The organism is Pseudomonas sp. LB3P25, from assembly GCF_054897985.1.
In genome coordinates, this window is sequence record NZ_CM142711.1 from 3,660,089 (window position 1) to 3,715,354 (window position 55,266).

The window sequence follows — 55,266 nt, forward strand, 5'->3', positions numbered from 1 at the left end:
TGGCCCAAGGCATCCCTTGTTCATCGACCGCGCCCACCACCACGTAAGGCAACTGGTTGTAAAACAATCGATGCTGATCAGGCATGTAGTCACGTACGACCTTGCGTCCGAAGATCTCCATTTGATCCGCGACGCCGACGCTTTCCTGCAATTCACGCTCACCCGCATGCCAAGGGGATGCTCCTGGCGCGTCCGACTGATTCATGATCACCTCTACGCATTCATAAACAGGTGCCCTTCACCCGCCGCCCGGCGAGGAATGGTTGAATCCCCGGCAGCGGGGTCTAATACGCAGTTGCCGGTGATCATCAACTCTGCGCTTTGCAACCTCATGAAGCTCGAGACAGACCCTGCACGCACTCAAGCAACCTGGAATCGCCTAAGTGGGTAGCGACCCCGTTATGGAAGCCCATAAAGCTTTTTTCTGTCTTGATCAGTTTGACCAGATGGACGAATTTGCTCCCCTTTAGCGTAGGCCCGAACCACTGCTGGTCGCATACTGATTTTTTCTAGCCAAGCGGCGACGTTAGGATAACCATCGAGCGTCATTCCTTGCTTGTCATGTTGCAGCACCCAAGGATAGATCGCCATATCGGCAATGGAGTACTCGCCGGCGACGTAAGGTCGTTCGCTCAATTGCTGCTCCAGAACGCAATACAAACGTTCGGTCTCTTTACTAAACCGTGCCACGGCGAGCGGCACATGTTCAGAGGCGTAATTAAGGAAGAACACTGCCTGTCCCAATATCGGCCCCAGGTTCGCCGCTTGCCAGAACAGCCACTGCATAACTTCAGCCGCCCCTTTCGCATCGGCGGGGATGAATTGCCCGCGGCGCTGAGCCAGGTACAACAAAATCGCCCCTGACTCAAAGACCGATACACCAGTCTCTCTGTCGACTATCGCTGGAATGCGCTGATTGGGCGAAATTCGGGTGAACTCAGTGGAAAATTGCTCGCCATTGCTGATATTGACGGGATGCGCGACGTAGGGATGTTCCGATTCCTCAAGAAAAATGGCGACCTTCTGCCCGTTGGGGGTTGGCCAGTAACAGTAATCGACAGCATTGGAAAGATTGAACATTGGGTTACCTTTTTCGGCAGCAGAATGAAAACCTAGGCCACATACTCGTCAGTGCTCAGCACTTCGGCGTACCCGAACTTCAAGGCGGCCATGAACGCCGCATGCACCAGAGGCGCAGGAACTTTGACGTGGTTGAACTCCAGGTCGTGGGTCGTACAGGCATCGTGAATCACCGTCGTCTCAAACCCGAAGTCGTCAGACGCGCGGGTGACAGCATCAATGCACATGTGGCTCATGTTCCCGACCACAGTGACCCGTTCAATCTCGTTGTGTTCAAGCACATCAAACAGTTCGGTTTCGCGATACGGGTTCATGAAGTGTTTGACGATGACAAACTCGTCCGCGAGATTGCGCACCTTCTCGTGCAATTGCGCACCGTCGGAGCCAGGGACAAAAAACGGTGCATTGGGGGCTAAAGTCTCGTGGCGGATATGGATGACTAAGTCACCCCGTTCACGTGCCGCTCCAATCACACGAGCAGCATTGTCAGCGGCCGAGTCAGTAGCGTTGAGTTCCCATTTGCCGCCGGAAAAATAGTCGTTCTGAATATCAACGACGATGAGTGCTGTGTTGGTCATATGGTTACCTTGGTAAAAAGTCGATCGGAGTTGGTGGATCATTTCAGGGCACTTGCGGCGTTTCGTACCAATCACGGTCGGGGGTGGCGAAGCGCATCTTCTTGCGGATAAAAGCGGCATTTTCGACGCTGGTTATTTTTTCGAGCAGTACGAATGCAACTTCGGTGGCAGTGCCCGGCCCGCTTGAAGTGATGATCTGGTCATCGACAACCACGGGGCGATCGACAAAGCGTGCACCGGTCTCCAACAGTTGGTTTTTCCGCTTGCCACCCTCCTGGTGGTAGGTCGTGGCGTTCCTGTCACGCAGCACGCCGGCCACGCCCAGGCACACGGAAGACACGCAAACGCTGGCAACGGGTTTACCGGCTTCGACGAAATGCCGGATGGTCGCCAGAAAGGGTTCGCTCAAGGCTTCCTCGTAAAAACCAGACGGTTCAAAACCACCCGGCAGTGCCAAGGCATCGAAGCTGCTCACGTCCAGATCGCTCAATAAAAAACTCGGATTGAGCATGAGACCGAAGGTGGTCACGATCTTTCTGCGAAGGCCGGCGTTGACCAGTTCCACAGGGTGATCACCCAGCAGGTTGGCCCAGCCAAGCACATCGGTAAAAGCGGCCATTTCCAGGGGCTCTACGCCGTTGGCCAGTAACATAAGCACGCGTTTCATCGGTCATGAGCCTCTGCTGTACAGCATGGAAGAGTGTGTGTGCTTATGCTCCGCCTTAACCGCGATGTAGAGAACGACCACAAAATACAATCCACTATTTCGCTCACTGAAATGCCCGAACGGCGTTTGTATCCGTTTGTAGCTCAGGCGATTTCAGACATATTTCCATGCGCCGGTCGGGCAAGTCAGACACATACGGGACACAACATCCGGTTCAAATGGCCCTGTCGCTTCACTACTCCCACCCCGTACAGGAACACCCGATGAACAAGTTATTCGCAGGTCTGGCCCTTGCCGCAGCTATGGTCAGCGCCACCGCTGCGCTTGCTGCTCCAGTTAAACCTACCGTCGTGCTGGTGCACGGCGCCTTCGCCGACTCCAGCAGCTGGAACGGCGTGGTCAAGATTCTGGAAAAAGACGGCTACCCGGTGATCGCGGCTTCCAACCCGCTGCGCAGCCTCAAAGGCGATGCGCAATCGGTGGCTGATGTACTGAAAAGCATCAAAACCCCAGTGGTACTGGTTGGTCACTCCTACGGTGGCCCGGTGATCAGCGAAGCCGCCTACGGCAATGCCAACGTCAAGGCGCTGGTTTACGTCGCGGCTATCGCGCCTGAAGCCGGTGAATCCACCGCCGACCTGGCGGGTCGTTTCCCGGGTAATACCTTGGGGCAAACCCTGGCTCCACCGGTTGAATTGGCCGATGGTGGAAAGGATCTGTTCATCCAGCAGGACAAGTTCCACGATCAGTTCGCCGCCGATGTATCGAATGCTGACGCAAAATTGATGGCAGCGACCCAACGTCCCGTGACCGTAGCGGCGCTCAATGAAGCCTCGAGCGAACCCGCCTGGAAAACCGTTCCGTCGTATTTCGTCTATGGCGACAAGGACAAGAACATCCCTGCGCAAGCCCAGGTGTTCATGGCTGAGCGGGCACACGCCAAGAAGACTGTCGTAGTCAAAGGCGCGTCCCATGTGGTGATGGTGTCCAATCCGAAAGTCGTTGCCAGCCTGATTGAAACAGCTGCCACTGCTAAGTAATGACTAGCAGCGACCTCCGCTGTTGCGTGCACTGCAAGCGTTCAAAGAACATCCGGCTGCATGGCCGGATGCTCGCGCAGGCCGTCGACGATGTGGTCAACAAAACTGCGCACCCGCATCGAGGCCTTGCGCCCTTCGCGGTACACCACGTGCACCGGCAGCGCCGGTAACTCATAGGGCTGCAACACACGCCGCAATCGCCCAGTGTTCAAATACTCGTACAACGGATAGCTCAGACAACGGGTAATGCCGGCGCCATGAGCGGCTGCATCGATGGCCGCCTGTACCGTCGCGCAACTGATCCGTGTCCGGGCTTTTAAGTGATTCACCTCACCGTCGTGTTGGAAGTCCCACTGGACCCTGTCTCGATAAGCATGGGTGGCGACCAGTCGATGATTTTGCAGATCCTCAGGTACGCCGGGCTCACCGTGAGTAGCCAGATAAGCAGGGCTGCTGCATACCATCGAGCGTACATAGCCCACCTGTCGTGCGATCAATGACGAACTTGGTAGATTGCCGACCAGCACCGCCACATCGATGCCCTCTTCATTCATGTTCGGAAAACGATCATGGTATTGCGCAAAGACTTTTACCTCAGGATACAGACTCATGTAGTCCGTCAGAATCGAGGTCATGACATAACGGCTGAACAGCAAAGGCATCAGCACCGTGAGATTGCCTTGGGCCTGAACGTGCAAGCCCTTGGCCGAAGCCTCTGCGTCTTCGATGGCCTTGAGAATGCGTGAACAATCGGCCATGAAGCCGGCGCCGGCCTCGGTCAGCGACACCCCGCGGGTGCTTCGAAGTAACAGAGGCACGCCAAGACGTTCCTCCAGCCGTGCAATGGCGCGAACGACCGTAGGTCCGGACACATCCAGACGACGGGCCGCAGCAGCCAGACTGGGACGCTCCGATAACGCTTCGAACATCAGCATTTCATGGTAGCGATCCATCAGTTGGAAACCTTCACCACAGCCTTGAGCGCCGAATCCTTGCCGAGTCGATCCGCGAGAAAATCCACGAAGGTACGAACCTTTGCCGGTATTCGGGTGCTCTTGAGGTAGACCACTTGAATGGGCAGCGCAGGCGGTTCGAAGTCCTCCAGCACCAATTCCAGTTCGCCAGCCGCCACCTGGCTGGCCACCTGATAGGACAATACTCGCGTCACGCCCCAGCCCAGGCTGGCGATATTGATCGCGGCCTGATTGGCGGTGACCACCAATCGCGGTTCGAATCGAAAGCTCAGTGCGTTGCCGTCGTTGACGAATTGCCAGTCGCTCAGCAAATGGCTGGCCGAAGACATGACGATGTTGGCGGTACTGAGTTCACCGGGATGACGCGGCCTGCCGTAGCGTTCGAAATAATCGGGGGTACCGCAGATCACCTGGCGTACTTCGCCGACTTTGATGGCGTGCTGATTAGCCTCATGCAAATGGCCGATGCGTATGGCCACATCGATACCCTCGTCAGCCATGTTCACTACACGATCCACCAGCAAGGCATTGAGGTGCACCGAAGGAAACTGGTCCACGTAGTCGGCCAGCAGCGGCGCGATGTACAACTCGCCAAACAGCACCGACGCGGTCACGGTCAAATGCCCGCAGGGTATCGAGTAACTACCAGCAGCCGCCTCCTCCGCCTCGTCGATATCACTGAGGATACGCCGACAATCCTCGAGATAGCGTTGACCCGCTTCGGTGAGATGCAGGCTGCGTGTGGTTCGAGAAAGGAGCTGTGTGCCGATTCGCTCTTCCATCGCGGCGATGGCTCGGGTCACGCTGGGGGGAGAGATATTCAACAGGCGGGCGGCGGCGGCAAAGCCTTCTTCCTCGGCTACTGCCATGAATATCTGCATTTCTTGAAAACGATCCATAGGCGCCCCTGTCTTGATGAGAGGATAGCGAGGTATCTGGCCGCTTGCGCGGGAAGACCTGATTGCCAGTATCGTCGGCTACAGTGACTTTCGCACGCGCCGTCGGGCTGGCTGCATGTACGTAAAGCGTCCTGGGAGAACTGCGAAACAGATGAAAAGGAGCTGGCCGGAATTATTCTCCCGGCAAGCTCCTTCAGAATCGAGTCAAGCCTCTTGCAAACCTACAGCAGTACGTTGCATGCCAACGAAGTTCGGCAACCCTTCGATGCTGCTCAACCAGGCACGGACATTCGGGTAGTCAGTAAGCGCCACGTTACCTTCCGGTGCGTGGGACACGTAAGTGTAGGCAGCAACATCGGCGACGGTCGGCTTGTCGCCGGCCAGGAATTTGCTCTGACCCAGCTCTTCCTCCATGACCTTGAGCAGGGCATGAGAACGTTTGATCGTTTCTTCGGCGTCATAACCGGCACCAAACACGGTGATCAATCGCGCGGTGGCAGGGCCCGAATTGATTTGACCGGCGGCCACCGACAACCAGCGTTGAACCTTGGCTTGCTCTACCGGGTCGGTCGGCAGCCATTGGCCCTTGCCATATTTGGCGGCGAGATAAACCACGATGGCGTTGGAGTCTGCCAGGACAGTGCCGTTGTCATCGATCACCGGCACTTGGCCAAAGCGGTTGAGAGCCAGGAAGTCAGGCGCTTTGTGCGCGCCCTTCATCAGATCCACGAATACCAGTTCGGTTGGCAGTCCCAGCAGGGACAGCATCAGTTCGACCCGATGAGAGTGGCCAGACAAAGGGTGACGATAAAGTTTGATCGTTTGCTGAGACATGACGTGCTCCGATTGTTGTCTGAGTTCGACCCGGTGATCGCGTCGATGGAGTTATCTTCCCCTCCTCTCGTAAACAGCGGAATGACCAGCAATTACAATCCAGCATTTCATTGCGTGTAATGATCATTTTTTTGCCGAACCTACTGACCCACCGACACTCCCAACATCAGGTCCATAAAGGCGACTGACGCCGCGCTGTGATAGTTGTTTTTACGCCGTAACAGGGCTTCTCCGCGCCGTGGCCCCTTGTCCAGCAGCGCGATCCTGCGCAGGGCTCGGTCCTGGGTAGCGATGGGTTCCGGAAGAATAGTGGCGACTGCCGTGTGCCGCATGACTTCCAGCAAAGTGTTGACCGAATTGACCTCGATCACCACCTTGGGTGTGATCTGCGTCTTGGCGAAGTACTCGTCAATACAGATGCGGATGGCGAAGTCGGGAGTCAGCAACGCAAAGTCCAGTTGAGCGACCTGCTCGGCAGTCAACGGTTTCTTACAGTCGTATAACGGATGATCCCGCCCCACCACCAGCCCCAGGGTTTCAATAAAAGCTGGGATCGTTTCGATGTCCGGGTTTCTCACCTCATCAAACGCAATGGCGATATCCAGTGAGTCATCCGCCAGGCCGGTTTCGATATCGGCCATGGAGAGTTCAAAGATCTCCAGATGGATATTTGGATAGAGAGCCATGTAGTCGCGCATCAACGGTCCTACCGGGTACGCCATGAACGTCGGTGTCATGGCCAGGCGCAGGGTGCCGCGGGACAGATCCTTCACATCCTGCAATCGTGACGCTGTGCAACAGCAAAGCCTATGCGCATCTGCCACCGAGCCAGATCGTGCCGCAATTGGCCGACGAGGGACGATACGTGGCCTCGGAGGCGACCTTTTATCGCGTGCTGCATGCGGCAGGTCAGCAGCATCATCGCTCCCGAGCTAAGCGACCGCATCGCCATGAGGCACCGACCACTTACGCAGCGACATCGGCCAATCAGGTGTGGTCATGGGATATCACCTATCTGCCATCGCCGGTTCGCGGAAAGTTTTACTACCTCTATTTGATCGAGGATATCTACAGCCGCAAGGCCGTGGGCTGGGAAGTCCATGAAGCCGAGAGCGGCGAAAAAGCAGCAGCGTTACTACAGAGAAGCGTAACGCTTGAAAAATGCTGGCGTCAGCCTTTGGTGTTGCACTCGGACAATGGTGCGCCGATGAAATCGGTGACGCTGCTGACCAAAATGTATGACTTGGGCATCACTCCATCGCGCGGCCGACCACGGGTGAGCAACGACAACCCGTACTCGGAATCACTGTTCAGAACGCTCAAGTACTGCCCGCAATGGCCGCACGATGGGTTCACCAGTGTGGATGATGCGCGAATCTGGGTGAGGAATTTTATGACCTGGTACAACACCGTGCATCGTCACAGCCGAATCCGCTTCGTAACCCCGGCTCAACGCCACGACGGGAAAGACAAAGGGATCCTGGCGCGCCGGGGCGTGATCTACGGGCTTGCCCGAGAAAGAAGGCCGGAACGGTGGTCGGGTGAAACGCGTAACTGGAACCCGATCGGGACGGTGTATCTGAACCCCGAAAGGGAGCTAACCGTAGTGGTAAAAGTCGCGTAGCGAGACGGTGGACGCGACAACTACCTTGAAAAACGCCGACACGGTGGTAATGGCTGCGCCTAGGCCGATTAGCACTAGGCTACGGCGCGTCGCCTCATCATGGGAAAGCGGAGATTGGTCTGTCATTTTTCAACTCCGTGGGCTGGCAACGAGATCAGTGACACCTGATCAGGTTATGAGCGGGAGAAGGGAAAACTATGAGTGTCCGAAGACGTGGCAACGAGTAAAGAGATGTTAAACGGTGTTATGAAATGCAAAGCACCAAACTGGGTCCACGCACCAAAATGGGTATGGTTGGACTTAGTAGACTGCCGAAGGTTATTCCGGCGGATTGATGTGCGACGCGAAAAACAAACTGGACTCCAGTCGCATAAAAACGTTTTTACACTACCTCAATCGAGGATGTGTAAAAACGTCAAAGAGGGATTTTGAATGTCAGATCCAAGCTTATCGAAGGGTGACGTTACGTCGTTACGCAGGGCAAAATTTCTTAGATCACCCTACAAACTATTGCGGTGGTGTGGCCTTGAAGCTGGGGAGTTCCTGAATTCGTGTCCACCAGTCAGCGAAGCCTGTTGTGGCAAATACTTCCTCTGCGTCCGGCGTCATCGATAAGTAAGCACATGCCGGTGCCAGGTACAGGTCGCCGATGCTTAAGGCTGGCCCACCCAGAAACGGGTCGTTACCTTTGATCTTCATCAACTCGCTGAGCACCAGTTTCGATTTCTCGATGCCTTGGAGGCGAGAGGCGTCGTTCTGCCCGCCAATGAAGTCGGGGAACAGGTAATAACCGAAGACGGAGGCCATCGAACCATAACCATAGGAATCATAGATCGCCTGGGCCATGTGGCTCCTGGCGCGGTCCCGAGCAGTTTTGGGCGTCAGTGAAATGCCAGGCAGGACTTCATCCAGGTAGCTCATGATCGCACTGGTTTCAATCACCCTGAAATCGTCGTGATCGATGACCGGCACTTTCCCGAACGCATTCCGTGCGAGGTGTTCCGGCTGATGCGGTTCACCTTTCATCACGTTTACCTGTAACTGATTGAATTCCGCTCCTTTTTCCTTCAGCAGCATTTTCACCGTACGAACGTATGGACTGCCGTCAAAACCGTAGAGAGTAAGGCTCATGACGCGTGCTCCAACATAGATGGACGTTATCGAGCCCCTGGCTTGTAAGCAGTGTTGCGATGCCAGAGGAACCGAGTCTGCAACACATCAAAACGAGCTTGTCGGTATACGGGAGCAACGGCGGCAGGCAGGCCGCGAGGGAGGTCAACGTCAATTTGACGGTGCTGTAACCGATGTTGGTGGTGACGTACACCTAGGCAAGCCCATTCAATGTAGACCAATCCAATGACGAGTGAACGGAATGTTCACGACCATATTTATCGACATACGCTCTCCCCTGCTCCGCTCAAACCAAATCGAATTTCAAGTAAAAGCGCGAGGCTGATTCCGTTTGTTCTTCTGTGCGAGCTTACCCACAACCCGAATGGCAATTGCCGAAAACATGATGCCAAACGGCAATACATACCAAGCGCTCAGGGGGATGCGTTTGAAGTTGGAGTAAGCAAAAACTGCTGCTAGCACCCACATACCGGTGAGGTGCAAGGTCTTCCAGGTCTTGCGACCAATCAGACGTGTGGTGGTCTTGAAGGACGTAATTGTCATCAACAGGATAAACAAATAGCCAAGCGTGCCAGGGATGTTGGTGATAGTGCTTCGACCGGGCCAGAACTCGGTGTTCAGCTGACCGTACTTGTAGATCAATACCGCATGCAGCAGGTGAGAGAACGCGAATGCCAGACCAATGAAACGAAGCTCGCGCACAAGCGCTTTGGAAAGCGGGGACGGTACCAAAACAGCGAATGCAGAGGCGGTAAAAGCCACAAGAAACAGAGCAAACGAGGTGCGCGCGGTGGCGCGGATTGCGCTACGTAGACCTTCAACTAAATCTGGATTCAGCGCCAGTATCAACGCCGTCATCACCAATATCAGCAAACACAGCAGACCGAACAGCGACCAGCCTTCGTAATGAGGTAATTGGACTTTCATAACAACGCTCTTGAAAAAAGTATTTGGATTGGCCGTCTGCTGTCATCTGCCAGAGACAGGTGTACGCAGGGTCACAAATTCTTCTGCCGAGGTCGGGTGCACACCGATGGTTTCATCGAATAGGCGCTTGGTCGCACCCGCTTTCAACGCGATGGCCAGCCCTTGGATGATGTCTCCGGCGTCGGGACCCACCATGTGCGCGCCCAAGACCCGATCGGTAACAGCATCCACCACCAGCTTCATCAACGTCTGCTCAGACGAATCCGTGAGGGTCAGTTTCATCGGCTTGAATCGGCTTTCGAAAACGGTCACATTGTGGCCATTCTCCAGCGCCTGTTCCTCCGTCAGTCCAACGGTTCCGATGTTGGGCTGGCTGAACACAGCAGTGGGAATATGGCGGTAATCTACTGGACGATATTCTTCAGGTTTGAACAATCGACGAGCGACCGCCATGCCTTCCGCCGTGGCGACTGGGGTCAGTTGCACTCGGCCGATCACATCACCCAACGCCAGAATCGATGGCTCGCGGGTTTCGAAGTTGTCGTTGACGTCGATGTAACCCTTGTCATTGAGTTCGACTCGGGTATTTTCCAGGCCCAGATTGTCGAGCATTGGCCGCCGCCCCGTAGCGTAGAAAATGCTGTCGGTCTCTAGTTGACGACCGTCGTTGAGCGTCGCCAGTAGACTACCGTCAGACTGTTTATCGATCTGAACGATATCGGTGTTGAATTCCAATTGCAGTCCGCGCTTGGTCAGCTCCTGCACCAGGTGCGTGCGAACCGATTTATCAAACCCACGCAGGAATAGATCACCGCGATACAGAAGGCTGGTGTCGGCACCAAGGCCATTGAAGATGCCGGCGAATTCGACGGCGATGTAACCGCCGCCCACCACCAGTACTCGCTTGGGCAGTTGCTCCAGAAAGAATGCTTCATTCGATGTGATGGCATGCTCGCGACCTGGAATATCCGGAATTTGTGGCCAGCCGCCTGTTGCAATCAAAATGCGTTCGGCGCTGAAACGCTGTCCATTGATTTCCACATGATGCGCGTCGGTCAGTCGTGCATGACCTTCGAGTAATGTTACGCCGCTGTTGATCAGCAGTTTGCGATAAATACCATTGAGTCGTTCGATCTCACGGTTCTTGTTGGAGATCAATTTTCCCCAGTCGAATTGTGCCTTGCCCGCAGTCCAACCAAAGCCCTCGGCCTGTTCAAAGTCGTCAGCAAAATGGGACCCATAGACCAGCAGTTTCTTCGGTACGCAACCGACGTTGACGCATGTACCACCGAGGTAGCGACTCTCGGCAACCGCCACTTTCGCGCCAAACCCTGCGGCAAAACGCGCTGCACGGACACCGCCGGAACCTGCACCAATCACAAATAAATCAAAGTCGTAGGTCATCTCAATTCTCTGCAAGGTCGCACAACACATGGGCGCCGAATGTCGTTATAGGGGAGAAAAACGAAGCTTCAATGCACGCAAAATCGGGGCGCATAGTTTCAGGACCGACGCCTTGTTCTGATGCGTGCTGGATCTGTGCGTGACATGAGCCGCTCTAGATTCGCTAGCCAGCGCTCCCATCAATTGGGGCAGCAAAAAGCCGCCTTCGTATTCGGTATGGGCCATGACTGGAGTATCCAACCAAGGGTTACCGTCGTAGGAATGAGCGACATCAATCATGTGGGGACTCCCTGGATGGACACTGCATTAACCCGAAATGGGTCAATTGCTTCTGCGTTCAGTCTCACCATGTATGGGCAATTAGAGAACCAGCAGGGATGTCATGACTTAATTGTGCTGAGTGAAATAATCCAGCGAGGCGTTGTTCTGAACATACTGATCAGGCTTGGCGTCAGCGTCTTATGCGAGGTCATTGATAGTCTCAAAATTCCAAGTCTCCGAAACACCTCCTGGTTCGAGTGCACCGTTGGTTAAGCGGAGGCATCGCAATGTACTGAAATGCATCTGGTGTCCTTTGAGATGCATGAAGTTAAAATGGAGAATCTTCTGGACACATAGCCAACAGTGTCCTTGGAAAAAATCAGCTCTCTGCCGAGCTACGGATAAACCCGATCGGTCCCCTTCCTGGCCGTCCACACCATGGTGAAACCGCTTCATGTCTCTTGCGCTCGAACGTCTAGTCGCTGGCACGCCAATCCCTTTCGCGGGTAATCGTGTCTCTGTGGTCAGCCCCAAACTGGCGGCTCGCTTCCAGCCCGGAGACCACCTGCTGGTGGAACAGGTCAGCGGCGAGTTGTTGTTGATCCCGGTGGCGGATCAGCAAGCGGCTGCCGTGGCGATCGAGCGCGCCGAAGCGGCGTTCAGCGCCATGTCGGCGGTCTCGGATCAGGCGATCAGCGGGTTCTTCGATCTGTTTGCCCAACGTCTGGAAACCCCCGATTCCTGGGCCTTGATCGAGGCGGCGAACCTGGCCGACATCGAGCGGGCCAAGGCCCGCGGACGCTCCACCACGCGCCTTCTGGCTGATGAACGCATGCGCCGCGACATGATCGCCGGCCTCAGGGCCTGGCGCGATGCGTCGGCCACGCGCGGCAAAGTGGTCAGTTGCATCGAGCATGACGGCTGGAAAGTCGAGCAAGTGGTCTCGCCTTTGGGCATCGTCGCGTTCGTCTTCGAAGGCCGGCCGAACGTCTTCGCCGACGCCGCCGGCGTGTTGCGCACGGGTAACACGGCGGTGTTGCGCATTGGCAGCGATGCGTTGGGCACGGCGCAAGCCATCGTCACCCACGCGCTGAATCCGGCACTGAGCGACGCCGGGTTGCCGACTGGCGCGGTGTCGCTGGTGGAAAACGTCAATCACGCGGCCGGTTGGGCGATGTTCGCCGACCGGCGCCTGTCGCTGGCGGTGGCCCGTGGTTCGGGTCGCGCCGTCAGTCAATTGGGCAGCATCGCCCAACAGGCCGGCACCGCCGTCAGCCTGCACGGCACCGGTGGTGCCTGGCTGATCGCCGATACCGGGGCCGATGCCACGCGCTTCGCCAGTGTGGTGAGCAACTCCCTCGACCGTAAAGTCTGCAACACCCTCAATGTCTGCCTGATCCACCGCGACCGCGCTGCTGAACTGGTGCCGCTGTTTCTCGACGCGCTGCAACAGGCCGGCAAGGCACGGGGTCAGGGATGCAAGTTGCACGTCGTCGAGGGCAGCGAACAGTACCTTCCCGCGGATTGGCAAAGTGCAACCGTCGAGGTCTATCGCGCCGAAGGCTACCGCACCGAAGCACTGGCCGAATCCTTACCTGTAGATCAGTTGGGCCGGGAATGGGAGTGGGAAGAAACCCCGGAAGTGAGCCTGAAAATCGTCGACGACCTGGACTGCGCCATCGCCTTGTTCAACCGCTACAGCCCTCAGTTCACTGTGTCATTGATCAGCGAAGACGCAGCGGCCCATGAGCGTTTCTACAATGCGGTCAACGCGCCTTTTGTCGGCAACGGCATTACCCGTTGGGTCGATGGCCAGTACGCCCTCAACAAGCCGGAACTGGGCCTATCGAACTGGGAGAGCGGGCGCCTCTTTGCGCGTAGCGCGATTCTCTCGGGCGATGGTGTGTTCACCATTCGCAGCCGCATGACTCAGACCGATTTGTCGGTCAAACGTTAAGGCATAGACAGCATTTAGCGCACGCCTTGGTATCACCAGGGCGTGCGTTTTTCGTTACTGCTTGATCAGGAACTGGCGGGTAAGGGCAGCGACCTCATCCAGTCGGGTATCCATCACAAAATGTCCTCCGTCGAGGATAGCTATCTGTGCGTCGGGCAAGTCTCGATTGAATGCCTCAGCACCTGCGACAGTGAAGGCTAGGTCATGCTTGCCTCAGATCACCAGTGTGGGTAGGTGATGTTCACGAAGCCATTGCTGCCAACTCGGGTAGGCTTCTAGGTTCGTGCGATAGTCATAAATCAACGCCATCTGAATCGCACCTTCACCAGGGCGATTGAGGAACGCTACTTCGTCTTGCCATAGATCAGGGTTATACGCCGAGACGTCCGGATCACTCCCGATGTGGCGCTGCCGGGTTACGTCAACGGACAGATGCGCCGCCTGGAACTTGGCCTCATACGCGTTACGGTCGGCCCAGTAGGCCTTACGGCTCTCCCACATCTTGCCCAGACCGTCGGCGTAGACGTTGCCATTCTGGAACACCATGGAAGTCACCGCCTGCGGTCTCGCCATCGCCAGCCGCATACCGACTGGAGCACCGTAATCCTGCATGAACAGACTGTATTTCTTGAGCCCGACGGTATCGGTGAAGTGTTCGATCAACGTTGCGAGGTGATCAAACGTATAGACAAACTGATCCGGTGTAGGCGCATCGCTATTGCCAAATCCTGGGTAGTCCGGTGCGATCAAGTGAAAGCGGTCGCCTAATTGCCGCATCAGTCCGTCATACATGCGTGATGAGCTGGGTACTCCATGTAGTAACAGCACTGCCGGGGCGTTGACGTCGCCGATTTCTCGATAGGCGATATTCACGCCATCGACCGTCACTTGGCGATACATCATTTTCGGCATTTCCGCTTGAGCATGGCCGAAGCCAAACATCAACGGCAATGCTAGCAGCGTCAGGTATTTGAATAGGGACATCACCGGTACTCCATCGTGCAGAGCTGCTCTGCTGAGAGGTTCAAGTCAGAGCGCTGTCTCCGCGCACGTAAATACTCGACACATCGGCGATAGAGCGGAATGACTACCAATGACAATGCGGTATTTCACCGGATGAAAGAGTGGTGCTCAATAACGAAATCGGAATCACAGATGGAAGCCATAAAGCTGGACACCTTCGCGCAAGCGGTCGATGGCGTTATTGGTCATTTCTGGGTTTTAGTCGCTGGCTAATGCGAGCAATTTTTCACTTGGCCGCCCTACCCCAAGATGTGGGCTACAGGACGGCACTATCCGGCCTTGTATCAAGTGACGATCAAAACGCGACGTTCGCGGAGTAATTGCCGAGCGGAGTCCGCCATCACCGGAAGAGCGCCCGCCAGCATCAACACGTCTTTGAGTACCAGGCGACCGCCACCGGACAGGTAGGGAAACCCATGTTGAGCGTCGCCGAGAGCACCCACCCAGGCTTCGGGCGTGGTGATCAGAAAGCTCAGGGTCACCAGTGGCGTGCCGAAGGCCAATGCACCACCGAGCAGCCCAGTGCGTCGTGAGATAGGGTTGGACAGCACCAACAAACCAATCAGGAGTTCGACAACACCCAGCCCGGTCGAGAACCCGTACGTGTTGTTGGCTGTCTGCCATGCGCGCTTCTCGACGTTCAGTTCACCTTCATGGGTCAGGTGAGCCTTGTACTCTTGCGGGTGTTCATAGAAGAACGACATGAACGGGCTGTTAGCGACAAACGGTGTGATGCTATCCGCCTCGTAGGGTACGAATTTGAGCGCTCCGATCCACAGGAACACAACGCCGATTGCCAGTCGCATGAGCGATGCGCCAAAGGTATCCAGTTTGCTGATTAATCTTAACCAGGCAGTAAATGAAGTGAGCATGAGACTTCTCCAGAAGATTGAATGTGGAGGTAGTCTGCGGTGTTAGCGAACGGTGCTTTTGTTCGTCATGCTCAAGTTGTTGCTTGATCGTCTCAAGGTGTCCTAGACATTTTGATGGCGTAAAAAAGCCTCGACACTTTGCAGTGACGAGGCTCCAAGTGAACGCATGTGATACTAGTTTTTCAACGTGTCATACGCTTCAAGCGTGCGCAACGAATAGATGTATGCAGCGCCCGCGTTCATCGAGATAGCGGTCGCCAGCGTCGCAGCCACCTCTTCGCGGCTCGCGCCAGCCTTGACCGCAGCGTTCGTGTGAGCAGCGATACACCCGTCGCAGCGAGTAGTGACGGCAACGGCGATCGAGATCAGCTCGCGTGTCTTGACATCCAGTACATTGTTTTCGGCAGCGGATTCACCGAGGGCCATGTAAGCCTTGACCATTGTGGGATTGCTCTTGCCCAGTGCGCCGAAGGCTTTCTGGATGGTGGGCAACAATTCGGACCAGTTACTGAACATTGCATTAACTCCTGAGCGGGTTGGTGTACTGTTTCAACACGCTCAGTTTTCCCCTGTGGCGAGATATCCGCTCAGTTTTTTCTGCGAAGCTCTCAAATGAATTCAATCGATAAACTCATCAGATTGGCTAACGTTCGAGGCAGCCTGGATCTGCGTTGTCAGTTTCAAGGGGATTGGGCTCGAGATCACGAGCAGGAGGTCTTGGGAAAAGCGCCCTATCACATTGTGTTGGAGGGAGCGTGCCGAGTGGAGTTTCCGGATGGCCAGCGCCTCCCCATGCGCGCCGGTGACATATTGCTGCTACCTCGGGGCGCACCACATGTCATGAATAGTCTTGGGAAAACTGTTCAGCCAACATCACCAAAACTCGTCTCTGGTGGGGTTTTGCCGACATACCGCATTGGGAGTGTCAGCACAGATCTGGACATGCTGTGCGGTGGCTTTCACTACAATCGGGCTTCGATGTTGTTTGCAGCTCTACCTGAGTATCTGGTGATTCCCAGTGGAGCCTTACCGGACAATGGTCCATTAGCGGCGTTGGTCGAGATGTTGCGCGGTGAAGCAGATGGCGACCAGGCGGGCGCTCGATTTTTGCTGGATGCGTTGTCTCAAGCGTTGTTCACTTTGATTCTGCGCGCACACCTAGCAAGTCACGGTCAAGACAGCGGCACGCTTGCATTACTCAGTGATAAACGTTTGCGTCGCGCCTGGCAGGCGATGTTGGCTGACCCTGCTTACGAATGGACAATAGAGGGCCTGGCCGAGACTGCGAGTATGTCTCGTGCAACCTTTATGCGGGCTTTTGTTAAGGTGGCTGGCGTATCGCCGTGGGTGTTGCTTACGCAGGTCCGAATGGAGTTGGCCTTCAGCCTACTGAGTCACTCGCACTTGGGATTGAACGATATTGCAGCCCAGGTTGGGTATCAATCGCAGGCCGTGTTCAGCAAGAAATTCAAGGAGATTTATGGTGAGGCGCCGGGACGGGTGCGGCGTGGAATTTAGTTTCTCCGACATTTCCATTTGCCGGAGAACAATGCGCTCGATAGGACGGATCAGCCTCGAGCGGCTTGCGACACGGCAAACGTATCCTCGAGCATCTTGAAACTACTGATCAGCCCATTGCTGATGTCCAGCACAAGCACAAATGATGTTTCAATGAGTTTGCCCGTGGCGTTGACCCGTGATGCAAGCGCACCCAGGATCATTGCGCGATGTTCATTCGCCAAAATATCCTGAACAGTGAAGCTCTCGCTGGTGAGCAGAGTCGCAGTGTCCCTTACGAAATTAACAATTGCTTCTTTGCCCTGCTGCTTGCCGAGCCAAGGTAGCGCTCCCACGTCACCCGCAATTTCCCAATTCGCATTTTCAGCGAATAGGAGCGCTAATGCCTCAGCGTCGCCACTGCCCAGTTTCTGCAAAAAGTCCTGTGCGAATTCGAAATTGGCTTGCCCGTTCATCGTCAGTAAATCTCTGGTCGTTTTGAAGGATTAGATAGTGTTGGCGTCGAAGCAGAGGTTAGATCACTGGACACAGATAATCTCAGCGACATGCACCAGCAGCCTTAAAAACACTACTGCGATCACTGCTAAAGCTAAGCGCCACCCCGGTGGTGATTAGCCTTGCAATGGTAACCATATGAGCCTTTTTTGGTCGCGGTAGGGATGGCAGTCACCTGCCCCACCCGCACAGATCGGTACGTGCAGACCTACCGCATACGGCTCCTGCCGCAAGTGCGTGAAGCGAAGCGATCCTGATGGTACGGGTGCGCACTCTTTGGGCTCGGTATGTAGTGATCTGTCAGCCACCCGAAGCGAGACCATTGCAGCCGATTTCGCTAGCTGCGTTGCCCGAGATCCTGACGCCGGTGTCGGCGTATGGCTTCCTGAAGCCACTCAACAGCTTCAAGTTTCCTGGCACTGCGAGGTAGTTGAAGTAAGCACTCACCGCCCGATTAAGCCATTGGGCGCCAATAACACGCGCAGGATCGGCAGCCATTGTCAGTCGTTTTTTTTGAAACTCAAATACGTTGCAAAACCGACCTTCGGATCGCCCTTCAACTGGCCATTGCGAGCCGTTTTTCATGACTCCGCTCTCCCGGCTCCCTCTACAACCACTGTATTTCCCAGTGCGATGTAGTTGTAGTGCTCTACCTCGTGCTTTAGGCCGCCGAGATCCCCCATCAAACCCTGAATAAATGCAACAATCTCATTTTTCCCAATACGCGTTCCAAACTTGGGAAAATACAGCTGAACATCGTCACTAAAAAGGTCCAATATTGTCAGATCGCCAGCATCACCTTTAATAAAATAAAGCTTGGCGACATCTATCATTGCTGCGTTTGGTCTTCGTTATTCATTTGAATGCTCAACCGCTGCCGCGACCCAATTTGGTGTCCATTTCAAATCAATCTTGTTGTTAATAGATTGACCAGTACTGGGAAAGCTCACACTTTCCCAATACGTTCCGGATCAAATTTGGGCGATGCCGCCGTCGACAAATACTTCACTGCCGTTCACGAAGCTTGAATCATCAGAGGCCAGGAATACTGCTACCTTTGCGACTTCATCTGGATCGCCAACGCGGCCCATTGGAATCAATGAAGCAAAGTGATCCAGCAGACCTTGCTGCTGTGCCGCGTCTGGGCCTGCCAATTCTACGAGGCCTGGCGTCTTGATCGGACCAGGGCTAAGAGTATTCACGCGAATTTCCTGACCTTTCAAGTCGAGGATCCAGTTACGGGCGAAGGACCTTACGGCTGCTTTCGAAGCGGCGTAAACACTGAAATCTGGGGTGCCAACACTACCCGCAGTAGAGCCAGTGAGAATCACGGAAGCTCCCTTGGACAGCAGTGGCAGCGCCTTTTGGACCGTAAAAAGAACGCCTTTGGTATTTCGGCCGAAGGTGTCGTCGAAATGCTCTTCAGTGACATCTTTCAGATTGCTCATTTCACCGCCGCCGGCGTTCACAAACAAAACGTCAACACGACCGTGTTGTGCTTTCACCTGTTCGTACAACGCGTCCAATTGATCCAGCTTGGAAGAGTCGGCCTGAACGCCGGTTGCATTGCCGACAGCTAAAACAGCAGCATCAAGCTCAGCTTTGCGCCGACCGGTGATGTAAACATGAGCACCTTCCTTAGCGAAACGAATAGCGGTTGCCAATCCAAGGCCGCTGGTTCCGCCGGTGACGACGGCGATTTTACCTTCAAGTTTGCGTGACATTTGACGTTCCTCAGGTTGGCGCCGGAAAGCGCATGACCAAAGAATATCGACGAACCCTACCTTTCGAAATAGAATTGATTGCAAACCATCATTGCAGAACTGTCGATGTCAAAGATGCCGGATTTTGAAGGATTAGCGATGTTTGCAAAGGTAGCGGAGGAGCGTTCCTTTGCGGCGGCTGCGAGGGTGATGGGTGTCTCCGTCGCGACGGTTTCACGAGGAGTTGGACGCTTGGAAGAAAGGCTTGGTGCCCGTCTTTTAAATCGGACCTCCCGACAGCTCGCACTCACAGAGTTCGGACGCAACATAGCGGAAAGCGCTAGTCGCCTGTACCGAGAGGCTGAAGAAACAGAGGATATCGCACGCGAACTTTCGTCACAACCTAGAGGGATCGTACGGTTGGCAATACCGATGACTTACGGCGTCCGCTGGGTGGCCCCAATCCTACCGGCATTTCTTCTCGCTTATCCCGAAGTTTCAGTCGATCTCCACTTGTCCGACGCGTCAGTCGACCTCATTGGGGAAGGCTTCGATGCTGCGATGCGGATCGCCATACTTCCCGATTCGTCGCTAGTGGCACGACGAATTAGCCGAGTAGCTCGCTATCTTGTGGCGTCTCCTGGATACCTCAAACAGCATGGTCATCCAAAACACCCGCATGAACTCGTCGGTCGAAACTGCCTGGGATACGCCTATCGAGCCCAGAGTGACGTCTGGCGTTTACTCAATAAATCAGGAGATGAGGTCAGCGTTTCGGCCACTGGCTCACTTCGTGTCACGAACGTGGAAGCCCTGATCCCTGCCGTACTTGCAGGAATTGCCATTGCTGAACTTCCGGAATTCGTAGCCAGTGAGTATCTTCGCGACGGAAGACTTCAAGTGGTACTGCCAGAGTGGAGCATGCAGGAAGGAGGCCTGTATTTTGTGACGCCGACTGCTCGCACCCGGCCAGCCAAAGTGGATGTGCTCGCGGATTTTCTCATAGCCGAATTATCTGATCCGGCGTGGCGCATGAATAATCGCTCTTAGGCTCCCGGGTGGGTAAGCATAAACTTGGCAAATGTCGGCCGTTGGGAAGCGGCCTGTACAATCGGTGATTTGGCTGAGGTTACTGATGACGGATATTCGATGGTGAAGCTAGCAGCGAAGAGGTTCGTTGAAGGCTTCAAACGGTCCCCGGTTTGAACTCGCGCTGTTTGATGATGGAGACACGTGAGCTAAATCGCTTTACGAACTCGACCCGGCGCCTCCCCGTAGATTTCCTTAAATTTCTTGCTAAACGCCGCTTGAGACTGATACCCAACCTGCTCGGCGATGTCGATTAGACCGAGGTGTGATCGGCTGAGCAGACTGAATGCCAGCTCCATCCGAATCTGGGTTAAGAGCACCCATGGAGATGTCCGGCAACCTTCGCGAATGCACGCATGAAGGTTGCTCGTGACATCGTGGCCGCTTCTGCTAAGGCTTCAATGGTCCAATCGCGCCCCGGATCCTCCAGCGTATTCTGCCAAGCTCGGCCTAAACGCTTATCTGCGAGCAGCGCCAATGTGCCGCTAGTCTGCCGGTGCGTTGCTAGGTGAACGCGCAGTAGCAAGGTAAACAAAGCTTGGGATAGCGCATCGAGCATGAATTTGGAGCCAGCCTGCTCACCACTCGACTCTGCGCGTAAAAGCGCTACCAGTGCCGATAGCGGTTCGCTAGCTGGCTCTGATCCGCAAGGGATCACCAAGTAGGCTGGCCATGCTGCAAACAGCAGCGACGCTCGGCTGTAATGAAAGCTCCCACAAAGCATCTCCAGATCAGGACTGGCTCCTCCAATGCGATGCACCGGTTGCGTGCCACCGGCAACCAATTGAGGTTTGACAGCCTCGCCCCGTTTGCCTGGACTGGGCCATGTTCGCCGATCGACGCCTATCGCTGGCAGTGGCCCGTGGATCGGGTCGCGCTGTCAGTCAATTAGGGAGCATTGCTCAACAGGCGGGCACCGCTGTCAGTCTGCACGGGTGGCGCCTGGCCCATTTTCGGCTCGGCCAGCAAAAAAACAAACTGGCACGCCCGCGGATCCTTACTGACCAAATCAAGCCTATCTCACAGAGGTCTGAGTTTTTTCACCACGTCCAGTGCTCCTACGAGCAGGTTGGAAGCATGCTCAAAGTTGTCCCGCTGGCCCTTCATTTCATACGCCCACTTTGTGCCATGAAAAAAATTGTTCCTGAATCGGTACACGATTAGAAGAGAAGCACTCACGCAGTTAATCTGGTCAATTTACTGGAGCGCGAAAAGTACGACGGCAAGACGGGCCGAATCGCTCAAGGGCTGCTACGGACAGACTTGGTGATACTCGATGAACTGGGGTATTTGCCCTTCAGCCAGAGCGGTGGTGCACTGTTATTTCACCTGCTGTCCAAACTGTACGAGCAAACCAGCGTCGTCATCACCACCAACCTCAGCTTCTCAGAATGGTCGAGTGTGTTTGGCGACGCCAAGATGACCACTGCGTTGCTGGATCGGCTGATGCACCACTGCCACATCGTTGAAACGGGCAACGAGTCCTACCGTCTGCAACACAGCAGCTTGGTCGCCCAGACAAAGATCAAATCACGTGAACGAAAGCGCAAGGACGATGATGGTGCCGAGGACGATGAGCCGTTTTGATCTGCACCGAAAATACCCTGCCGCATGACTCCATGCGGTGGGGCTCGTGCATCTATCACCGGGACACTGCTGCTAAGCTTATCCACAATTGTTGATGCAAAAATCAGCAATCCGCCCTGGGTCAATTTTCAATCGGCAGGGTGGGTCAGTTTTCAATCAGCGCCGACAATCACAAGCCCTTGCAAGGCGGTATGGTGTTGAAACCAAACAGATTCAAATTTCTATACATCGAAAAATGCCGATCGGGCAGGCTGAAGATTAGGATTGGCACTGTTTAGCTGTACCTCGAACGGAGATATGGGTTTCTCCTTCAACTTACCGCCTTTATAGACCCCCTCCCCCCGGACTATTTGAAATGGCATTGCGGGGAAGTGAACAACGCCTAGCATCGAAAACTCCCTTCACCAGCTCGCTTGGATCCTGGCAATTCACGTAGTAGCATGTAGCCATCTAGGCTGGCCTTACGTATCCACGCGAGCACCCGTAATAAGACTCCACTAGTAAGGGCTGACCGTGAAAACTGTTACAGACGAAATATCAAAAAAACAAATTTACATGATGACATTAGCCTCAAACATAACACTATGGTTCCTGGCCTTCTGTATCATCATGCCTGTAGCCTGGTATTACTCCGGAAGCGCTCTAATAGGTATTGGAGCAGCATTTGCAATTCCAGCCTTTTTGATCAAAAAATCAGCTGACAAAAGAATACTTTTAGTAAATGAAGTATTGGAAAATATCAATACTCAAACAGTGTCCTCTCTCAAAAATGTTGACTATTATCACTATAACGCAAATGGCTCAATCGCTGTAGATGCCAGAAACAGCCTAATTTCGTACACAAAAGCTCTTCCAACTATGGAAATCCTATCTTCGGTTACCATTAATGTGGCCGACATTATCGAGTATTATTTTTACGATCCTGGCATGACTACAACAAAATATTACGGCAGAGATCTGGCTGTGGCGCAGGAAACCTTTACAGACAATCTCAAAGCGATAGCCGCACGAGCTGAAGAACGGGGTTTACACATGAGAGTTAACGATGTTCAAAATCCAAAGATTGTCATGAACATGACGGCAAAAGAGGCTGATCACTGGATTCTTATTCTGAAAAAGTTAATTGATCGATCACTGGAACCAACCAGCAGTCCAAAATTGATCCCTTAGCAGAAGGAATGAAGGTCTGGGGGCTTTCATTCGGGCATGATGTTATGAAGAGCACACGCTCGCTGAAGTTTTGGAGTCCGAAACTCTGATGCATTGTCCATGTGGAGTATTTCGGGCACACCAAAAAAAGGATGTTTTATATTGGTGCAGCCCAAGTTTTGCAGATATCGATTTTTAGGCAACACCGCATGAGTAATCGCGCAACTAACGGTTAAAATAGATGGCGCATGATAGGCGATGTAGTAACCCAAGATTACGCGTGTGTAGATATCTATAACCAATGTAAGCCAAGGCCTAAATAATGGCTCGCGACTTTCCTCATCTACCTATCACCGAGGGATAGACGATGCTAGAAATGTGGCGTCCATAGTGAAAGAGATTCTTGCCTGACTGCGTGAGCCGGGCCCAAGTGCCCGAAGAAGCGATGCCTCCATCAACGGCACTGCATCAGCACTGTTGGGTGGTGGGCAGCGCCATTCGCTCTCTCTCTACGCCATACCGCTATTTGCAGTACACCGTCCATAGCTCGTCAGTTGGTACTCGATAGTGTGACTATCTTTTCCGCCCGAATTGAGGCATCTCCAAACCCAGGCTTTCACGCAAGGTCGTACCTTCATACGCCCTGCGGTACACACCGCGCTCTTGCAACAGCGGTATGACCTCGTTGGTAAAGCGGTTGAACTGCTCCGGGTGCCCGATGTAGATGTTGAAACCATCCACCGCTCGAGCTTCGAACCAATCAGTCATCTTCTGCGCGACAGTGTCAGCCGCTCCGACGAAGGCACCCGGGCGCAGCTGTCGACCGAACTCTACGGCCTGGCGCAGCGTGAAACCTTTCTCACGTGCCTGATCAGCGATACGTTTGGCAGCGGTGAAAAAGCTGCTGCGCGCAGACTCCAAACTCTCCTGAGGGAACGGAGCATCGAGGTCGTACTGGCTGAAGTCATGCCAACCGAAGTTGCGACCAAACTCCTTCAGCGCGAGCTCAAAGCTATGGTCGGCCTGATGGTAGTGCTGCTCGATTTCACGAGCATGCCCATCGGTGTCACCCACATAGATTTCGGCACCGGGCATTACCAGTAATTGCTCAGGATCGCGGCCAAGTCGCACCGCCCTGCCCTTGATATCGCGGTAGAAAGCTTGGCCCTGCTCGATGCTGGCGGCGTGGGTGAAGACCACATCTGCAGTGGCGGCGCCCAGATCGCGGCCCTGTTCCGAATCGCCGGCCTGGAAGATCACCGGCTGGCCTTGATGTGAACGTTGAATGTTCAGCGGGCCGACCACAGAGAAGTGTTCGCCTTTGTGATTCAGACTGTGCAGTTTGCTTGGGTCGAGAAACTGGCCCGTCGCCCTGTCGCGCACGAACGCATCCTCCTCATAAGAGTTCCACAGGCCCTGGACAACCTGGACGTGTTCGGCCGCCCGGCCGTAGCGGGTGTCGTAATCGTAATGTTCGTCGCGACTGTAATTGCCAGCGGTGCCGGCATCTCCGCTGGTGACGACGTTCCAGCCCGCACGGCCTTTGCTGATCAGGTCGAGTGATGCCAGGCGCCGCGCTACGTTATAGGGAGAGTTGTAAGAAGTCGTCAGCGTACCAACCAAACCTAAATATCGAGTGCTCACGGCAATCGCTGATAGCAGCGTCAGCGGCTCCAGCCGATTTAGGTAGTGGGATGGCGACCCAGGTGTGATGAACTGGCTGTCGACGATAAACATCAAGTCGAATAGTGCCGCCTCGGCTTGACGCGCAATGTCGATGTACCAGTCGACATTAACGCTGGCATCGGCTGGCAATTCAGGATCAAGCCACAGGTTGTGGCGGCCTGGCCCACCACAGCCCATCGTCAGAGCGCCCAGTTTGATCTGTCTTTTTGTCATTTCAAAAATATTCCTTATGGATCAGGGAAGTCATCAATGCGGGCTGAAGCGTTCAGGGCCGAGCTTTGGATGAGGCTGGCTGCAAGGACGCAGCGAATGAATTATCGAACAGGTTGGCTGCAGGGTAGGACTTGACAAAACCCAGGCTTGCGAAAAAGTCTACGGTCTTCTGCGCCTCCACAGGCACCTGCGGGTTCAGTGGCTCGACGGTCGTTCGCGCTCGGGCAAACCAGGCACGCGCGATTTCAGCGTCAGCCCGAGTGCGTTTGGCCCATGCATCAGCATAAGCGTCAGTATTGGCTGGATTTTGTAGAGTCCAATCACGCGCTTTCTTCAGACGCTGGAGAAAATCACTGATTTGCGCGCGCTTGGCGTCGACTGAATTGGCGTTGGCGGCGATGAAGCTCTGGGCCGGGATCAATCCATCAGCAGTGGCCAGAATCCGCGCACCCTGCCGTTCCTGCTGCGTGACGTAGGGTTCCCAAGTAGCGATGACGTCAACTGACCCACCGTCCAGCGCGTGGGAGGCATCCAGCGCGCTGAGATAGCGAAAATCCAGCGAGTCTCGTGCGACACCTGCTTTATCCAGCGCGGTCAGAAGTAGCTGCTGACTCCAAGAGCCTTTCCAAATGGCCGCGCGCTTGCCCTTCAGATCCGCAAGACTGTGGATCGACGAATCCTTTCTTACAAGAATTGCCACACCACCGAGATTTTGCCGGCCTACTGCAATAACCTTGATCGGTGCGCCCAATGCGCCTAGGAACAGCGCTGGCGCATCACCGAGCAACCCGATATCAAGACTGCCGACGTTGAGCGCCTCGGCGACAGGCGACCCTGCAGTGAATTGCTTCCACTCAAGGGTATAAGGCAAATCGTCAAGTACCCCCGCCGCCTCCATCACGGCCTGGGCATTGTAACTTTGGTCACCCACCACCAGCGTTTGCGCGTTCGCAGCAAGGCACAGCAATGCAGCGGCCATCCCGGCCGCCAGTTTCGTCAGATAACGCACGTTCGTCTCCAGATGCCTTCTCAGGCATTTCAGGTCGATCCGCACGCGCGGTCTCGGTACTATTCGTAGGAATGGACGAGCCGATAACGGCTCTATAGGCATGCCGAAGCTTTATAGCGATTAAATCTGAAAGCAGCCTGCTTTATACGATGAGGCCCTAACCTCAACGCGTAAAATACTCATTACGCATAACGTAATTCCATAAAAATGCAGTAATTGCATGAACTATCAACAACCAACGTCCTTGGAAAGTTCGCTCAGTTATGGAATACCAATCTCAACGCCATGCAGGGCGACGCGGTAATGACTGCCGCTGGAACGGCAGGCCACAGCTGACAGTACGTCCTGCTTCGGAAGCAGTGGTGATTGCCGCACTCGATAGTTTGCTGAGACAAAGTCAGGCAGGACTGTTCACTCTTCTTCCTCAGCCTGAAAAACCTCGATCAGCTTCTGGTTGTAATCATCCAGGTAGCTCTGGAGCCCTTCCCGATCGATCAGTCGCACGGCTGCGGTGCTCGCCAATTCTTTTGCAGATTTGGTGAAGTACGAGTTGGTAACAACCATTGCCTCGTCGCACCCGTAGAAGGCCTTGGCTGAGATGGCCTGCTGCACAGCGGAGTTGCCCACGGAGCCGGTGTAATTTTTCGCCTGGATCACCATGTTCTTGCCGAATCGGCTTACGAACAGGTCTGCACCCTGGTCAGCCGTTCTTTTGGTTTCTTTGACGTCGTATCCGATGGTCTGGAAAATTTCGACCAGGAAATCTTCGAACTGGAATCCGTCCATAGCGTCCACGAGATACATCGTGATGAACCGGTTGGGATTGAAATGTTCCAGCTGGCTTGCCAGTCGCTCGACCAAGATATCGAAGTAAATCTCCTCGCAAAGACTCAGCCCATTTCGAAATGCCTGTATCGGCAGCAGGGGCACCCCAAGTGTAGAAATGGCTTGCGGGTTGAATTGGAATCCTGGATATGGGACGTCATTCTCCCAAAGGTTGTAATAGAACAGCGCAAGGTCGGCTCTGAAGGTGGTACCCGCCTCCTCGATCCAAGACCTTAAAGTGTCAGCGAAATCTGCCTTGATATGACGGCTGAGTTCCCTCGAAAAGCCAAGGTAGACCGAATTAAACTCAGTGGTCAGGAGTAGTTTATCCAAGAGCGACGGAAGCTCTTCAAGCTCGTCAAACCCCTTGCGAATCAAGACTTCCCTGAATAGCTCACGCTCGGTGTAGACACCATCCACTCTTGGCCCTGGAACGTCAGTCTCATCACGACCTGCTGCTCCTTCGCGCGTGGTATGAATAAAATTGGTGAAGTATGGTTGCTTCAGCTCTGCATACTTCCTAAGGACATTATTCAGCAGGTCATAGAGCTGAGCCTGTTCCTTTTTCTTCCCCAAGAAGTCTTTCAGTAGGCCTTTCGATCTGTACTGAAAATCCGGGTAGAAAGACGGATCTAGGGGAGTCAGGTGACGGGAGCTCAGTTCGGACGATGGCGAAAGCTCAGAACTCGTGCACCAAGGGCACGTCGTTTCGAAAGTAGTTCTATTGCATCCATTGCATTGGTAAATCATCGATTTCCATCCCGAAATGAAGGTTACGACTCATCGGCCATGTGGGGTTGCGTTTGAGCTTATGGGCAGAAGCGAAGCTGGATGGCTATGCCAACGAAGGCGCAAGTGATAGGTCATTGCCCGTTTCAGCTTCTTTCGAACTCCGCTGGAAGCCTTGGACGTGCTGAATGGTTTGTAGAATCTGATCGATGATAGGGGACGGGTCTAGCAGGCATTGCATGTTGCTGGCCACGTTATCTTGATAGAGATGGCTATGCCATTGGAAGGCCTTCCACTGCCGCGGGAAAATATGTGGAAGCTCCTGCATCGATTCCGCCTGCTTCTCAATACTTCCCAGGCCATCGCTGGTGACAGGCACAAAACCATAATGTAAGGCGTCCGACGCGACCTCGACTCTGAACAGCATGTTTTCGACGCCGATACTGAAAAACAGGCCTACGTGCTTCACCTTCAACCTACCGGCCATGAACCACTTCGAGCAATTCTCTTCATTGAATTCCAGTCCAGGAAAGCCAGGTGGTGACGACGTCCGAGGATGGGAACTCGCAATCTCGCTTTGAATTGCCTGGAAGAAGCGGAACAAAACTGAACCCTTTGCATAGGGCAATGCTTCAGCGATGGCATCAGCGGACTTAAAGCTGTCATCGTCGCTGCACAACAGCTCGATCAGAGTATTTCTGGCCTTCTGCGTCATCGTCATTCCTGAGATTTTTCTAACTAGGTTTCGGTACTGGATCAATGCGTGATGAAGTGCCGGTGTATCTGTGCAGGATTCGAGACACAGATTGAGCCATTCAAGGATGTGCTCACGGTAGGAGATCCGTTGGTATTTGACCCCTTGATGACTACGTTCGTGGGCATCAGTACCTTTTTTGGTTAAGTACAAGAGATTCCAATTCTTGCCAGACCCCATGCCGATGTCGGCGTACTGCTTCAGCTGCCAGTTCCCATCCTCAGCGTCGATTTTGTTTTCAATGAGGATGAGGTGACTTCGTAAGTGAACGACGATATCTACCCGACCCCGACTACCATCAAACGTCTGCTCTTTTCGAACTTGCGCATTGTCCAAGGAGTACTCGTGCTCAAGCTCGATAGTGGACAGAAAATGGGCGAGGAACACTGTGCCTTTTCCGTGACTGCCCCGCGGATTGAGTAATTCCGCAATCATGGCCGAATGCGTAGCGACCTCTGCCCGCTCAATTTTCGTGATTGTGAAAATGTTAAAGGATTCGCCTGTGGTTGCGAGGTTTGCCTGACTCTCCTTCACTAGGTAGCCGGCTCGCTCCAAAAGCGATTGCGTGTTCGGTAGATTTTGCATGTGCTGGGCGCACTCCATTGCTCAGTAAATGACGTTTCAAGGGATTTGATCTTACGACGCTAAAGGTGCTCATGACGAAAGATGGGAGCCGGGTTACCTGCGGTGTTGAGTACGGCCTTCGCTTGGCGCCAATCACATTTAGACAACCCGACCTGATTTTTGAGATTTCGGGTGGCTTGAAAAGCTAGCCGCGACTTACGTCGCGAACAAGCGATCTACCCTGCTATATCGGCAAGCCCACTTCGCCGCTCACTGCGGTCTTAATTTTTTAGTATCAGAAAAACCAGAGCCGAGGCAAAAGCAGCAGGAATCAATCGAGTCGATTGACCTAAAATCTGTTGCTGCCAGGATTGGGCGAAGACTCCAAGATCTCTGTTTTTGCTTTGTTATCAAATAAGAACTCCGATTTCTTTTTTTGAATTCAAAGGTGCTGAGAAATTATTTTTGGAGGGCGTCCTGACACTGTTGTGCTTGCTAACTGAAGCCGGCGTTGTTGCCGTGCTTTCCTTACTCGTCGCGCCGGCTTTGTGACCTGGCGCCGATGGCGAACGAGTAACGCCTCATTGTGCTGGATCTGGCCGACTTCGACTTACCGGAGCTCCACTACTACCCCTACACCTTCATGCCATCGGATAGCCTGGTGGCTGGTGTAACGCGATTCACGCATGGTAACAGTCTCGGGGTTACCAAGCGGAAAGTGCGTTACGAGACAGTAAAGTGGGGCTCAGGAGCCCGTCAGCTACACTAATTCGATACATTTCTGCACTGAGACTTCGACCATGGCGACCAAAACCGCAATCGTATTCGCTGGCGGCGGCAGTTTGGGTGCGGTGCAGGTGGGCATGTTGCGGGCCCTGGTTGAGGCCAATGTTCGATGCGATTTGGTGGTTGGCGCTTCGGTAGGCGCTATCAACGGTGCCTACTTTGCCGCAAGGCCCGATTCCGACGGCGTCGAGGCACTCGCCGGATTCTGGCGCAGGCTTTGTAAAAATGACATCTTTCCCCTCTCCTGGCTCGATACCTGTAGAGGACTGATCAAACGGCGTGGCTTTCTGTTGCAGCCGGCGGCCTTGAACCGATTGCTGGGTCAAGCACTGCCCATTCATCGCATTGAGGATGCGGCGCTGCCCCTACACATCGTCACCACCGACCTGCTCAGTGGTGCCGAGACGGTTCTGTCCAGTGGCGAACTCGAGCAGGCGTTACTGGCCAGCGCTGCCATCCCACTGGTGTTCCCCTGCGTACAAATCGCCGATCAGTTCCTGGTTGACGGCGGAGTGGCAAGCAATACACCTATTTCGACTGCCGTATCCTTGGGAGCCACCAACGTCGTGGTAATCCCTACCGGGGTGAGTTGCGCCCTAACACAACCGCCCCGAGGCCTGGTCGCCTTAGCCCTGCACACCGTCAATCTGATGAGCATGCGCCAACTGGTGAGCGACATCGAACACTTCCGCACTCTCACCAGCCTGCACATCGTCCCGCCCTTGTGCCCTGTGGATGTCTCGGTGTTCAACTTTGACCAGACCGAGTCTTTGCTGCAGCGTGCCTATGAGCAGACCCTCCGGTGGCTGGAAAGTGGGGGGCTCGAACGCACCAAGGTACCTGGTGCCCTGACCATCCATTCACATGCCCATGAGCATTGAGTGATGTGAATTATCTATAAAAGAGGCCCTCAACACTCCGTGCAATATTGCGAGAGTAATACCTCAGACTTCGAACCGCTCAAGGCAACAACAGCGCTTCATGGATCTCAATAGAAGGTATCGCACCTCCCACACGCCTGCTATCAAGCCAACCCCTAGTTTTGCTGACATCGAAAATCTGGCCCTGCTCCATCAATGTCAATATGAGTTCGTCCGAGACTCGGTAGCGTCCGCAGTCCGGACAGTCTCTTTCTTCCCAAGGGCCAGAGCACCGAATGCGCTCAGCGACACCTACACAGATAAGACAATTCATTGGAATCACCATTTTTATAGTTGTACCCGATCTGTTGTGGGCCGCTTGCGATGGCATTCCCACTGACACGCTATTGAGCGCGTTGATCAGGTTGGTGCTTGGTCGACTCAAAAGATCGAAAGAAAGTTCGGAGCGATGGCGTTTTCGGTACAAATAGGTCGTATCTACCGATCCAGCCGCAGCACTGGCGAAAGGCCGCAGCGCTCCTGGCTCTTTGCCCTTGCTCTTCAGCCAGTGTCTGCATCGGCCCCAGAGGTGGTCGTTAAAGATATGTAATCAACAGCGATGGCGAAGCTTGTTATGAGGACTACCCTTAACGCTGATAGACGGATCGGGAGGCGACACTGCTTCTCCCGTTTCGCCCGAAATCACTCAGTGAAAATGGGAGGAATTCGAAGATGGATGAGCAAAAAATTCGAGAAGCTGCGTATCGGCTTTGGGAGAAAGAAGGGAAGCCGCAAGGACAAGACCTGGAGCACTGGTTCACTGCTGAAAAATCAGCCGGCGAAGAGGATTTTGACAGTTCAACCTCTGGCTCAACGCCAAGCAGCGAAGCGGCACCGTCTCAAGCTGACTCTAGCCGAGGCAGAAGACCGAAATAAACATGGACATTAAAGCTTCAGTTGAAGATGAAGATCAACGATCTGACAGATACCCATCGATAGTGCGCACCGTCGAATGCGCGCTATCGCCGTAAGTGAACACTTATCTCTATAGTCCCTTGGCGCTTTCAATCATTCAGGTGACTCTGGGTAACATCGAGTGATCTTTGCGTATGTTCATCCCTCAGAAAGCGATCAGCTATGCCGAGGGGCCGGGCCTTGTAAGTGCTCCGCTCACAGGCAGTTGAGCGTCTAGGCATTTTCACATCGTTTCAAGACCAGCTCCATATCTCTCAACCGGGTGTAAGGGATTTCTAGGATTCTATACGCGCAGGTCAAACGTGCCTGATTCCATACTCGGGGCTTGAGAACAATCCCGTGAATCTAGAAGGTGTCCGAATGTGAGGTGACGCTCTGCACCCGCCGCAGGTTTATCCACTGGCATTCAGCCTCAGCCTCTTCTCGATTCAGAAAGGTAGCCTGCGAGCGCATCTTTTTCTCGTTGTCGTAAATGTTAAAACCTAAATGTGCTGTTTTGCAGCAACCGCGTATTCCTTTACGTGAGGAGCCAGTTTCAGTGGGGACTGTAGGGACAACTACGAATCTCGAAATCATCTTTACGTCCTCGCTGAGATACCTACACCATAGGTCACTTCAGCAACGGTCTTCGTCTGTTTCCGCTGAGAGGCGCGAGCTTGCCATAAGACCCCTCTCAAGTTCTTTCGTGTAGACAGCCGCACGTGGCCTATGACGCCATGTCATTAGTATGCTCGATACCAAACGAATTGTTTTCAGGGTCGCGCATTTCGAAATTGGACATAGACTCAGAGTCTTACTTTAGAGATGTCGGCACGTTCTGCCTGGTCAAGGAATCGATGAGTGAACGTAAATTGGGAAGGGATATTGCCGATTCAAGGAGAGATTATCGTCATCGAAGACGACCCGACGCTGCGTTCGCTGATCGTGGATATAGTGGCGGAGATAGGCGCAAAGGCAGTAGCGTTCGAAACTGCTGATGACGCGTTAACCTATCTGCTGGAAGCGCATGATCAGTGCCGGTTAGTGATCGCAGACCACGGTGTTCCGGGGCAGATTCAAGGTATCGAATTCATTGAAATGGTCAGGGGTAGATGGTCTTACATCGCGGCCATTCTGACCTCTGGGTATCTGATAGACCCCGCAACAGTACCGCTATCAACCATCTATCTGCATAAGCCCTGGTCATTGGACGACTTAGTAATTGCGGTGGCGTCTCTCCTGCAGCCTGATTATCCCATCCGTAAGATTTGAGGCGTCGTAGGCCTGTTAGCTCTGATGCTCCCGAGCTGATCATTCCCGAGTTGCAGAAGTGCGGCTTCTTTCGCACCGAACCTAAGGGCGGCACTTTCCGCTCAAGGTTGCGCGACGATCGTGCGAGTCGCTTGCCGGCGTCGGCATGGCATCGTTTCGTTTCGTTTCGTTTCGACCAGACGCGTTGACAGCTGTTGCCGCTAGCAAAAAATAACGGCGAGATGTGAATTTTTTCGTGCTCTCTTGTATCTGATCAGAAAGAGGCCGTGCTATCAAAAAGATAGCATCGGTAAAGGCAAACCCGTCTGGCCTGAGCCACACCGGAGCTCAGCGGTTTGCATAAGGACAGATCAGTTACAGAGTGGCTCGCATGAAATCACGTGAGAAGAACGTCAAACCGATTGGCTTGAAGGACATCACCATTGTCGACGACGCCAAGATGCGCAAGGCGATCACAGCCGCTGCACTCGGCAACGCAATGGAGTGGTTCGACTTCGGCGTTTATGGTTTTGTCGCCTATGTACTCGGCAAAGTATTTTTCCCCGGCGCTGATCCCGGCCTCCAGATGATCGCCGCGTTGGCGACCTTTTCGGTTCCCTTCCTGATCCGGCCCTTGGGCGGTTTGTTTTTCGGTACGTTGGGCGATAAGTACGGTCGGCAGAAAGTCCTGGCGGCCACCATCGTCATCATGTCGCTGAGCACCTTCGCCATCGGGCTGATTCCGTCGTATGCCTCGATTGGCATCTGGGCGCCGATCCTCCTGCTGCTCGCTAAAATGGCCCAAGGTTTTTCAGTGGGCGGTGAATACACCGGCGCCTCGATCTTCGTCGCCGAATATGCCCCGGATCGCAAGCGCGGTTTCCTTGGCAGCTGGCTGGACTTCGGTTCGATCGCCGGCTTCGTCTTCGGCGCAGGCCTGGTCGTGCTGATTTCCACCATTCAGGGCGAAGAGCAGTTTGAGGCATGGAGCTGGCGCCTGCCCTTCTTCCTCGCCCTGCCCCTGGGCATGATCGGGCTCTACCTGCGTCACGCGTTGGAGGAAACACCGGCGTTCCAGCAGCATGTCGAGCAACTGGAACAGGGTGATCGCGAAGGCCTTGCCAGAGGCCCGAAAGTGTCTTTTAAGGAGGTGGCCACCCAGCACTGGCGCAGTCTGATGACCTGCATCGGCGTAGTGGCGGCCACCAACGTCACCTACTACATGCTGCTCACCTACATGCCGAGCTACCTGACACACAACTTGCACTACAGTGAAAATCACGGCGTGTTGATCATCATCGCGATCATGGTCGGCATGTTATTCGTCCAGCCGATGATCGGTTTCATCAGCGACAAAATTGGCCGCCGCCCCTTCATTATCTGCGGTAGCGTCGGTCTGTTCTTCCTCGCCATCCCGGCCTTCATGCTGATCAACAGTGGCAAGATCGGCCTGATCTTTTCCGGTTTGCTGGTGCTGGCGGTGCTGCTCAACTTTTTCATCGGCGTGATGGCTTCTACCCTTCCGGCGATGTTTCCCACTCACATCCGCTACAGCGCGCTGGCCAGCGCCTTCAACGTCTCGGTGTTGATCGCGGGTCTGACCCCTGCCGCCGTGGCTTGGCTGGTGGAAAGCACGCAAAATCTGTACATGCCGGCCTACTACCTGATGGTTATTGCCGTGGTGGGTCTGATTACCGGCGTGACGATGAAAGAAACAGCGAACAAACCGCTGCGTGGTGCAGCTCCGGCGGCTTCCGACATTGAGGAAGCGCACGAACTGCTGCAAGAACATCACGACAACATCGAGCAGAAGATCGAGGACATCGACGCAGAAATCGCCGAGCTGGAAGCGAAACGTGAGCATCTCGTGCAGCAGCATCCGCGAATCGAATAACGGGGGGCACTATCGTCCAGAAGCTGCCGTTCAATTCTGTCCACAGAAACCCAGTCGACGTATCCTGAAGAACAACATTGAAAAGGAGTTCGAATGAAAACTGATTGGCAACAAATTCGAGAAATGATGAACACTGTTATCGAGAGCTGTGAGCAGATCGAAATGGCAGGATTCAATGAGGAATATCGCTCCGCGACCGTGGAAATCAAAGGCGTCAATTACTCCGTTCAGGAGTTTTTAATCAGTGCCTGGACACTCCCAGAGAACATTCGCTACCAGATCATTCGTGAGCGTCATGAAACTGGGAATGACCTTCCCTATGTTCCCGAAGCAGCCCGCATTCTTGTCTCAATGGCGCAGGCTTGCGCGGAATTGGTCGGGGCAGCCGATACAGCACCCGCTCAGAAAGCAATTGCGGGAATGAATCATTGGTACAAGGCCTACGCGGTACCGCATATGACTACAGCCATCGGGCGCCAGGCTTGCTGAACTCGGCAGTTTCACTAAAGCCGCCGAGTCGCTGGACATTGGGCGGCCTCAGGTCACCCGTTACATCCAGGAGCTGGAGACGTCATTGGGCGTGCGCCTATTCCAACGCACCACGAGAAAGGTGGCGCTCACCGCCGAGGGCGAACGGTTCTATGAGCGAGTGCAGGAAATTCTCGCGAATATTTCTGCCGCGACCTCGATGTTTGACCGTACCGGAGCAACGCTCGTGGGCCGACTTCGCGTCGATATCCCGACCGCTTTCTCGCAAATGGAATTCATCAAAAGCCTGAAAGAATTCACTAGCACCTTCCCCGGCATCAACATGGTACTGGGCGTGACCGATCGAGCCGTTGACCTGATAGGTGAAGGCATCGACTGTGCGTTGCGTATAGGCGATTTACCGGACTCGACATTGATCGCTCGCCCCATCGCGATGGCAACCATGGTGACGTGCGCAGCGCCTGAGTATCTGAACGAGCACGGCGAACCCGAGACACTCGACGATCTAGTCTCCCATCGAGGCGTCAACTTCTTGTCCGGTCAGAGCAACAGAACATTGCCTTGGCACTTTTCTGTAAAAGGTCAGGATCGAGCGTTTGTGAGTGACGCCGGCATCACAGTCACCGAGTCGAATGCGTACGTTCAGTGCGGCGTGTCGGGCTTCGGAATAATCCAGGCGCCAGGCATCACCGTGGCCGAGTATCTGGATAGCGGCGTTTTGGTGGAGATTCTAAGGCCCTATCGGCCTGCCGCTCGCCCTGTGTCGCTGCTGTACCCAAGCCGGACGCACCTAGCACCGCAGGTGCAAGTTTTCATCGAATGGCTGCAAGAGCGCTTTCCGCAGACTCAATCTGGCTGGCTGGAACAATAACGATCATCCTCCAAACTGATCAGCCAACTGCTCCCGTACATGGCGAAAAAGCTCGACGGGCTGAGGCGTGCCATCGTTCGTGTTGAACGGCAAAAAAATCTCGATCAGGTGCATTGGGATAACCTCGACATCTTAAGAGGTTGTTTCGTGAACAAGGCAGATGCCTGTTCATAGGATCACTTATGCCGCCTCTTGCGTTTAAATTTCGATCGTCTTGGGGCCAATCCCTTCGAAAGCGGTAGAAGCGATTCTTAAAATTCTGGCGATGGGCACTCGCCTCTGATATTGCTCCCCCCCAAACATATTCGTTGCTGAGTTGTGAGCCGAGACTCGGATCTTAGTATTGGCCGACAATATCGAAATCAAGCCCCGAAAGACTCGGGGCTTGATAGGGTCAGACGGCATCAGGGTTTGCGTCCTCCACCTCCGCTCATCCCATCGTCCTTGCGTCCCATTTCAGATGATTTATCGCGGTCATCGGCAAGGTTGCTATCGCGTCCGCTTCCTTTTCCACCGGGGGTGGATTGATCAGCCTTGTTGGATTGTTGTCCGCCTGAAGCCTGGCCGCCTTTTTGGCCTGGTTTGGACATGTTTTCTTTATCGTCGGCAAATTCGCCTCCGCGATTCGTACCCTGCCCGCCTCCGGACAGGCGATCGCTATCGCGGGATTGTTGTCCGCCGGAAGCTTGACCACCTTTCTTGCCGGCTTCAGAAGCCTTGTCCCGGTCATTAGAAAAATTGCCTGGATTTTTGTTTCCTGTATTGGCCATTTTTGTTCACCTCTACATCGTTAGCACGAGCATGGGCTCGTCTAATTCGGAGCACGCACAAAACAGAAAGTTTGAACGGAAATATCAGGTTCGCGACGAGTGGATTGGGGTATTTGGTTCCATTGAAAATGCGCGCATTCGACTGACGGTGTGTCTCCATCCATCGATGGCACGCTTTTCATACGAAATGTTCGATATTTACTAGACTTAGTAACTCGTAGAAGCCCTCCATGCATCACACTCAGGAGGTCAATCGATGACTGAACACATCGTGCATTTTCATTGCCAGATCGATCAGGGAACGACTGAGCGCTTCCGGGACTGTTGCCTCGAAGCCATCGATCAAGGCGCCACCTCCTTGCTCCTCAATCTTTCTACAAGCGGGGGTAGCACTAACTTTGGCTTCACCCTCTACACGTTCCTGAAGTCATTGCCGGTACCGCTATGCGCGATCAACGCGGGCAACATCGAATCAATGGGCATCATTATGTTTTTGGCGGCAGCCCGCCGTATCACCTCGCCCCACTCACGCTTCCTGATTCACCCGATGAATTGGTACTTCAGCCAAAAATCAGTCGACCATCAGCGCCTGCGTGAATACCTGTCGAGCCTCGACAACGACCTCGCGCGTTACGTGCAAATTTTCACACTCGAAACTGCTGACGCAGAAACCAAGCTCGATATTTTTCATTGCCTTTCAGCAGAAGAAAAAGTCATCGCTGCCCACGAGTCTCTGGCATACGGGATTGCTCATGAGATGAAGCAAATGATGTTCGCTGATGATGTCAAACATTGGAAAGTCAGCGGTGGATGAGCCGAGCCCGCTCCGCGATATATCCGTGTATATCAAAGACTAATCACGAGAGAGCAATCGTTGCTGCCATCATGGAATTGACGCTTTGGGTTGAGCAGCGCGGATCTGCGGACGTTGCCGAAAACGTCCGTGGTGCTTTGGACACGATCAGCAAGAATGAGGAGTTCATCAACATGAGTCTCGCCGTGCTCATGGCACCTGAGTGATTTATCCATAGGGTCGCTACTCGGCGAGGCTTACGGCTAAAGCAGTGAAATAGCCTAGAAAAATGCACGCCAAGCAATGGGCATCGAAATACACCGTTGAGCCTTGGCGTTGAACTCAACCGTCACACGCTCCGTCTAGCGCATAGATGGGGCTAAAGCTTAAGCCCTCTCATCCCTTGTACGTTTCAAGGAGATTGCCATGGCTACCACTGCCGCACGCGATCTATTCGGAGCTGGTGATCGGCAGCCTTTGCCCAGAGCAGCCATTCCCCTTGGGCAATACGCCTTCCTGAATTCTGCCAAGGAGCTCCCGTTGAAGAGCCTCAGTCAAAACTTGGTGTGGCATCCGGTGCCCCTGAGAAATCAAAAATGAATAAGAAAGAGCTCATAGGCAAGCCTCCGGCGGTTCCCCATCGTTCGTGGATAAAAAAACTAGGGCCCGGCCTTATCACAGGCGCGGCGGATGATGATCCAAGCGGTATAGCGACCTACTCGCAAGCAGGCGCGCAATTTGGCTTTAATACGCTCTGGACGTTGTTTTTCACCTTCCCCCTGATGGTCGGCATTCAGATCATCAGCGCAAAAATAGGCCGAGTCAGCGGGCACGGGCTCGCTACCAATATCCGCAGCAATTACCCTTGGCCTTTTGTATATGGCATCGTCGCTCTATTGATGTTTGCTAATACCATCAATATTGCAGCGGACATCGCAGCGATGGGGGCGGCGTTGAAGCTGTTGATAGGCGGATCGTCTCAATTCTACGCAGTCGGCTTTGGTCTGGTTTCTCTGCTTCTGCAGGTGTTCATTCCGTATAAGCGCTATGTGCGGGTACTCAAGTGGCTGACACTCGTGTTGCTGGCTTATGTGGGCATTATGTTTGCCGTGCAGATTCCATGGGGGCAGGTCGTTCGCCAGACTGTGTGGCCTCACATGTCCTGGAAGCCGGAGTATATAACCATGGTGGTTGCCATTTTTGGCACAACCATCAGCCCCTATCTCTTTTTCTGGCAAGCATCACAGGAAGTTGAAGATATGGAGGCTGACCCTAAGGCTCAGACGCTGATTGATGCGCCAGACCAGGCGCGAGCCAACTTTACGCGCATCAAAATTGACACAATAGTGGGTATGGGAATTTCGAACCTCATTGCGTTTTTTATTATGTTGACCACAGCTGTCACGCTAAATATGCATGGCACCACAGATATTCAATCGTCCGCACAGGCGGCGGGTGCTTTACGACCGATTGCGGGGGAATTCGCATTTTGGTTGTTCAGCGCAGGCATCATCGGAACCGGTATGTTAGCGGTTCCCGTGCTGGCAGGCTCTGCTGCTTACGCAGTAGCCGGTACCTTTAGATGGAGAAATAGCTTGGCGGCCAAGCCAGAAACAAACAAAGCGTTTTATAGCATTATCACTGCGGCAACATTATTGGGTGTATTGATCTGCTTTGCTCCGATCGATCCCATCAAAGCATTGTTTTGGAGTGCAGTCGTCAATGGCGTGATTGCGGTGCCTGTCATGTTCATCATGATGTTGATGGCATCGCACAAAGAAATAATGGGCTCTTTCGTCATTCACCCTGGGCTGAGGGTATTGGGCTGGAGCTGTACTATAGCAATGGCTTTTGTCGTGATCGGTATGCTCTGGCGCATGTTTTCAGCGTAGAACCTTTTTCTGAGATTCAGTCAGGTATCTCAGTCATAGCCAGTGGGTGGTTCCCCAGGAGAATCGTGACTCGGGCCATCATCCATAGCATTCAAGGCTTGGCCCGGTTGGTCGCACGACCGCTCTCTTTTCGCTCAGTGACCCAGAGGTGATTTCTCCGACTTAAAGGATAGGAGAGTTCGGTAGAGATGACTCATTCAGATGAGAACTCCAAGCTACATACGCATCCGAATGTTGGGTTACAGCCGCATACCACCTTTCACCGCAAAGCTCGCGAGTTGCGACCAACATCATCATTTTGCTAATAGCTGCATCCAGATCTAAAAGCAGCTCATGAGATTTAAATCTAAAGTCGTCCGTTGAGTTCATGTCGGATCCTGTGCTCAGCGGGTCTGACTCGAAGTTATGAGTCGCAGTGCCCACCAAGAATCTGATTGCGGTTTTTAATGGATCAGCCCGAGCGATGGACGGCAGTCATTTTGTCTGGCTGGAACAGGGGCGTGCCCCTTGGAATCAGATGAATCACTGTTCACGCGTTTCTTATCCGCTTGTATGGATCACCAACGGTAACGTGACCACGAACTCGCTACCCTTGCCATCACCCTCGCTCATGCCGGTAACCTCGCCGCCGTGCGCCTCAACCAGCTCGCGGACTACCGTCAGTCCGATGCCCAAGCCTGACCCATTGAAGCCGACAGCATGCACGTCCTGAACATAGGGGTCGAAAATAAACGGGAGTGCTTTAGCGGAAATGCCGATTCCATTGTCGGAAATGTTTATCTTCAAAACGTCGGACGCTACTGTTACAGAGAGTTCGATTCCACCGTGGGTCGGTGTGTATTTAGCCGCATTCGCCAGAAGGTTGTGGAGAATCTGCGCGAGGCGCCCCGGGTCACCATTAACCATCAAGATGCCATCGGGAAGATGGACGTTGAACTGCTGCTCTTGTGCGTTCATCAAAGGGCGGCACGCATCAATGGCTTCACGCAGAACTTGAATTATGTCGACATCGCGGCGATTGAGTCGCAACTTGCCAGTGCTGGCACGGGAGACATCCAGCAGATCATCGACCAGCTGTGACATATGTTGCACTTGGCCTTCGATCAACTCCCGCATCCGAGGCAGCTGATCGCTAGGCAAACGCACCATACGTTCTGCAATCATACTGATAGGCGTTAATGGGTTACGTAGCTCATGAGCCACCGTCGCCAATATGCTTTTTTGCTGACTCAGTGCGCGCTCGGCTACAGCCTGAAGGTCTTGAGCGCTGAGTGCGGCTATGACCAGCTGGGCATTAGCCTCACGCAGTTCCTGGTACAAACGTTGCTCTTCCAAGCGTGGGGCGACTATAGCGTCTGACTGCACCAGCAGTTTCGCCAGTACTGGCTGCTGATTAGCCTCAATCACCTGCTCGACCTGCTGACTATCCACCAGCCGGCTGCTGGTGTCGCTCAACTCTTTTTGAAGTGCTGCCAGCACGGCGCGTGCTTCAACGGTTTTCTGGCCAAGCAGGAAGAGTTCGTGAGCGGCATTAGCGATCTCACGCTCATTCGTGCCATCGACATTACTCATGAGTCGGGCTCAAGCATTTTTATCTCCTGGATGTGATACACCTGAAATCCGCTTTGTGGGTCGGCCTCCGAGCAGACCTTCTTGGTCATGAAGCATTTCGCCAATCTGCAAGCCGTTTTCATCGACGCGGTACAAGCGCAGCTCATCGGAGTGGGCACTGGCCCGCACCTTGACCACGGCCATGATGCGCAGTAAGCGGCTCTCTACTTCAATATAGCGTTGGACAATGATCGCGTCGGTGAGAAATGCCGTGCCGTAAGGGCTGAAACGCAGGTCGGTGTAGCGGTCTTCCAGCTCGGAGGTCATCAGCACACTGACCCCGGCACTGGTCAGCGCGGTGACCATGCGCGACAGCGATTCACGGAAGTCTTCGCGGAAGGTCGGCGCCAGCGCCAGTTCGAAGCCCGACAACGAGTCGATCACCACACGAGTGGCTTTCAGGCGAGAGATCTCGGCCAATAGCAACTGGACGATTTCGTCGATGGACAGGTCCGGTGCACGACTGTCCACCAAGCCTACCTGACCGCTTTGGATCAACTGAATGAGGGCGGCATTTTGAAAATGATTGGGCCGTTGTTCGAACACCGCGATCACGCCGGTTTCACCATTGCGCGCGCCTTCGGCCAGGAAGGTCGCTGCCAGAATGCTTTTGCCCGAGCCCGATGGCCCGGCCACCAGCAAGGAATAACCACGGGGCAGGCCGCCGCCAAGCATCTCGTCGAGCTGTGGCACGCCCATTTTCAGGCGCTTGATCGGGAACTCCAGCGGTGCTTCAACCGAGTTGAGTGCCGCCGGCGCAAAGACCTTGATCCCCGACGTCGCGATGCGGAAGGTGTGCAGCCCTGGCATCGTCGGCTGGCCGCGCATCTTCATGATTTCCATCTTGCGCACCATGGAATTGCGCTGAACGCTCTGACGCAGCCAGATCAGGCCGTCGGCCACGGTGAAAATCGGGTTGGTGTCGGTTTCGGTGAAGTATTCGCCAATCAGGAAGGTCGTCGCCTGCCAGGTGGTCATCAACATGCCCAATTGCTGAACGAACTGCGGCAGGTTGTTGTTGGGGTTGTCCTGGGTCTGGCTGGCCAACACCACCGAACGGAACGAGTCGACAAACACCAGTGCGGGGGAGTGAGCCTCCACCTCGCTGACGATGCGCCGTAGCACTTCGTCCAGATTCCCGGCCAGGGTGTCGTCCGCCAGGTTGATGTAGCGGATCGACTGGTTGATCGCTTCGCTGTCGAAAAAATCGAATTGCTGCTGATAACGCAGCATCTTCAGCGGCGGCTCGCCGAGCACCGTAAAAAAAAGTGCCGGGCGCTCGGGCGTCGCCAGGGCGAACATCATCTGATGCGCCAGGGTGGTTTTGCCACAGCCAGGCGGGCCTGCGATCAGGTTGAACGAAAACTCCGGCAATCCTCCGCCCAGCACCTCGTCCAGTCCTGGCACGCCGGTGGCCAGGCGGTTGATAGTCACTTTGGTGCTCATGGCGAAATTTCCTGCGAAGGGGTGTCGCTCAAAGAAGGTTCCCACATGCCACGAAGCAAACGTGCGGTGAGCGAGGGCCCGATCAGCGTGGTCAGCAGCTCGTAAAACGTGGTCAGCAACACTTCACCGAAAAACAGCGCATCGGCTTCGCTTTGCTCAACGAGTACGGACTTGAGGGCAGTCAGATCCATGCCAGGCTGCACTCTGTCACAGGTGCCGGCCAGACGCGGATGAGTAGAGGCGCACAGATGGAGGCTGCGGCGATAAAGCGCGGCAACCCCTTGATGGCCAATGATGGGCGTGAGGGCTGCGTCCATATCCTGCAATATTGATGCGATCGCTTGCGCGACTGTTGCAATGTCAGCGTTGGGGCCAACACGGTGCGCCAGAGAAGCTACGATCTGGCGGCTCTCTTCGCTTAGCGTGGACATGGCTCACTAATTTTTGATGGGCGCCTATCAATGGTACACCCTATAACCTGTGATCGAGTTTTCATTTGGACGCAGAGCTGATGATGTTCGGATACCAGCTAGGTGGCTGAAGAAAAGTAGTCCCAAACAGCAAGGATTTGCCTCTCTGTCTACGCCTCAAACACCTGGATTTGTGATTTGGATATAAACCGACCAAATGCCAAGCAATATCCAGAACGTCGCAAAGATCCAAGGTGTGCGAACCGAAAACAGCAACGCCTTTCGGTACCCCTTGTGCGTGGACTCTCGCTCACAAAATAAAGGCGATCGTCATACGCCAACCCCATCACAGGCTCGCTATGCAATAGCTCGCTCTGCTTGAAATGCCAGTGGTCGATAATATCGTATGCCGCGCGAATACCGGGCCAAGCATTCAGCAAACTTAACACCCCAAGTAACGCAAGAAACGCAAGAAACGGTGGTACCACTAGCGTGAACAACTTGCCGGAGGTCGCAATACACACGCCCAGCTCTCCCGTGAACTTGGCATGAGCGCAGGCCATGAACGCAGCCATTTCTTCGTGCCGGGCCTAAATGAATTCGATTTTGCCTTGGGCACGACTCGGCGCACCAAAAACACCGTTGATACCGTCCCCCGGATAACCAAAAATCCGCGTTCCGCCCCATTGGCTGAGTCGCTCAACCAGAAAATCGCTGACTGTCGTTGTCATTAAGATCCTCGTCTTTCACCGATTCGTAGAGTCGCTGCTGGAACGGCAGGTGCAGCTCAGCCAACCTTGTCGTTGTCCTGTTCGGGCGTTTCAATGCCAAGCTCTTCTTCAGGGGCTTCGTGCGGGTAACCAGGTAACCCCCGGGCCTCATTCGGCCCTTGACGATGGCCTGGTGAATTCCTTTTCTTGCCCCTATCCATGGTGGCATTCTTCGTCTTGAAAAGTGGCGCGCTAGAGTGGGGTAACCCACGAACCCGAGACCGAAAGGATCTAAAGCATCTGAAGGCACGGGATATACACTCATTGGTGAGCCCCTAGCCAATGAATTAGGTTAAGCCCTATCGAGCGCGTACTTTCACGACGCTTCCTCATTACCATTCAGACAAAAGTCATTTGGCTGGCTCCCGTCCGAGACAAGCCTCCATGCTATCTACTTTAGAAATCAGTCACTTAGTAGAACAAAGTTTTCTGCCCACTCGTTGCGAATGCACAGTCGATCCGGGAGCCGCTCTGACGGTACGATTTTTCCACGATACTTCGAATCAAGAAGTTCTTGTCGTCACCGGTATCTCGTTAGCTCAACTGAGTAACGGGCATGCCATCGCAAGTCTTGTCGCAGGGCTGCGGCAGGATCTTGAACTCGTTTCTTCTGCTTCTAGCTATACAGTCAGTAATCCAGTTTCTAGGTTGCAACGTCGGTGATATGAGGTTGACTGCTCCTTAAACTGATGCCAATGCTACGCTTTGATTTCTTCGAATGAGATGAAACACCCCATCGAAACCTCTCAGACATTCGAGAATGATTATGAAGCGGATCCTGATCGGTACTCTCACCCTAGCAATCATCGGCACGATGAGCGATGGACTGCTCCAATGGAGAGCCGTCGACAAGCAGAATCAAGAATTTTCGTGCAGTGAAGCGAAGCAAACCTTAAAAGGAGTGGAAATTCGAGCGCGAGCATTGGCTGTCGGGATGACCGTAGAGGCATACGCTAACGCTGAAGAAGAGGAAGTGGCGAAACTAATCAGTGCTCTCGAAGGTGCAACTAGCGAGGCGGATATTAATTCGGTCATGGAGAGTCACGCTGCCGCCATAGAAGCGGAGGACGCCGCTGTTGAGGCAGAGGTGGACGCTCGAGGCGATCAAGCATTCCTCGAACAACGATTAATGAAACAGCGAATACCCGTCGATGTTAAACAACAGCTCGAACGCGCCGCAAAGGCAGTTAGTCTCATTTGTAGTTAGCCCTCTGCGCTAACAAGGCCTCCCCTCAAAAACTGTCCCAATCCAGACTCTTGTCCGAGGCAACAAAAAGGGCCCTTTGTACGTAAGCGTCCCTTCACTACCGTTACCCGGCATCTGGCAGGTTGGAAGAATGGCCGTTACGCCAATCTCGCCCAACCAGCGCCGCTGTAGCACTACCCATGACGATGATCAGCAGTAGTTTGATAGCGCAGCTTCATCTGGTGCATGACGGGCGCGGTAATGCTTGCGTGCCGGATTTTGCGGTTAAGGATGCCTTGGCTAATGGGCGCCTCAGATCTGTGATGGATTCGTACATGACCCGTACCACTGTTTTCCAGATTCTATGGCCGGGCAGCAAACAAATGTCTCCAAAGGTGAGAGCGTTTGTAGACTTCCTTGTAGAGCGGTTCGGAAATCAGCCCGTAACGAGTGAAACGTGAAAATTGTTTCGCCCCTCTCTATCAAGCGATTGAGTAGGATGCTGACTAGGTGCATGTCGTAGGTTTTTGCTATTTGCTCATGCCGGTTTCGACCGGGACGATCGTGACCTCGAGTGTAAGGGGCCGGCGAACACACCTTCCGAACTCCAGCATTAAGGGCGATGGTGTCCGCGTATTTTTAAGCGGACGCGATAGCCCTTAACGTCAGGATTTCCATGCGCCAACGAAGCTCTTATCCGAAACCCTTCAAGGCCCAGGTTGTTCAGGAATGCCTGCAACCGGGCGCAACCCTATCTAGCGTTGCCATCAGCCACGGCATCAACGCCAACGTTATCCGCAAGTGGCTACCACTTTACCGAGACCAGCCGCCAGCGGCGTTGCCGGCTTTCGTTCCGTTGAGAGCTACGCCCAAACGGCAGGCGGAAGCGTTGGCGATTATTGAGCTGCCGCTTGGCGAGCAATCGATCACAGTGAAATGGCCAACTTCCGATCCTGAAGGCTGCGCCCGCTTTGTCCGTGGACTCGCGCAATGATTCGCGTCGATGCCATCTGGCTCGCCACCGAGCCCATGGATATGCGTGCCGGCACTGAAACTGCGCTGGCCAGGGTGATTGCGGTGTTCGGTGCGGCGAAGCCGCACTGCGCTTATCTGTTCGCGAACCGCCGCGCCACTCGTATGAAAGTGCTGGTGCATGACGGGATTGGCGTCTGGCTGGCTGCTCGCAGGTTGAATCAAGGCAAGTTTCACTGGCCAGGCATTCGACAAGGCTGCGAGATGGAGCTGGATACTGAGCAACTTCAGGCCTTGGTGCTCGGCCTACCTTGGCAACGCGTTGGGGCTGGCGGCGCAATCACACTGCTTTAACACCCGCCATTAGCCCATTGGTCTATCGCCGCGAACGGCCTGCTCTGGCAAAGTTCGCGGCATGACGTCCTCACCCAACCTCGACCAAATGTCCCCCGACCAACTGCGTGCCCTCGCGGCGCAGTTGCTGTCCCGGGTTGATTCTCTCGGGCAGCAAGTCGACAGGATGGGCAAGAAGAACGATCGCGACCAAACCATCATCGAGCAACTCACCCACGAAATCGCCTGGTTCAAACGGAACAAGTTTGCCAAGCGCAGTGAACAATTGAGCCCTGCTCAAGGCAGCCTGCTCGACGACCTGCTCGACACCGACATCGCGGCCATTGAAGCCGAGCTGAAAGCGTTGAATCCGCCGGCTGCGCCAGCCGAGCCACGCAAGCAGCCAAAGCGTGTTCCTTTGCCTGCGCAGTTTCCGCGCACCGTGATTTATCACGAACCAGACAACACCCAATGCGCCTGCGGCTGCCAGCTCCAGCGGATCGGCGAGGACGTCAGCGAGAAGCTGGATTACACGCCGGGCATGTTCACCGTGGAGCAGCATGTGCGCGGGAAATGGGTCGGCCGCGAGTGTGAAACGCTGACTCAGGCACCGGTTCCGGCCCAGGTAATCGACAAGGGCATCCCGACCGCAGGGCTGCTGGCTCACGTGATGGTGGCCAAATTCGCCGACCATTTGCCGCTGTATCGCCAAGAGAAAATCTTTGGCCGCGCCGGCCTGGCTATCGCCCGCTCGACACTGGCGCAATGGGTTGGCCAAACCGGTGTGCAGCTCCAGCCCTTGGTCGATGCGCTGCGCGAAACAGTGCTTGCTCAAGGCGTGATCCACGCTGACGAAACGCCGGTGCAGATGCTCGCACCGGGCGAGAGGAAAACCCACCGTGCTTACGTCTGGGCCTACTGCACCACGCCTTTTTCGGCACTCAAAGCTGTGCTTTACGACTTCAGCCCAAGCCGTGCGGGCGAACATGCACGCAACTTTCTTGGCCAGTGGAATGGCAAGCTGGTTTGCGACGATTTCGCCGGCTACAAAGCAAGCTTCCAACAAGGCATCACCGAAATCGGCTGCATGGCCCACGCCCGCCGCAAGTTTTTCGATCTGCACGCGACGAACAAAAGCCAACTGGCCGAGCAGGCGCTGCACTCAATTGGCGGGTTGTACGAAATTGAACGGCAAGCGCGGGAGATGACCGTTGAAGATCGCTGGCGAATACGGCAGGAAAAAGCGGCGCCCGTTATCGACGCACTGCATACCTGGATGATGGCCCAGCGCGACCTTGTGCCCGAAGGGTCGGCTATCGCCAAAGCTCTTGATTACAGCCTTAAGCGCTGGACTGCACTGACTCGATATCTCGAAGACGGCGCTGTACCCATCGATAACAACGCGGTCGAAAATCAGATAAGGCCGTGGGCACTTGGACGCTCGAATTGGTTGTTCGCAGGTTCGCTGCGCAGTGGCAAACGGGCGGCGGCGATCATGAGTTTGATCCAATCGGCGCGGCTCAACGGGCATGATCCGTATGCTTATCTGAAAGACGTTCTGACGCGCTTGCCGACGCAGCGGGCGAGTGAAATCGAAGAGCTTCTACCTCATAAGTGGAGCGAATCACACTCGGACTGGATTGGTGAGCGCTACGTCTCGAATAGGGCCATTCCAAGCGATGGGTGAGAGTAGGAATACTACGATAAGGAAAGCTACCTGGGACAGGTAGAACGGCTCCAGCCACTGCTGCCTCAATGCGACGTAAAAAGTGTTATGAGTTACGTCGACCAAAATAATCGCTACCGTAAGCACGATTCCGGCTCTTGGTTTGATGAAAAGTAGCAGTGCTGCAAGCGGGTCAAAAAACGTAAGCGCCCCCCAGAAAATACGGCTAGCCAAGTAAGCGCTAGGCCCGTATCCGTAGTCCCAGAGCAATCCATGCGAAACGTCTGCACGGATGTGATTAGCGGTTGCGATGAAAAGGCAGCATGCGAACAAAATTCTGACGGCGAATGACAATCTTGGCATAGCGTTATCTACATTCGTGATCTACGCCCTGCATGATAGCGGGATCGATCAACGGCGCCAGCAGTTGCAATGGGAAGGTGTGATCGCTGAACGCTTACCCTCGAGTAACCCATTCAGCTTTTTTGAAAGACTTCGGGTTGCTCTTAAATCAAATGCTAGCCGCGACTTGCGTCGCAAAAAAACGATCCCTCCTTGCCCTGCGGGCAAAGCCGCCTTCCGCCCTTCCCTGCCATTTACTTCCTTTTAAATTTCCTGAAGACAACGACAGAGGCAAAAGCAACGGCGAAGCAATCGAGTCGATTGCCCTAAAGCCTTTCGCTATCGGAAAAAGCGGTGTGATGAAGATCCCTGCTTTTTATTTGGAATCAAATAAATAACTCCGTCGCTTTTTTTGATTTCCAGGGGGCTCGCAAACTATTTTTTTAGGGGCCCTAGCATGGCTTCTAAGCCACCCCTAGCAGTTTGTGACTTCACCCCTGCTCTCGACGATCTCGCCAGCAGTGGAGGCTCTGTATCGATTTGATCAGGCGTTTTGGCTACGTGCTCACGACAGGAGCGGTTTGTCCTCACGCCAGACGCGAGCTAGTGCTTCATCGGCTTTTCGCTGAAGGTCGGAGCGGCTATGTACCAGATCAGTTCTCCTAGCGGACGGTGCGAGCTGATCAACGTCCGAATCGACATTCAGCAATAGCGCCGAGAGGCTTGCGTGCATGGTTAAGACGGCGGCGACCACATCGCAGTGCAAGAATGGCTTCACACAGGGTAAGCCTGTCTCCGCAAGTTCGATGCCTTGAAGGCAGCATCTCGCAGCAGCGAGTGCACCTAAGGTAATTTCCAGTGTTCGCTGTTGACTGTGACCTTGAGAGTCAACCACTGGCTCTTTGATAAAAGCGCTGAACGTTCGAACATCGTTGTCGGCGTGGGCCTTCATGACGTCCATCAGTTGCGCCACCTCATAGATGGTCTTTTTCCGCTCGTCCTCCAGGTTACAGGCAGCAGATTTTCGTAGCGCCATGAGGAGAAGCGCAAGCCCGAAGCTGGCACAGACGCATGACGTGGCACCGCAGCTTGGTACCGAAGTATCGGCCGCAATTTTGTCTCGAAAAGACTCGAGGCTTGATGACCAAATGCTCATCCGCAGCACATCCTTCAAGGCAGGGTATGACTAATTGGGTAGTCGCTCTTCATCTACTGGGCCGGCGTAACCCTGTCTCCGTCACCCGTCGGTTCCTCTCCCTGCTGACGTTCTCTTCGTCCGTCCCCTCACCGAAGTCCTGCTCATTCAACTGATCTCGGTAATTCTGCTCTGGTTCGTTGTCTCGCCCTGCTTTATGAAGATACCGACCTGCTGACATAGGCATGTCAGCAGGTCAGCTGTTTATCACCGTTCTCCGCGCGTCCCGCCATGGCTATGTTGCCCGCCGATTCGAGCTTTCTCGGCCTTGTCAGTTGCGACATTGGCATTAGGCTCGCTTTTGCGCCCCGCCTCTTTGACTTTTTGAGGGTCATCGGAAAAGCCGTGATGCGGTTCTTGTCGTTTGGTCATGGCTGATCTCCTTAAAGCAAAAAATAGTTACCTTCATTTGAGGCGGCACCATAAGCCTTCGTCCCGTTGACACGACCAACGGGAATTAGCTGCCGCCATAATGAAAAAAGCCTCTTCAAATGCGACTACTGCGGCTCAATCAACGCGGTCATTGTTCTGTTCCGGTGTTTCAATATCCGTTTCCGTTTCACCGTTCGATGGCCGCGTAGGCGGTAACGAGGGTGCCTGATCATTTTCTGAATCACTCGGGTATCCGGGCAAGCCGCGCGCATCTTCCGGAGTCAGAACATTGCCCGCAGAGTCGCTTTCGTGATCCCAGTCTGTCGTCGCATTTGGATCTTCGTCGCGACCGGCAGTGCCCAAAATGCAGCCATCATCATTCGGATGGCTCGAGTCATTTTCTGGCAAATTTTGAGTGCTGGTTGAATGCGGTTTCATAGGGGGCTCCAATGCGGACTAGTGGGTCTTCTTTGGAGTAACCCAGTGCATCCAAGTGCAGAGCAAGGGACAAACGGTGTGGGTATCCGCGTCAGTAACCACCGGGACTGAAGAACACAGAGCCAAATGCCCATTCAGCCTGTCGAAGACATAAGAGTGGGAAAAAGGATTTTTTTCGGCGCTTCACTCGCTGCCTGATTATCAGATCACTTTAAGAAAGGGTCGGCCATGGATCTCGTATTTCTCGGTACTTCAGCAGGCGTTCCGACCCGAAATCGAAATGTGAGCGGCACCGCTTTGCTCGAGTCCACAGGCAGAGGTTGGTATCTGATCGATTGTGGTGAAGCCACTCAGCATCAACTATTGCGTACTCCATTGTCATTACACGAGCTTCGAGGATGCTTCATCACGCACGTTCATGGTGATCATTGCTTCGGCCTACCCGGCTTGCTGGCCAGCGCCGCCATGTCGGGACGTCTCGAACCACTAAATATAGTGTTGCCGGTTGCCCTACATGCCTGGTTGCGTCTAAGCGTGGCTGTAAGTGAGTCATGCCTACCCTTCGAGTTGCATCTGCATGCGAGCGAAACCTTCGAGGGCTGGCGAAATGGCAATGTTCAAGTCAACACCGTTGTCCTCTCCCACCGAGTCCCATGTCATGGCTATATATTTTCCGAGGCCACCCCTGACCCACGATTGGATGTGCAACGCCTCGAGACAGATGGTGTCCCCCGAGGCCCTCTTTGGGGGGAGCTGGCGCATGGACATGATGTTGAGCATGCAGGACAGACATTTCGTTCCAATCATTATTTACGGCCTGCCCGACCAGACCAGCGCATCATCATTTGCGGCGATAACGATTCCCCCGAACTATTGACGGAGGTGGCGCCTGGCACGAACGTGCTCGTGCACGAGGCGACCTTCACTCAGTCTTTAATCGATCGCACGCGGACGACTTATGGACACAGTAGTGCCGCTGCTGTGGCGCGTTTTGCTGAGTCGGCACGCATCCCAAATCTAGTGCTTACCCACTTCAGCGCGCGCTATCAATCCAACCCCAAACTTAGCCCGTCCATTGATGATGTCCGCGAGGAAGCAGCGGCACACTTCACCGGCGAGTTGATCCTGGCGGATGATTTGCAACGCTACCACCTCGGTCGGGACGGTCGCCTGAAGCCTGCTATCGGCCGCTTGTCGCGATGCTGATTACTATTTGTAAATCAGCGCCGCGCTTGCAAATCAAAATGAGGTGCCGTGCAATGAAGTGGAGCTCAAGCCTTCCGCCGGTACCCCGACCCCAGCCGAGCCCTGAGCGCTTTTGCTGAAGCAGTATGAAAGCAAAAAGCGGGTGAAATTCATCGAACGATAACCGCGTGCTCGTGCTCGCATTCACTGATGAGTCCAACCGAATTACGTTCCAGTCTCGGCACTGAAAATAGAGCCGCAATCTGCTGTCATAAATTGTCTCAGCTGAACCTTGCGCTGGTATTGAAATCGTCGTGCCTTGGCGGTACTTGTAGGACACCATTCGTTAGCAGGAAGCGCACCATGGGGCCCAGATTCAGAGTGATTGAAACCACTAGACTAGAGGATGGCAACAAGCGATATAGGGTTGTAGATCTGGTTGAGGGAGGCTCAGCGAGCAAACACGGTGTGTTTGAGGTTAGAGCTGAGGCAGAGACTGTTTGCTCGACATTGAACATCGAGCATAAATGGCCGACAGAGATAGGGATGCGTCGTGCCGCACCGGTTAGCTCTCAATGATGTACACGATTATCGAACCTGCTTTCTAAATCTATTACCCGGGGGCGCAGACGAATGCCTCCAGGTCTCCGAGACTTTATACCTCATTACGTGTGGCCTCGTCCTCCTGGAGGCAGAAAGACTCTCTGAGAACTCAACATGCTGAAGACGTTTGACACGAGCTCTGCTACCTCATGCAACAGATAACGCGTCGAGTCGCTGATTTGAAGCAATGAAAGTCTGCCAACAAGAAGGCCCTCGCAGGGCCCTTTTGTACTCAATCCAAAATCACTTGGTCAGCCAGGACTCGACTTTGTCCGCGCCATATTTTGCTTTCCATTCTTTCAGCGTTTTGTGGTTACCACCCTTGGTTTCCACGACTTCGCCAGATTCCGGATTTTTGTAGACCTTCACCTGGCGAGGCTTGCGAGTGCTGCTCTTCGACTCAGCAGCAGGTGCGCGACGACCTGCCTTTGGATCTAGTAGGTTGACGATGTCTTTTAAGCTGAAGCCGTACTTCGCCAATAAGGCACGGAGCTTTGTTTCGAATTCGATTTCAGCCTTCAAGCCCGCATCACCTTTGAGGGCTTCAAGTGCTTGAAGCTGTTCAGCTAGGTGTTTTTCGAGCTGGCGGAACTCTGCGAGCTTGGACATGAGAAATCTCTCCGTGATTGTTATTCTAACGTTACACCAAAAACTCTGATTTGCATGAAGTAAGAGCGTTAACTTTGTTTATTCGTTCGTATCCGTTGCAGGATTCGCACTTGAGCAAACGTCCATTCATTAGCATCTCACGACGAGAGAAGGTTCGTAATATCGCAACGGAACATTGGCGTGAAGACGCCGAATCTGAATCTGATTTGCGGAACGGAATTGCCAGCGGAGGTGTCGTTTGTATTAGACACCTTGGTGTCGAAATCCCATTCAGATAGAGAGGTAGTTTTCATGAACAATATCATCTACATCGTTGGGGCAGTGGTGATCGTCCTAGTTATCCTTTCGTTTGTAGGCCTTGTATAGCCTGCCAGCCGAAAATCGTTTTGGTGACCGGATGCGGTCTAGTACGAGCCAAGTCATGACACTTGGATAACGAGACGTTTCCGACATGTAGCCGCTCTCCTGGCGATAGCTATTTTGTCGTCCCAAGGGCAGCTGTGGCGTTGCACAACTCTTCCCGCCTGCAGATGCCCGGCAGCGCCTCGTCGACGAATTCAAAGGCGCCGAGTGACTATTACTCCCTATATCGAACGGTACCGCTCCTTGAGCAACGAAATTTCTAAAGCTTTAGTGCCGACATATTCCTAAGTGCTCCTGTCTGCCCCAAGAAGACGTTTGCTCCGCCGTTATCCTTCACGCGCTCCTTCCTCTCTTCGCTAATGCCCGCCACCTCACATGCGTAGGCTCTGAGTTATTGTCCCATCTGAGTTGACAGTCAAACCGTTTTCACCCTCTTTTTCCCCTTCCTGTAGATCATTAATCTGAGCCCATGTTGAACGAAGCCACTTACCCCTCTAGATAAAGGATTTCATCATGAGCAACGCCACTTACAACCACCTGAACAAAGACGACGCCGTAGTCCTGATGATCGACCACCAGACCGGTCTGATCTCGCTGGTGCAAGACTTCTCGCCCAACGAGTTCAAGAACAATGTGTTGGCCCTGGCTGACGTGGCGAAGTTCTTCGAACTGCCGACCATTCTCACCACCAGTTTTGAACAAGGCCCCAATGGCCCGCTGGTGCCGGAGCTCAAAGAAATGTTCCCGGACGCGCCTTATATTGCCCGTCCTGGCCAGATCAACGCTTGGGACAATGAAGACTTCGTCAAAGCAATCAAGGCCACCGGACGCAAGCAACTGATCATCGCCGGCGTCGTGACTGACGTTTGCGTGACCTTCCCGACTCTGTCGGCCCTGGCCGAAGGGTTTGAAGTGTTCGTAGTCACCGATTCTTCCGGCACCTTCAACACCACCGTACAACAGGCAGCTTGGAACCGTATGACTCAAGCAGGTGCGCAAATGATGAACTGGTTCTCGGTAGCTTGCGAATTGCAGGGCGACTGGCGGAACGACATCGAAGGCTTGGGCAACCTCCTGTCCCAGCGCATTCCGAACTATCGCAACCTGATGAACAGCTACTCGGCATTAGCAGCGCGCCAAGCTTAAGTCGGCCTGGCTATTGCGAAAGCGCATACAACAAAGGGCCCTCGAAGGGCCCTTGTTTGTACTCAAAAGGAAATCACATGGACAGCCGAGGCTCGACATTGACGGAGCTGCCATGCGTACCTGCGCCAAACATACGATGAGTTCAACCAGTCCGCTAAGTCGCTGGCGGTCAGTCACGCGAATTTGATGGCACCGCCCTGGATGTCGTCGCGCGCCAATCGCAGGTCAACGGCGTCCTGATTGAGCCGGTGAACCAGGTTGAGCAACCGTTGCCGCAACACCTCGTCCGTGAGCTGCTCAGTTGCACGCATAACATCGAGCGCCGCGTGCTCATTGTTGGTAGCGACGGAGTCAAGCAGTTTGCGCATGCTTCTTGATGGTCGATTCATCTCCAACTCCCTGGATTTCAGTGACGCGAATCATATGGCCAGAATGTTTCGTCAGTATTTCAACTGCACGAACTGGCTTGAATCACCGGCTCCGGCTCATTTGACGCTAGCTGGAGGGACAACCTGAGGGGTCGATTACGTTTGTAGCAACCCGTCATTGATGAAGCTAAGCGGCTCGCTCCAGGGGAGAGTCCTGCAGTGACAAGCTCCGTACGTGAACTAATTCACGATGGATCCGGCGGCGTTAGTCCTTCCGCCTCAACACTCTCAGGCATCAATGTCGCAATCAACGCCCGAACAGCTCCCGGCAATGCATCCAGCTCCCTGACCAAAATACTTCGTTCGCGAATCGCCCAGGGCTCATCAATTTCAACAATCTCAAGTTTCATGGTACGACTGTGCCGAAGCGCGGCGGACTCGGGAATAATACCGATCCCCACCCCGGCCTCTACCATCCGGCAGATTGCCTCGAAACTCGACACCTGAATTCGCAAAGATAAGTTCTGCCCGAGCCGCTCCACATGGTCTCGTAGAAAGCTCAGCAATGTGGTGCCTTCATGCAAACCAATGTGCTGAAACGCCAACGTTTGTTTCAACTTTACCGGTTTCGGCCCCGCCAACGCATGACCCGCAGGCACCACCAACACCAGCCGATCGGTACTGAAATGCATCACCTGCAGCCCCGTAGCCTCCACCGGCCCTGCGATAATCCCCATGTCAGTGCTACCGTCTAATACCCCTCGCACGATATCTCGCGACATACGCTCTTGCAGGTCAACCGTCACCGCAGGCCGCTTCGCCAGAAAACCTGCCAACACTTCCGGAAGAAATTCGGTCACTGCCGTAGTGTTGGCAAAAATCCGTATATGCCCGGCCGAGTCGGCGTCGTTGGTGGTGAATTCGGATTTCAGATAGTCCACCTGACGCATGATCAGTCGCGCATGTTTGAGCAAGCGTTGTCCGGCAGGGGTCAACTCGACGCCCCGGCTGTCTCGGTACAACAAACGTGTATTGAGTTGGCTCTCCAACGCTTTGATACGGGCACTGGCCGCCGCCGGCGACAAGAACGCTCGGCGAG

54 protein-coding genes and 7 pseudogenes (2 of these 61 only partly in view) are annotated in these 55,266 nt (G+C 54.1%); 25 read left to right on the forward strand and 36 right to left on the reverse strand.

Going from position 1 to position 55,266, the window contains the following annotated elements; genetic code table 11:
* From ACYZTW_RS16530 to ACYZTW_RS16545, 4 genes are all read right to left on the reverse strand, one after another.
* Positions 1–205 carry the beginning of a 2Fe-2S iron-sulfur cluster-binding protein gene (locus ACYZTW_RS16530; protein ID WP_462000907.1) on the reverse strand. The gene continues 1,868 nt to the left of window position 1, outside the view, so the window shows 205 of its 2,073 coding nt (coding positions 1–205); its start codon is at positions 203–205; its stop codon lies off the left edge, out of view.
* A 194-nt stretch (positions 206–399) separates the two neighbouring features.
* On the reverse strand, positions 400–1,080 hold the full coding sequence (locus ACYZTW_RS16535) for a glutathione S-transferase family protein (protein ID WP_462000908.1): 681 nt from the start codon (positions 1,078–1,080) through the stop codon (positions 400–402).
* Positions 1,081–1,112: 32 nt separating this feature from the next.
* Entirely contained in the window at positions 1,113–1,658 is a 546-nt protein-coding gene (locus tag ACYZTW_RS16540) for a cysteine hydrolase family protein (RefSeq protein ID WP_462000909.1), read from the reverse strand.
* 43 nt (positions 1,659–1,701) lie between these two features.
* The gene (locus ACYZTW_RS16545) at positions 1,702–2,325 is read right to left on the reverse strand and encodes a DJ-1/PfpI family protein (protein ID WP_462000910.1); all 624 of its coding nucleotides are present in this window, start codon (positions 2,323–2,325) and stop codon (positions 1,702–1,704) included.
* Positions 2,326–2,588: 263 nt separating this feature from the next.
* Between ACYZTW_RS16545 and ACYZTW_RS16550 the strand changes: the two genes are divergently transcribed.
* Positions 2,589–3,365, forward strand: a complete 777-nt coding sequence (locus tag ACYZTW_RS16550) for an alpha/beta fold hydrolase (protein ID WP_462000911.1) — start codon at positions 2,589–2,591, stop codon at positions 3,363–3,365.
* A gap of 41 nt (positions 3,366–3,406) precedes the next feature.
* Here the strand turns inward: ACYZTW_RS16550 and ACYZTW_RS16555 are convergent, their stop codons facing one another.
* The 4 genes and pseudogenes from ACYZTW_RS16555 to ACYZTW_RS16570 all read right to left on the reverse strand — a co-directional run.
* On the reverse strand, positions 3,407–4,318 hold the full coding sequence (locus ACYZTW_RS16555) for a LysR family transcriptional regulator (protein WP_462000912.1): 912 nt from the start codon (positions 4,316–4,318) through the stop codon (positions 3,407–3,409).
* Positions 4,318–5,238, reverse strand: a complete 921-nt coding sequence (locus tag ACYZTW_RS16560) for a LysR substrate-binding domain-containing protein (RefSeq protein WP_462000913.1) — start codon at positions 5,236–5,238, stop codon at positions 4,318–4,320. Before ACYZTW_RS16560 ends, ACYZTW_RS16555 begins: the two co-directional genes overlap by 1 nt.
* A gap of 204 nt (positions 5,239–5,442) precedes the next feature.
* Positions 5,443–6,072 carry a glutathione S-transferase family protein gene (locus ACYZTW_RS16565; RefSeq protein WP_462000914.1) on the reverse strand — a complete coding sequence of 210 codons (630 nt, stop codon included), beginning with the start codon at positions 6,070–6,072 and terminating at the stop codon, positions 5,443–5,445.
* A 140-nt stretch (positions 6,073–6,212) separates the two neighbouring features.
* Positions 6,213–6,854 (reverse strand): annotated as a pseudogene (locus ACYZTW_RS16570) (LysR substrate-binding domain-containing protein); the annotation flags it as partial.
* Here ACYZTW_RS16570 and ACYZTW_RS16575 point away from each other — a divergent pair.
* A pseudogene (locus ACYZTW_RS16575) lies at positions 6,851–7,696 on the forward strand (IS3 family transposase); the annotation flags it as partial. The pseudogenes ACYZTW_RS16570 and ACYZTW_RS16575 sit on opposite strands and share 4 nt — an antisense overlap.
* Positions 7,697–8,203: 507 nt before the next feature.
* On the opposite strand, the gene ACYZTW_RS16580 reads toward ACYZTW_RS16575, so the two are convergent.
* The 4 genes from ACYZTW_RS16580 to ACYZTW_RS16595 form a co-directional block, all read right to left on the reverse strand.
* Positions 8,204–8,827, reverse strand: a complete 624-nt coding sequence (locus ACYZTW_RS16580; RefSeq protein WP_462000915.1) for a glutathione S-transferase family protein — start codon at positions 8,825–8,827, stop codon at positions 8,204–8,206.
* A gap of 303 nt (positions 8,828–9,130) precedes the next feature.
* Positions 9,131–9,754: a hypothetical protein gene (locus ACYZTW_RS16585; protein WP_462000916.1), complete on the reverse strand. Its 624-nt coding sequence runs from the start codon at positions 9,752–9,754 to the stop codon at positions 9,131–9,133.
* A 42-nt stretch (positions 9,755–9,796) separates the two neighbouring features.
* Positions 9,797–11,158, reverse strand: a complete 1,362-nt coding sequence (gorA, locus tag ACYZTW_RS16590) for a glutathione-disulfide reductase (protein WP_462000917.1) — start codon at positions 11,156–11,158, stop codon at positions 9,797–9,799.
* Positions 11,159–11,203: 45 nt separating this feature from the next.
* Positions 11,204–11,437 (reverse strand): hypothetical protein, encoded by a 234-nt coding sequence (locus ACYZTW_RS16595; RefSeq protein ID WP_462000918.1) that lies wholly within the window; start codon positions 11,435–11,437, stop codon positions 11,204–11,206.
* A 436-nt stretch (positions 11,438–11,873) separates the two neighbouring features.
* Between ACYZTW_RS16595 and ACYZTW_RS16600 the strand changes: the two genes are divergently transcribed.
* Complete coding sequence (locus tag ACYZTW_RS16600) at positions 11,874–13,376, forward strand: aldehyde dehydrogenase family protein (protein ID WP_462000919.1); 1,503 nt, start codon at positions 11,874–11,876, stop codon at positions 13,374–13,376.
* Positions 13,377–13,589: 213 nt separating this feature from the next.
* Here ACYZTW_RS16600 and ACYZTW_RS16605 read toward each other — a convergent pair whose 3' ends face one another.
* The 3 genes from ACYZTW_RS16605 to ACYZTW_RS16615 all read right to left on the reverse strand — a co-directional run bounded on the left by ACYZTW_RS16605 (position 13,590) and on the right by ACYZTW_RS16615 (position 15,787).
* Complete coding sequence (locus ACYZTW_RS16605) at positions 13,590–14,360, reverse strand: alpha/beta fold hydrolase (protein WP_462000920.1); 771 nt, start codon at positions 14,358–14,360, stop codon at positions 13,590–13,592.
* Positions 14,361–14,683: 323 nt separating this feature from the next.
* Positions 14,684–15,271, reverse strand: a complete 588-nt coding sequence (gene rclC / locus ACYZTW_RS16610) for a reactive chlorine resistance membrane protein RclC (RefSeq protein WP_140678591.1) — start codon at positions 15,269–15,271, stop codon at positions 14,684–14,686.
* Positions 15,272–15,445: 174 nt separating this feature from the next.
* The gene (locus ACYZTW_RS16615) at positions 15,446–15,787 is read right to left on the reverse strand and encodes a carboxymuconolactone decarboxylase family protein (RefSeq protein WP_462000921.1); all 342 of its coding nucleotides are present in this window, start codon (positions 15,785–15,787) and stop codon (positions 15,446–15,448) included.
* Positions 15,788–15,883: 96 nt separating this feature from the next.
* Between ACYZTW_RS16615 and ACYZTW_RS16620 the strand changes: the two genes are divergently transcribed.
* Positions 15,884–16,789, forward strand: a complete 906-nt coding sequence (locus ACYZTW_RS16620) for an AraC family transcriptional regulator (RefSeq protein WP_462000922.1) — start codon at positions 15,884–15,886, stop codon at positions 16,787–16,789.
* Between the two features lie 50 nt (positions 16,790–16,839).
* Here the strand turns inward: ACYZTW_RS16620 and ACYZTW_RS16625 are convergent, their stop codons facing one another.
* The 4 genes from ACYZTW_RS16625 to ACYZTW_RS16640 all read right to left on the reverse strand — a co-directional run bounded on the left by ACYZTW_RS16625 (position 16,840) and on the right by ACYZTW_RS16640 (position 19,008).
* A complete protein-coding gene (locus ACYZTW_RS16625) occupies positions 16,840–17,244 on the reverse strand; it encodes a nuclear transport factor 2 family protein (protein ID WP_462000923.1) in 405 nt (134 codons plus the stop codon).
* A gap of 340 nt (positions 17,245–17,584) precedes the next feature.
* Entirely contained in the window at positions 17,585–17,869 is a 285-nt protein-coding gene (locus ACYZTW_RS16630; RefSeq protein WP_462000924.1) for a hypothetical protein, read from the reverse strand.
* Positions 17,866–18,117 (reverse strand): nuclear transport factor 2 family protein, encoded by a 252-nt coding sequence (locus ACYZTW_RS16635; RefSeq protein WP_462000925.1) that lies wholly within the window; start codon positions 18,115–18,117, stop codon positions 17,866–17,868. Before ACYZTW_RS16635 ends, ACYZTW_RS16630 begins: the two co-directional genes overlap by 4 nt.
* 138 nt (positions 18,118–18,255) lie before the next feature.
* Positions 18,256–19,008 carry an SDR family NAD(P)-dependent oxidoreductase gene (locus ACYZTW_RS16640; RefSeq protein ID WP_140678581.1) on the reverse strand — a complete coding sequence of 251 codons (753 nt, stop codon included), beginning with the start codon at positions 19,006–19,008 and terminating at the stop codon, positions 18,256–18,258.
* 105 nt (positions 19,009–19,113) lie between these two features.
* Between ACYZTW_RS16640 and ACYZTW_RS16645 the strand changes: the two genes are divergently transcribed.
* Positions 19,114–20,037 carry a LysR family transcriptional regulator gene (locus ACYZTW_RS16645; RefSeq protein WP_462005770.1) on the forward strand — a complete coding sequence of 308 codons (924 nt, stop codon included), beginning with the start codon at positions 19,114–19,116 and terminating at the stop codon, positions 20,035–20,037.
* A 188-nt stretch (positions 20,038–20,225) separates the two neighbouring features.
* Here ACYZTW_RS16645 and ACYZTW_RS16650 read toward each other — a convergent pair.
* A pseudogene (locus ACYZTW_RS16650) lies at positions 20,226–20,896 on the reverse strand (AraC family transcriptional regulator); the annotation flags it as partial.
* Between the two features lie 362 nt (positions 20,897–21,258).
* Between ACYZTW_RS16650 and ACYZTW_RS16655 the strand changes: the two are divergent.
* Together ACYZTW_RS16655 and ACYZTW_RS16660 are read left to right on the forward strand one after the other, a co-directional pair.
* Positions 21,259–21,663 (forward strand): annotated as a pseudogene (locus tag ACYZTW_RS16655) (ATP-binding protein); the annotation flags it as partial.
* Positions 21,664–22,176: 513 nt separating this feature from the next.
* Entirely contained in the window at positions 22,177–22,833 is a 657-nt protein-coding gene (locus ACYZTW_RS16660) for a hypothetical protein (RefSeq protein ID WP_462000926.1), read from the forward strand.
* 552 nt (positions 22,834–23,385) lie between these two features.
* On the opposite strand, the gene ACYZTW_RS16665 is transcribed toward ACYZTW_RS16660, so the two are convergent.
* The 4 genes from ACYZTW_RS16665 to ACYZTW_RS16680 all read right to left on the reverse strand — a co-directional run bounded on the left by ACYZTW_RS16665 (position 23,386) and on the right by ACYZTW_RS16680 (position 28,613).
* Positions 23,386–24,711, reverse strand: coding sequence for an LLM class flavin-dependent oxidoreductase (locus ACYZTW_RS16665; RefSeq protein ID WP_462000927.1), 1,326 nt, complete (start codon positions 24,709–24,711; stop codon positions 23,386–23,388).
* A gap of 52 nt (positions 24,712–24,763) precedes the next feature.
* Entirely contained in the window at positions 24,764–25,720 is a 957-nt protein-coding gene (locus tag ACYZTW_RS16670) for an ABC transporter substrate-binding protein (RefSeq protein ID WP_462000928.1), read from the reverse strand.
* A 411-nt stretch (positions 25,721–26,131) separates the two neighbouring features.
* Positions 26,132–27,295 (reverse strand): restriction endonuclease, encoded by a 1,164-nt coding sequence (locus ACYZTW_RS16675; protein ID WP_462000929.1) that lies wholly within the window; start codon positions 27,293–27,295, stop codon positions 26,132–26,134.
* An 85-nt stretch (positions 27,296–27,380) separates the two neighbouring features.
* Positions 27,381–28,613, reverse strand: coding sequence for a PDDEXK-like family protein (locus ACYZTW_RS16680; protein WP_462000930.1), 1,233 nt, complete (start codon positions 28,611–28,613; stop codon positions 27,381–27,383).
* A 779-nt stretch (positions 28,614–29,392) separates the two neighbouring features.
* On the opposite strand from ACYZTW_RS16680, the gene ACYZTW_RS16685 reads away from it, so the two are divergent.
* The 7 genes and pseudogenes from ACYZTW_RS16685 (at position 29,393) to ACYZTW_RS16715 (ending at position 35,697) form a co-directional block, all read left to right on the forward strand.
* Entirely contained in the window at positions 29,393–30,259 is an 867-nt protein-coding gene (locus tag ACYZTW_RS16685) for a patatin-like phospholipase family protein (RefSeq protein WP_462000931.1), read from the forward strand.
* Positions 30,260–30,970: 711 nt separating this feature from the next.
* On the forward strand, positions 30,971–31,174 hold the full coding sequence (locus ACYZTW_RS16690) for a DUF2934 domain-containing protein (RefSeq protein WP_462000932.1): 204 nt from the start codon (positions 30,971–30,973) through the stop codon (positions 31,172–31,174).
* 879 nt (positions 31,175–32,053) lie between these two features.
* Positions 32,054–32,464 carry a response regulator gene (locus ACYZTW_RS16695; RefSeq protein WP_462000933.1) on the forward strand — a complete coding sequence of 137 codons (411 nt, stop codon included), beginning with the start codon at positions 32,054–32,056 and terminating at the stop codon, positions 32,462–32,464.
* Positions 32,465–32,487: 23 nt separating this feature from the next.
* Positions 32,488–32,652: pseudogene (locus ACYZTW_RS16700) on the forward strand (LLM class flavin-dependent oxidoreductase); the annotation flags it as partial.
* A gap of 182 nt (positions 32,653–32,834) precedes the next feature.
* Positions 32,835–34,337 carry a glycine betaine/L-proline transporter ProP gene (proP, locus tag ACYZTW_RS16705; RefSeq protein WP_462000934.1) on the forward strand — a complete coding sequence of 501 codons (1,503 nt, stop codon included), beginning with the start codon at positions 32,835–32,837 and terminating at the stop codon, positions 34,335–34,337.
* Between the two features lie 93 nt (positions 34,338–34,430).
* The gene (locus tag ACYZTW_RS16710; RefSeq protein WP_462000935.1) at positions 34,431–34,826 is read left to right on the forward strand and encodes a hypothetical protein; all 396 of its coding nucleotides are present in this window, start codon (positions 34,431–34,433) and stop codon (positions 34,824–34,826) included.
* A gap of 31 nt (positions 34,827–34,857) precedes the next feature.
* Entirely contained in the window at positions 34,858–35,697 is an 840-nt protein-coding gene (locus tag ACYZTW_RS16715) for a LysR family transcriptional regulator (RefSeq protein WP_462005771.1), read from the forward strand.
* Positions 35,698–36,101: 404 nt separating this feature from the next.
* Here the strand turns inward: ACYZTW_RS16715 and ACYZTW_RS16720 are convergent, their stop codons facing one another.
* Positions 36,102–36,467 carry a KGG domain-containing protein gene (locus tag ACYZTW_RS16720; RefSeq protein WP_462000936.1) on the reverse strand — a complete coding sequence of 122 codons (366 nt, stop codon included), beginning with the start codon at positions 36,465–36,467 and terminating at the stop codon, positions 36,102–36,104.
* Positions 36,468–36,723: 256 nt separating this feature from the next.
* Between ACYZTW_RS16720 and ACYZTW_RS16725 the strand changes: the two genes are divergently transcribed.
* The 3 genes from ACYZTW_RS16725 to ACYZTW_RS16735 all read left to right on the forward strand — a co-directional run bounded on the left by ACYZTW_RS16725 (position 36,724) and on the right by ACYZTW_RS16735 (position 39,152).
* Positions 36,724–37,281, forward strand: a complete 558-nt coding sequence (locus ACYZTW_RS16725) for an ATP-dependent Clp protease proteolytic subunit (protein ID WP_462000937.1) — start codon at positions 36,724–36,726, stop codon at positions 37,279–37,281.
* Between the two features lie 17 nt (positions 37,282–37,298).
* Positions 37,299–37,487: a hypothetical protein gene (locus tag ACYZTW_RS16730; protein WP_462005772.1), complete on the forward strand. Its 189-nt coding sequence runs from the start codon at positions 37,299–37,301 to the stop codon at positions 37,485–37,487.
* 369 nt (positions 37,488–37,856) lie between these two features.
* Positions 37,857–39,152: an NRAMP family divalent metal transporter gene (locus ACYZTW_RS16735; protein WP_462000938.1), complete on the forward strand. Its 1,296-nt coding sequence runs from the start codon at positions 37,857–37,859 to the stop codon at positions 39,150–39,152.
* A 540-nt stretch (positions 39,153–39,692) separates the two neighbouring features.
* Here ACYZTW_RS16735 and ACYZTW_RS16740 read toward each other — a convergent pair.
* The 5 genes and pseudogenes from ACYZTW_RS16740 to ACYZTW_RS16760 form a co-directional block, all read right to left on the reverse strand.
* The gene (locus ACYZTW_RS16740) at positions 39,693–40,724 is read right to left on the reverse strand and encodes a sensor histidine kinase (RefSeq protein ID WP_462000939.1); all 1,032 of its coding nucleotides are present in this window, start codon (positions 40,722–40,724) and stop codon (positions 39,693–39,695) included.
* Between the two features lie 9 nt (positions 40,725–40,733).
* Complete coding sequence (locus ACYZTW_RS16745; protein ID WP_462000940.1) at positions 40,734–42,209, reverse strand: ATPase domain-containing protein; 1,476 nt, start codon at positions 42,207–42,209, stop codon at positions 40,734–40,736.
* Positions 42,206–42,640, reverse strand: a complete 435-nt coding sequence (locus tag ACYZTW_RS16750; RefSeq protein ID WP_462000941.1) for a hypothetical protein — start codon at positions 42,638–42,640, stop codon at positions 42,206–42,208. Before ACYZTW_RS16750 ends, ACYZTW_RS16745 begins: the two co-directional genes overlap by 4 nt.
* Before the next feature lie 156 nt (positions 42,641–42,796).
* Positions 42,797–43,125: pseudogene (locus ACYZTW_RS16755) on the reverse strand (hypothetical protein); the annotation flags it as partial.
* Positions 43,123–43,350: pseudogene (locus ACYZTW_RS16760) on the reverse strand (thiamine pyrophosphate-binding protein); the annotation flags it as partial. The pseudogenes ACYZTW_RS16755 and ACYZTW_RS16760, both read right to left, overlap by 3 nt.
* A gap of 423 nt (positions 43,351–43,773) precedes the next feature.
* On the opposite strand from ACYZTW_RS16760, the gene ACYZTW_RS16765 reads away from it, so the two are divergent.
* The 6 genes from ACYZTW_RS16765 to tnpC all read left to right on the forward strand — a co-directional run bounded on the left by ACYZTW_RS16765 (position 43,774) and on the right by tnpC (position 47,567).
* Positions 43,774–44,052, forward strand: a complete 279-nt coding sequence (locus tag ACYZTW_RS16765; RefSeq protein ID WP_462000942.1) for a DUF1652 domain-containing protein — start codon at positions 43,774–43,776, stop codon at positions 44,050–44,052.
* Between the two features lie 103 nt (positions 44,053–44,155).
* Entirely contained in the window at positions 44,156–44,596 is a 441-nt protein-coding gene (locus ACYZTW_RS16770; protein WP_462000943.1) for a hypothetical protein, read from the forward strand.
* 122 nt (positions 44,597–44,718) lie between these two features.
* Positions 44,719–45,036 (forward strand): LysR substrate-binding domain-containing protein, encoded by a 318-nt coding sequence (locus ACYZTW_RS16775; protein WP_462000944.1) that lies wholly within the window; start codon positions 44,719–44,721, stop codon positions 45,034–45,036.
* 215 nt (positions 45,037–45,251) lie between these two features.
* Positions 45,252–45,569 carry an IS66-like element accessory protein TnpA gene (tnpA, locus tag ACYZTW_RS16780; protein WP_140682490.1) on the forward strand — a complete coding sequence of 106 codons (318 nt, stop codon included), beginning with the start codon at positions 45,252–45,254 and terminating at the stop codon, positions 45,567–45,569.
* Positions 45,566–45,901: an IS66 family insertion sequence element accessory protein TnpB gene (tnpB, locus tag ACYZTW_RS16785; protein WP_140682487.1), complete on the forward strand. Its 336-nt coding sequence runs from the start codon at positions 45,566–45,568 to the stop codon at positions 45,899–45,901. Before tnpA ends, tnpB begins: the two co-directional genes overlap by 4 nt.
* Before the next feature lie 61 nt (positions 45,902–45,962).
* A complete protein-coding gene (tnpC, locus tag ACYZTW_RS16790; protein WP_462000945.1) occupies positions 45,963–47,567 on the forward strand; it encodes an IS66 family transposase in 1,605 nt (534 codons plus the stop codon).
* An 886-nt stretch (positions 47,568–48,453) separates the two neighbouring features.
* Here tnpC and ACYZTW_RS16795 read toward each other — a convergent pair.
* The 3 genes from ACYZTW_RS16795 to ACYZTW_RS16805 all read right to left on the reverse strand — a co-directional run bounded on the left by ACYZTW_RS16795 (position 48,454) and on the right by ACYZTW_RS16805 (position 49,893).
* Positions 48,454–49,044: a cyclodeaminase/cyclohydrolase family protein gene (locus ACYZTW_RS16795; RefSeq protein WP_462000946.1), complete on the reverse strand. Its 591-nt coding sequence runs from the start codon at positions 49,042–49,044 to the stop codon at positions 48,454–48,456.
* A gap of 246 nt (positions 49,045–49,290) precedes the next feature.
* Positions 49,291–49,455 carry a general stress protein gene (locus ACYZTW_RS16800; protein WP_129444056.1) on the reverse strand — a complete coding sequence of 55 codons (165 nt, stop codon included), beginning with the start codon at positions 49,453–49,455 and terminating at the stop codon, positions 49,291–49,293.
* A 135-nt stretch (positions 49,456–49,590) separates the two neighbouring features.
* Positions 49,591–49,893 carry a hypothetical protein gene (locus ACYZTW_RS16805; RefSeq protein ID WP_462000947.1) on the reverse strand — a complete coding sequence of 101 codons (303 nt, stop codon included), beginning with the start codon at positions 49,891–49,893 and terminating at the stop codon, positions 49,591–49,593.
* Between the two features lie 228 nt (positions 49,894–50,121).
* Here ACYZTW_RS16805 and ACYZTW_RS16810 point away from each other — a divergent pair, with 228 nt between their 5' ends.
* The gene (locus ACYZTW_RS16810) at positions 50,122–51,099 is read left to right on the forward strand and encodes a ribonuclease Z (protein WP_462000948.1); all 978 of its coding nucleotides are present in this window, start codon (positions 50,122–50,124) and stop codon (positions 51,097–51,099) included.
* Between the two features lie 825 nt (positions 51,100–51,924).
* On the opposite strand, the gene ACYZTW_RS16815 is transcribed toward ACYZTW_RS16810, so the two are convergent.
* On the reverse strand, positions 51,925–52,290 hold the full coding sequence (locus ACYZTW_RS16815) for a histone-like nucleoid-structuring protein, MvaT/MvaU family (RefSeq protein ID WP_462000949.1): 366 nt from the start codon (positions 52,288–52,290) through the stop codon (positions 51,925–51,927).
* Positions 52,291–53,166: 876 nt separating this feature from the next.
* On the opposite strand from ACYZTW_RS16815, the gene ycaC reads away from it, so the two are divergent.
* Positions 53,167–53,799, forward strand: a complete 633-nt coding sequence (gene ycaC, locus ACYZTW_RS16820; RefSeq protein ID WP_462000950.1) for an isochorismate family cysteine hydrolase YcaC — start codon at positions 53,167–53,169, stop codon at positions 53,797–53,799.
* 173 nt (positions 53,800–53,972) lie between these two features.
* Here ycaC and ACYZTW_RS16825 read toward each other — a convergent pair whose 3' ends face one another.
* Entirely contained in the window at positions 53,973–54,188 is a 216-nt protein-coding gene (locus ACYZTW_RS16825; RefSeq protein ID WP_462000951.1) for a hypothetical protein, read from the reverse strand.
* Between the two features lie 224 nt (positions 54,189–54,412).
* Positions 54,413–55,266: the 3' portion of a LysR family transcriptional regulator gene (locus ACYZTW_RS16830; protein ID WP_462000952.1), read on the reverse strand. The gene runs 70 nt beyond the window's last position; only the last 854 of its 924 coding nucleotides appear in the window; its start codon lies beyond the right edge, outside the window; its stop codon occupies positions 54,413–54,415.

Bases quoted from the DNA above. Each gene is read 5' to 3' on its own strand.
- ACYZTW_RS16535 (WP_462000908.1), bottom strand. From the start codon at position 1,080: ATGTTCAATCTTTCCAATGCTGTCGATTACTGTTACTGGCCAACCCCC.
- ACYZTW_RS16540 (WP_462000909.1), bottom strand. From the start codon at position 1,658: ATGACCAACACAGCACTCATCGTCGTTGATATTCAGAACGACTATTTT.
- ACYZTW_RS16545 (WP_462000910.1), bottom strand. From the start codon at position 2,325: ATGAAACGCGTGCTTATGTTACTGGCCAACGGCGTAGAGCCCCTGGAA.
- ACYZTW_RS16550 (WP_462000911.1), top strand. From the start codon at position 2,589: ATGAACAAGTTATTCGCAGGTCTGGCCCTTGCCGCAGCTATGGTCAGC.
- ACYZTW_RS16555 (WP_462000912.1), bottom strand. From the start codon at position 4,318: ATGGATCGCTACCATGAAATGCTGATGTTCGAAGCGTTATCGGAGCGT.
- ACYZTW_RS16560 (WP_462000913.1), bottom strand. From the start codon at position 5,238: ATGGATCGTTTTCAAGAAATGCAGATATTCATGGCAGTAGCCGAGGAA.
- ACYZTW_RS16565 (WP_462000914.1), bottom strand. From the start codon at position 6,072: ATGTCTCAGCAAACGATCAAACTTTATCGTCACCCTTTGTCTGGCCAC.
- ACYZTW_RS16580 (WP_462000915.1), bottom strand. From the start codon at position 8,827: ATGAGCCTTACTCTCTACGGTTTTGACGGCAGTCCATACGTTCGTACG.
- ACYZTW_RS16585 (WP_462000916.1), bottom strand. From the start codon at position 9,754: ATGAAAGTCCAATTACCTCATTACGAAGGCTGGTCGCTGTTCGGTCTG.
- gorA (WP_462000917.1), bottom strand. From the start codon at position 11,158: ATGACCTACGACTTTGATTTATTTGTGATTGGTGCAGGTTCCGGCGGT.
- ACYZTW_RS16595 (WP_462000918.1), bottom strand. From the start codon at position 11,437: ATGATTGATGTCGCTCATTCCTACGACGGTAACCCTTGGTTGGATACT.
- ACYZTW_RS16600 (WP_462000919.1), top strand. From the start codon at position 11,874: ATGTCTCTTGCGCTCGAACGTCTAGTCGCTGGCACGCCAATCCCTTTC.
- ACYZTW_RS16605 (WP_462000920.1), bottom strand. From the start codon at position 14,360: ATGTCCCTATTCAAATACCTGACGCTGCTAGCATTGCCGTTGATGTTT.
- rclC (WP_140678591.1), bottom strand. From the start codon at position 15,271: ATGCTCACTTCATTTACTGCCTGGTTAAGATTAATCAGCAAACTGGAT.
- ACYZTW_RS16615 (WP_462000921.1), bottom strand. From the start codon at position 15,787: ATGTTCAGTAACTGGTCCGAATTGTTGCCCACCATCCAGAAAGCCTTC.
- ACYZTW_RS16620 (WP_462000922.1), top strand. From the start codon at position 15,884: ATGAATTCAATCGATAAACTCATCAGATTGGCTAACGTTCGAGGCAGC.
- ACYZTW_RS16625 (WP_462000923.1), bottom strand. From the start codon at position 17,244: ATGAACGGGCAAGCCAATTTCGAATTCGCACAGGACTTTTTGCAGAAA.
- ACYZTW_RS16630 (WP_462000924.1), bottom strand. From the start codon at position 17,869: ATGAAAAACGGCTCGCAATGGCCAGTTGAAGGGCGATCCGAAGGTCGG.
- ACYZTW_RS16635 (WP_462000925.1), bottom strand. From the start codon at position 18,117: ATGATAGATGTCGCCAAGCTTTATTTTATTAAAGGTGATGCTGGCGAT.
- ACYZTW_RS16640 (WP_140678581.1), bottom strand. From the start codon at position 19,008: ATGTCACGCAAACTTGAAGGTAAAATCGCCGTCGTCACCGGCGGAACC.
- ACYZTW_RS16645 (WP_462005770.1), top strand. From the start codon at position 19,114: ATGTCAAAGATGCCGGATTTTGAAGGATTAGCGATGTTTGCAAAGGTA.
- ACYZTW_RS16665 (WP_462000927.1), bottom strand. From the start codon at position 24,711: ATGACAAAAAGACAGATCAAACTGGGCGCTCTGACGATGGGCTGTGGT.
- ACYZTW_RS16675 (WP_462000929.1), bottom strand. From the start codon at position 27,295: ATGATTTACCAATGCAATGGATGCAATAGAACTACTTTCGAAACGACG.
- ACYZTW_RS16680 (WP_462000930.1), bottom strand. From the start codon at position 28,613: ATGCAAAATCTACCGAACACGCAATCGCTTTTGGAGCGAGCCGGCTAC.
- ACYZTW_RS16685 (WP_462000931.1), top strand. From the start codon at position 29,393: ATGGCGACCAAAACCGCAATCGTATTCGCTGGCGGCGGCAGTTTGGGT.
- ACYZTW_RS16690 (WP_462000932.1), top strand. From the start codon at position 30,971: ATGGATGAGCAAAAAATTCGAGAAGCTGCGTATCGGCTTTGGGAGAAA.
- proP (WP_462000934.1), top strand. From the start codon at position 32,835: ATGAAATCACGTGAGAAGAACGTCAAACCGATTGGCTTGAAGGACATC.
- ACYZTW_RS16710 (WP_462000935.1), top strand. From the start codon at position 34,431: ATGAAAACTGATTGGCAACAAATTCGAGAAATGATGAACACTGTTATC.
- ACYZTW_RS16720 (WP_462000936.1), bottom strand. From the start codon at position 36,467: ATGGCCAATACAGGAAACAAAAATCCAGGCAATTTTTCTAATGACCGG.
- ACYZTW_RS16725 (WP_462000937.1), top strand. From the start codon at position 36,724: ATGACTGAACACATCGTGCATTTTCATTGCCAGATCGATCAGGGAACG.
- ACYZTW_RS16735 (WP_462000938.1), top strand. From the start codon at position 37,857: ATGAATAAGAAAGAGCTCATAGGCAAGCCTCCGGCGGTTCCCCATCGT.
- ACYZTW_RS16740 (WP_462000939.1), bottom strand. From the start codon at position 40,724: ATGAGTAATGTCGATGGCACGAATGAGCGTGAGATCGCTAATGCCGCT.
- ACYZTW_RS16745 (WP_462000940.1), bottom strand. From the start codon at position 42,209: ATGAGCACCAAAGTGACTATCAACCGCCTGGCCACCGGCGTGCCAGGA.
- ACYZTW_RS16750 (WP_462000941.1), bottom strand. From the start codon at position 42,640: ATGTCCACGCTAAGCGAAGAGAGCCGCCAGATCGTAGCTTCTCTGGCG.
- ACYZTW_RS16765 (WP_462000942.1), top strand. From the start codon at position 43,774: ATGCTATCTACTTTAGAAATCAGTCACTTAGTAGAACAAAGTTTTCTG.
- ACYZTW_RS16770 (WP_462000943.1), top strand. From the start codon at position 44,156: ATGAAGCGGATCCTGATCGGTACTCTCACCCTAGCAATCATCGGCACG.
- tnpA (WP_140682490.1), top strand. From the start codon at position 45,252: ATGCGCCAACGAAGCTCTTATCCGAAACCCTTCAAGGCCCAGGTTGTT.
- tnpB (WP_140682487.1), top strand. From the start codon at position 45,566: ATGATTCGCGTCGATGCCATCTGGCTCGCCACCGAGCCCATGGATATG.
- tnpC (WP_462000945.1), top strand. From the start codon at position 45,963: ATGACGTCCTCACCCAACCTCGACCAAATGTCCCCCGACCAACTGCGT.
- ACYZTW_RS16795 (WP_462000946.1), bottom strand. From the start codon at position 49,044: ATGAGCATTTGGTCATCAAGCCTCGAGTCTTTTCGAGACAAAATTGCG.
- ACYZTW_RS16800 (WP_129444056.1), bottom strand. From the start codon at position 49,455: ATGACCAAACGACAAGAACCGCATCACGGCTTTTCCGATGACCCTCAA.
- ACYZTW_RS16805 (WP_462000947.1), bottom strand. From the start codon at position 49,893: ATGAAACCGCATTCAACCAGCACTCAAAATTTGCCAGAAAATGACTCG.
- ACYZTW_RS16810 (WP_462000948.1), top strand. From the start codon at position 50,122: ATGGATCTCGTATTTCTCGGTACTTCAGCAGGCGTTCCGACCCGAAAT.
- ACYZTW_RS16815 (WP_462000949.1), bottom strand. From the start codon at position 52,290: ATGTCCAAGCTCGCAGAGTTCCGCCAGCTCGAAAAACACCTAGCTGAA.
- ycaC (WP_462000950.1), top strand. From the start codon at position 53,167: ATGAGCAACGCCACTTACAACCACCTGAACAAAGACGACGCCGTAGTC.
- ACYZTW_RS16825 (WP_462000951.1), bottom strand. From the start codon at position 54,188: ATGAATCGACCATCAAGAAGCATGCGCAAACTGCTTGACTCCGTCGCT.